Raw genomic sequence first — 57,671 nt, forward strand, 5'->3', positions numbered from 1 at the left:
CACCGACGCGATCGTCTCGGCCTGGGGCCGCGCCTGGTAGTGGTTGCCGGTGGTGCAGAACCCGCAGCCGCGGCCGAGGCCGTCGGGCAGCTCGACGCCGGCGTAGCGCGGGTTGGCGCGGGCGTCGGCCTGGTACGGGCAGCCGGCGTTGCCGTCGATCGAAAGCACGCGCTCGGCCGGCAGGTCCTCGGGGTTGACCACCAGCGGCGTCAGGTCGGGCACGTACGCGTCGTCGGGGGCCGCCGCCAGCGCCGCCAGGCCTGGACGCCAGCCGTCGGCGGTGCGGACCCGGGCGCCGACCGGCACGGTCGCGCGCCGACCGGCCAGGAGGTCGAGCAAGTCCGGCAGCGCCCGGGTCTCGACCTCGTAGCGCCCCGGCGGATCGGCCAGCGCGTGCTCGCCGCGCCAGTGCGCCAGCGTGGCGCCGGGCAGCGCCGCCGCCAGCGCCGTCGGGATCGCGCGGGTCCACACCCGCTCGTAGACCACGACCTCGAACGCGCCCAGGGCCGCGACCAGGCGCGCGAACACCGGGCCCGCGGTCGGCGCGGCGCCGTCGAGGGCCACCACCACCAGCCGGGCGTCGTGCCCGGCGGCGCGGGCGCGGCCGGCCGCGAGCGCCAGGGCGCTGTCGTCGAGGAACGAGCGGTCGCCGTGGCTGTGGAGGCTGAGGAACGCGACCCGCGTCATCGGTAGCGCCCGGGCGAGAACACGATCGGCGCGAGCCAGGCCTCGGCGGCCGCGGCGTCGGCCTCGACGTAGGCCCGCGGCAGGCCGGCGCAGCCCTCGGTCCGGGCCGGACAGGCCGCACACGCCGCGCCGTAGACGGTGTCGCCCTCGAAGTTCATCTCGGTGACGGTGCCGCGGACCGCGTCGACCTGCTGCGTGACGACGTGGGTGCACGCGGCCCGGGTCGGATCGTCGGGGTACAGGCACGCGGGCGCGTGGTGCAGCGTCGGCTCGAACCCGAGCGACGAGGCGAGCGCCATGGCCTCGGCCACCGCGCCGCGGATGCGCGCCAGCGGCGGGTACAGCGCGCGGTTGTCGAACAGCCGGCCGCGCATCGACGGCAGGCCGATCGTCAGATCGACGGGGCGGCCGGTGCGGTTGTGCGCCGCCAGCCAGCGCACGTAGTCGGGCAAGGCGTCGAGGTTGTCGGCCAGCACGATCCGGAACACGTGGGTGTCGAGGTCGGGCCGCGCCAGCAGCACGGCCGCGACCTCGGGGTAGGTGGCGGCGAGCCCGGGCACGTCGGCCAGCGCGGCCGCGACCTCGGCCCGGTGATCGTGGAACGACAGCCGCACCCCGGTCAGGCCAGCGGCGATCAGCTCGTCGAGGTAGCCGGGCCGGGCCAGGCGCACGCCGTTGGTGCAGATCAGCACCCGGGCGAAGCCCCGCGCGCGCGCGGCCGCGATCAGCCGCGGCAGCTCGGGGTGCATCGTCGGCTCGCCGCCGATCAGATCGATCGTCGGCGCGCCGCGCTGATCGGCGCCGCCGAGGACGCGCGCGGCCGCGTCGTCGAGGAGCCGCTCGACGTAGGCGACGTCGAACAGGCGCTGATCGGTGCCGCCGCGCACGTTGCAGTAGACGCAGCGGATGTTGCAGAGCGGCCCGGTGTTGAGGTGGACCATCGGGAACACGCGGGTGTCCCAGTAGCGGTGCTCGAACGCGATGCCCGGGCGCAGCGTGACGACGTCGTAGCGGTACTCGTTGGCGTGCCCGACCACCTCGGGCTCGGGCAGCACCACCGGATCGCGCGCGGTCAGCGCCCGGGCCAGCGCGGCCTCGGCGGCGCGATCGCGGGCCGCGCCGTCGGGCGGCGCGAACGCCACGACCACCTCGAGGCCGTCGACCGCGCGGGCCGCGGCGACGCCGGCCAGCGCCTGGGCGTGGGCGCCGTCGACGCGGGCGTGGCGATCGTGGGCCGCGGCGTCGGTCGCGAACAGCTTGACGATCGCGCGGTCGAGGCCGGCCCGGACCAGGGCGCCGACCAGCGGCGCGTACACCAGCATGCGGCCGTTGGTGACCAGCGCGACCGAGGCCGCGCCCGCGTCCTTGAGCGCGCGCACCCGCGCCGGCAGGTCACGCCGCAGCGTGGCCTCGCGGTGCCGGATGACCACGTGCTGGCCGCGGACGTCGACGTCGGCCCCGGCGTCCCCGTCCGGGCGGGTCACGCACGGCTGGCAGCCGTTGTTGCACCCGCCGGCCTCGGCGTCGAGCCGCACCAGCAGCGGGTGGCGACGGCTCCCGTCGGCGACGATCGGCAGCCCGACGCGCCCGCGCGCGGGGGCAGTCACCGAGCCTTCGCGTCGAGCCATCGTCGGTCAGGGTACCGCGTTTGCCGTCGGCGGTCCGGCCGGCAGATCCGGCGGCAGCTCGCCCGACCACACCGGCACGCCGCGGGCCGCGAGCGCCGCCGCCAGCGCCGCGTGCCGCGCGCGTTGCCAGCCGTCGGCGCGGGCCGCGGCGTAGCGGTCGTCGTCGAACAGCGGCCCGGCGGCCTCCTCGCCGCGCAGCACGTCGAGGCTGACCGAGTCGACGTGAGTGGCCAGGGCGTCGACCAGCGCGTCGAGCGGGCCTGGCAACATCGGCTGCACCACCGCGATCGTGCGCACGCCCGCGGCCCGCAGCGTGGCCAGCGTCGCCAGCCGCGACGGGATCGACGCGGCCCGCGGCTCGAAGTGCCGGCGGACGTCGTCGTCGACGGTCGGCAGCGACACCCCGACCCCGGCCCAGGGCAGCGCCGCGAGCACGTCGACGTCGCGGGCCACCAGCGCCGACCGGGTCAGCAGCAGCACCGGCGGCGGCGCGGCGACGGCGGCGATGGCCTCGAGGCACGCCCGGGTCAGCCCGCGCTGGGCCTCGATGGCGTGGTACGGGTCGCTGACGATCGGACAGAACTTGATCGGCCGCGGCGGCAGGCGCCGGAGCTCCTCGGCCAGCACCGCGGCGGCGTTCACGCGCACGTCGACCCACGCGCCCCACGGCACCGGCGGCAGGCCGGTCGCCGCCCGCAGCGGTGCCAGGCGCGACTGCGCGTAGCAGAACCGACAGCCGATCAAGCAGCCGACGTAGGGGCTGGCGGTGTAGAAGCGCGCGTCGGGGGCGCCGGCCGGCTCGAGCAGGCGATCGATGACCAGCTCGCGCACGCGCGGGGCCAGCGGGTCGGCGGCGGTCGCGAGCATCGCGACGAAGTCGGCGTCGCGGCCGTCGGCCTTGCGCGCGACCTCGGCGCACACCGCCTGCCCGACCGCGCTGGCGGCGCGCGACCGGTACGCGAACGTCAGGTGGGCCGTGCGCGCGGCGTGGCGCGCGCCGGCGGTGGCCGGGGTCACCTCGACGTGGACCTCGTCGCCGGCGACCGCGAACGTCAGGCGCAGGCCGAGCTCGGTCGCGGCGTCGACGAGGCGCACGCCCGGCGCCAGCTCGTCGCCGATCGCGGTCGGCGCGACCAGCGCCAGCAGGTGCGCGCGCACGTCCATCGCCGACCAGCATGCCCGATGCGCGGCCGGCGCGGTACCGTGACGCCGTGCCCGCGCGCATCGAGCTTGGCCTGGACGACGCGACCGTGGTGCTCGCGCTCGACGAGGACGCCGCGGCGACCCGGCGCGCATGGCTGCACGCCGCCGGGCACGCGGTCGTCCACGTCGGGCCACTGCCGCCGGCGCTCGAGCCGCTGGCCCGGGCGATCGCCCGAGGCCTGACCGCGCTGCCGCCGACGTCGACGACGGCCCTGGCCGCGCAGGTCGCGACGATCGCTCGCGGCCACGCACCGGCGGTGCGCGTGGCGATCGTGCTGGCGGCCGCGCTGCCGAGGTGGTCGTCGCGCCTGCGCACCGGCATGCCGCCGCGGCCCAGCGGTCGGCCCGGCGCGCGGCTGTGGCCGTTCGACCCCGAGCTGATCGGGCTGCTCGGCGGCCACCGCACGCTGGTCAAGCGCGAGTGCTTCTCCGACGCCGCCGAGGCCGACGATCGCGCGTGGCTGGCCGCCGCGAAGGTGCCGCTGGTGCGGGTCGGGCCGGTCGAGCCCGACGGTCGCCGGGTGCTCCTGGGCGCGCTCGATCCGGGCGCGATCACCGCCGACCTCACCGCCGCAGAGCTCGCGGTGCGACGCGGTCACGACCTCGGCGCGGCCCGCACGCTGGGGCGCGCGCTGGGCTATCCGTCCTGTTGCATCGAGGCCTTCCTCGACACCGGCGGTCACGACGACCACGCGCTGATCGCCCGGCTGGCCGCGGGACCGATGCCACCGCCAGCCTCGCCGCTGACGGTGTGGCTCAACCAGCCGCTGGCGCTGGTGTCGCACGTGCCGTGCACGCTGGCGTGCGCGCCGACCCGGGCCCTGGCCGCGGCCCTGCTCGCCGATCTGGACCGCGCCGTGCCGGGCTTCGCCGACGGGTGGCGCGCGCTGGCCGCCCGGGTCCACGTGCTCGATCATCGCGGCCGCGGCCTGGCGCTGACCGGCACCGGCGATCTCGCGCGCGGCCTGACGATCACCGACGCCGTCGCGTTCGTCCCAGCGCCCGACGACGCGCTCGGCGAGGTCGTCGTCGCCGCGCCCGAGGCGGTGGGCCGGACGATCACCCGCGCCGACGTCGCCGCGGCCGCTGACCACCGCGGCTGACGCCACGTCACAGCGCCCGCTCAGCGGTGCCGGCCGTGACCGTCGCCGCCGCGGCCGTCGTCGCCCCGATCCTTCTGGTCGCGGTCCTTCTGGTCGCGATCCTTCTGCTCGCGATCCTTCTGGTCGCGCTCCTTCTGGTCGCGCTCCTTCTGCTCGCGATCCTTCTGGTCGCGCTCCTTCTGGTCGCGATCCTTCTGGTCGCGATCCTTCTGCTCGCGCTCGATCCGCTCTGCACGGGCTCTCTCCTCCTGCGCGCGGCGCTCCTGCTCCTCGCGCGCCTGACGATCGCGCTCCGCCTGCTCGGCCCGCGCCTTGTCCGCGCGCACCTGCTGCTCCTTCTCCTCGCGGGCACGCTGTTCCTGCGCCCGGCGCTCATTCTCCGCCTGCTCGGCCCGCGCCTTGTCCGCGCGCACCTGCTGCTCCTTCTCCTCGCGGGCACGCTGTTCCTGCGCCCGGCGCTCATTCTCCGCCTGCTCGGCCCGCGCCTTGTCCGCGCGCAGCCGCTGCTCTCGCTCCTCGCGCGCTGTGCTCCGCCGCTCGGCCCGCGCCTTGTCCGCGCGCACCTGCTGCTCCTTCTCCTCGACGGCACGCTGCTCCTGCGCCCGGCGCTCATTCTCCGCCTGCTCGGCCCGCGCCTTGTCCGCGCGCACCTGCTGCTCCTTCTCCTCGCGCGTACGCCGCTCCTGCTCCTCGCGCGCCTGACGATCGCGCTCCGCCTGCTCGGCCCGCGCCTTGTCCGCGCGCACCTGCTGCTCCTTCTCCTCGCGCGCACGCCGCTCCTGCTCCTCGCGCGCCTGACGATCGCGCTCCGCCTGCTCGGCCCGCGCCTTGTCCGCGCGCACCTGCTGCTCCTTCTCCTCGCGCGCACGCTGTTCCTGCGCCCGGCGCTCATTCTCCGCTTGCTCGGCCCGCTCCTTGTCCGCGCGCACCTGCTGCCCTTCTCCTCGCGCGCACGCTGTTCCTGCGCCCGGCGCTCATTCTCCGCCTGCTCGGCCCGCGCCTTGTCCGGCTGCGGGCGGGCTTCTCCGCCTGCTCGGCCCGCGCCTTGTCCGCGCGCAGCCGCTGGTCTCGCTCCTCGCGCGCCCGCCGATCGTTCTCGGCCTGCTCGGCCCGCGCCTTGTCCGCGCGCAGCCGCTGGTCTCGCTCCTCGCGCGCCCGGCGCTCATTCTCGGCCTGCTCGGCCCGCGCCTTGTCCGCGCGCAGCCGCTGGTCTCGCTCCGCGCGCGCCCGCCGATCGTTCTCGGCCTGCTCGGCCCGCGCCTTGTCCGCGCGCAGCTGCTGGTCTCGCTCCGCGCGCGCCCGCCGATCATTCTCGGCCTGCTCGGCCCGCGCCCGGTCCCCACGCTGCCGCTGGTCCTGGTCCGCGCGCGCCCGCTGCTCTTGCGCCTCGCGCGCGCGCCGGTCGCTCTCGACCCGCTCGGACCGAGCCCGGTCCTCCCGCTGCTGCGCTTCGTCGCGCGCGCGGCGCTCGTCCCGATCGCGCTGACCGCGGCGGCGGCGCTCCAGCGAGGCCTCGAGGTCGCGGCGCTGGTCCTGGTCGAAGCGCCCGATCCCGCGGGCCGGCAACCGCCGCCGCTGGACGCCGTGCGCGCTCAGCCACTCCGGCGACGGCCCGACCTGCCAGCGCGACCCGGTCGCGGTCCGCGCGTAGTGCTCGAGTCGTCGCGCCCCGCGGACCCGATGGGCCAGCACGCCCCAGTCGACCCAGCGGTGTCGCGGCCCCGGGGTGGCCAGCTCGGGACCACGCCCACCGTGCCAGCCGAACGCCGGGCCGTCGTCGACGCCCGCCGGCGGCAGCGGCGCCCACGCCATCACGTCCTCGACCTCGCGCCAGTCGACCCACGCCGGCGCCCAGACCGTGTCCGGGATCCAGCGCCACCGTCCGCGCCAGGTCCAGCGGCCGTAGTGATAGCAAGCCCACGCGAACGGCTCGTCGGAGATCCACGCGAGCCCTTGCTCGGTCGACATCCAGTACCCGTCGACGTAGGGCGAGAAGTCGTCGACCGCCGGCTCGAACGCCGCGCCGTACTGCGGGTCCTCGACCCAGGCGCCGTAGGGTGCCAGCGCGTCCTGGAACACCTCGATCGACCAGACCGCGTCGCCCGGCGGGGCCTCCACGACGACCTCGACCGGCACGACGACGGCGACCGTCGTCACCGACGGCCCGCCGCCAGGGGCTGGCAGGCACGCCAGCTCGGTGATGATGCTGGCGCCGATCAGCGCCCGTCCGAACCACTCGCCGATCGTTCGCCGGGTCATGCGCCGTCGACGTCGGGGGCGCGCTCGGGATTCAGTCGGGTAGCGAACTATTTTACCCGGCGCGGCGATCGAGCCCGGCGCCGGGGACCGAGCCCGGCCGCGGCCGCGCGCACGTATTATAGTGACGCGGTGTCGCCGGTCCGGATCGCGCTGGTGTTGCCCTACGGCACCCGCTCCGACGGCTTCTTCCCCGACACCCTGGCCGGCCAGCTCGCCGCCGACGCCCGCGCCGCCGGCCACCACGCCGAGGTGGTGCGGGTCTACTACGACGGCGACCGCGGCGCCGGCGACCGCGCCGTCGGCGCTCAGCTCGCCGCCTGGCTCGAGCAGGAGCGGGCCGACCTGGTCGCGCTCGAGCGCGTGTTCGATCCCGCGCCGATCGCCGCGTGGAAGCGCGGCGGCGCCCACCGACGCGTGGTCCTGATCGCGCGCGGCGACTCGCTCGAGCCGACCCCCGAGGTCGACGCGATCGTCGGCTGGCAGCGCGGCGCCACCCGCACCGGCCGCACCCGCCGGGCGATCACCGTGTGGCAGCTCGCCGACGCGTTCGCGCGGCTGGTGACGGCGCACGCGCGCGGCGAGGAGCTCGCGCTCGTGCCGGGCGTGGCCGGGGTCGTCGACGGCGCGATCACCACCGGCTCGCCGCTGCCACCCGAGGCCGGGCCGCGCCGGCCGCTGACGCCGGTGCTGGCGCACCACGCGATCGCCAGCGGCCCGGCCCCGGCGATCGTCCGGCGCACGGTGTTTGGCAACGCCGGCTGTCCGTACGCGGCCGATCCGCGCGCGCTGCCGCTGTACCGCGACCTGACCTGGCCCGACGAGCTCGAGGTCGCGCAGCTCGGGTGCGCGTTCTGCTGCATGGGCGGCGACTACGAGCGCAAGGCCGACGCCGAGGTGATCGACGCGCTCGTGGCCCAGGCCCGGCACATCACGACCGTGGCGCCGACGACGATCGAGCTGGTGCTCGACGATCAGCACGCGCTGCGCTACCTGGCCGAGCTGATCACCGCCGCCGCCGCCGCCGGCGTGCCGCCCATGCGCTGGCTGTTCGCGGCCCGCAGCGACACGTTCGTGCGCGAGCGCGCGCGGGTCGAGGCCGCGATCGCCGCGGCCGAGGCCACCGGGGCGTCGGTCGAGGTGTACCTGACCGGGTTCGAGGCGTTCAGCGACGCCGAGCTGACCCGCTACAACAAGGGCACCACCGTCGCCGATCAGCTCGCGGCGATCGCGGCGATGCGCGCGCTCACCGCCGCGCACCCGCGCGGGTTCCACCACGCCCGCGCCAAGGGCCACAGCCTGCTCTTGTGGAACCCGTGGACCGCGCCCGCCGACCTCGCGCGATCGATCGCGGTCATCCGCGCCCACGGCCTCGGCGAGCTGTTCCACGGGCTCGGCGAGAACCGCCTGCGCTTGTATCCAGATCTGCCGATCTTCCACGCCGCCGAGCGCGCTGGCGCGCTGACCGAGCGCTGGGACGACGGCGACGGCGGCGCCGGCCGCGGCAAGGGCTACCACGCCGAGCGCCCGTGGCGGTTCATCGATCCCCGGACCGCGCTGGCGTGGCGCCTGGCCGGCGTGCTGCGCGCGCGCCTGGGCGTCACCACCGAGGCCGCGCAGCTCGCGGCGATCGCCGCCTACGCCGACACCTGGCGCGGCGACCACGCCGACGTCGAGGCCGCGGCCGGCGCGATCGCGACCCAGCTCGACGGGCTCGTCGCCCAGCTCGCCGCGCTGGCGCGGCGGCAGGGCGGCCCGCGCCGCGGCCACCAGGTGCGCGCCGAGGTGGTGCGGCTCGACGGCGGCTGCGCCAACGCCTGCGCCGCGTGCCCCAACCGCGACCGGCCCGACCCGCGCAGCGCCGCCGACGCGATCGCCGCGGCCCGGGCCACCGGTCGGCCGATCGTCCTGGCGGGGCGCGAGCCGTCGCACCACCCCGACCTGATCGCGCTGATCACCGCCGCCGCCGGCGACGATCGCCGCCCGGTGGGCGTGGTCACCAGCGGCCGCGGCTTCGCCGACCCGGCGGTCGCGGCCGCCGCGGTCGCGGCCGGCCTCACCGCCGCCAGCGTCAAGCGGTTCGCCCCCGACGCCGACACCGCCGACGCCCTCGCCGGCGCGCCCGGCGCCGACGCCGAGGCCCGGGCCGGGCTCGCCAACCTGGCGACCGCCGGCGTGGCCGCGATCGAGCTGCGCGCGCCGCTGGCCGCGGCCAACTTGATCGACTACGCGGCCTTCGCCGCGATCGCCGGTGCGCTGCCGGTCACGCAGGTCCGGATCGAGGGCGCGATCGACGCGATCGGCCTCGCGCACCTGGCCGCGGCCGGCGCCGCGATCACCGCGCTGGTCGCCGCCGCGCACGCGGCCGGGCTCGCGGTCGAGGCGTCGACCCTCGACGCCGGCACCACGCTCGCCGCGTGGATGCCCGTGCTACCGTCGTCGACGCGGTGACCACCTCGCCCCGGACCGGCTTGCCGATGGCGCGCGGCGCCGCGCCGGCGCGCATCGACGCGCTCGACGACCTGCTCGCGCGCGCCGCGGCGCCGACCCCGACGCCGCCGCCCGCGCGCGCGCGCGCCGCCGAGGAGCCGGCCGACCCCGAGGAGGTGCTGCGCGACTACGTGCTGGCGCCGTACCCGCCCCTGGCCGACCCGCGCGGCGGCCTGACCGCGCGCAACCTGTTGACCGAGTCGCTGGCCCTGGCCGGGGTCGAGGCCGAGGGCCACGCGGTCATCGAGCGCCTGCGCGCGCTGCTCGGGCGCGGCCGGGTGGTCTGGGGCGTCAAGCACGCCGCCGGCGCGCTGTCGTGGGAGCTGTACATCTACGATCCGGGGGGCGCGCGGGCCGAGGCCACGCCGGCCCACGTCCTCGGCGTGCTGGCCGATCTGCTGACCCCGCCGCCGCTCCCGCCGGGGCCGATCGCGCACCACATGTGGAGCCTCGAGCTCGATCGCGCGGCGCTGGCGACCGGCCGCGGCGCGCGGGTCACGTACTACGTCAACGGCGCCGACACGCCGGGCGCCAGCCGCAGCTACGCCGTCGACGAGCGCGGCCAGCTCGCCCTCGCCAACCTGTACACGTTCCACGATCCCCGCCGGGCGCCGCGCGCGATCCTCGCGCGGCTGCGCGCCAGCGTCCACCTCGGCGCCGCGCCCCACGGCGTGGCCGCGGTGATCGCGCCGGGCCTGCACCGGTGCCGCCGGCTGTGCGTCGCCAACAAGCGCCACGCCGACGGCCTGTACTTCGCCGGCGTCGACACCGATCTGACCGTGCAGTTCCTGGCCCGCCACGGCTGGCCGGCGCCGCTGGTGGCGTACGTCGACGCGCGCCGGGCCCGGCTCGCGCACCTGGCGTGGGATCTCGGGCTCGACGTCCACGCCGGCGCCGACGGCGCGCCGGTGATCGCCCGGACCGCGGTGCATGCGACCTGCTGACGGGCTCCGCGTGCTGCACCCGCGCGCCGGGGCCAACCCGCGCCGCCCGGGGCGCGAGCTCCTGCTCACGTTCGCGTTCCGCTGCAACTTCGCGTGCCGGTTCTGCTACGTCGAGGACGGCCTCGGCGGGCGCTTCCGCGGGGTCACGCTCGACGAGGCCCGCCGGCTCCTGGCCGACCCCGCGCTCACCGCCGGCGTCACCCGGATCGTGCTGTCGGGCGGCGAGGTCACGCTCGACAAGGACCTGCCGCGCTTCGCCGAGCTGGCCCGGGCGGTGCCCTCGGTCGAGCACGTCCGGATCCAGACCAACGCCAGCCGGCTCGACGATCGCGCGCTGGTCGCGCGCCTGACCGCGGCCGGCGTCGACGAGTTCTTCGTGTCGCTGCACGGCGCCGACGCCGCCACCTGCGACGCGATCACCGCGGTGCCGGGCAGCCTCGCGGCGATCGAGGCCGGGCTCGCCAGCCTGGCCGAGGTCGGCGCCACGGTCGTGACCAACACGGTCGTGTGCGCCGCCAACGTCGCGCAGCTCGACGCCATCGTCGCGCTCGCCCACGCGCACGGCGCTGGCGCCGCGGAGCTGTGGGGCTACGTGCCGCGGGTCGACGCCGCCGACGCGCGCGCGCAGCTGGTCCGGGTCACCGACGCCGCGCCCCACGTCCAGCGCGCGGTCGCGGCCGGCCTGGCCCGCGGCCTGGCGATGACCGTGAAGTACTTCCCGCGCTGCCTCCTGGGCGAGCTGGCTCACGTCCACTCCGACGCGCAGCCGCGGCTGATCATCGACGACGCGTTCTGGCAGGACTACCCGACCTACGGCTGCCTGTTCGAGGGCGTGTGCGCCGACGCCGCGGCCGACGACGGCTGCAGCGGCCTCGCCGACGCGTACGTGCGGCGGTTCGGCTGGGAGGAGGACGCCCTGCGCCCGCGCGGCGCGCCCGACGACATCGACGCGGCGCCGATCGCCCGCTACCACGCGTGGGACGATCGTCCGCACGCCGAGCCGGCGGCGCGCGCGCTCGACCTGACGCGCTGGGCCCTGGCCCCGGGCGCCGACGTCGGCGGCTTTCGCCTGGACGCCGCGACCCGCGCCGACGCGGCGATCCGGCTGGTGTTCGTCGACGATCGCGGCCCGGTCGCGATCGACCTGCACCCGCACGATCCCGCGCGCGCGTGCTTCGCGCGGACCCCGACGATCGATCTCACCCACCCGCCCCTGCCCGACGCCACGACCGCCCGGGCCCGCCCGCTGTTCGCGGCGCTGGCCGCGCACCTGCGCGCGCGCGACGACGGCGCGCTGGCGCGGGAGCTGTTCGCCGCGTCGCGCCTCGACACCGCGACCACGCCGGCCGCGCTCGTCGCGCCGGTCGAGCTGCTGCCGACGGCGTGGCCCGGCGTCGACGATCCGCGGGCCGCGGCGCTGCTCGCGGCGGCCGCGGCGCTGGTGACGCTCGATCAGCTGGCCGCGCGCGAGGTCGAGCCCAGCGTCGTGCTCGGCGCGCCCGAGCGCCTACGCCTGCTGGTCAACCCGTCGGTGGCCGGCCCCGGCCGCGATCGCCCCGCCATCGCCGCGCGCCTGCTCACCGCCGCCGGCGCCCCGGCCTGGCTGGCCGACGTCGCCGAGGCGTGGCTGCGCGATCCCGCCCGCACCGCGTTCGTCGGCGTCGAGCTGGCGCCGGCCGCGCCGCCCCGGCACAAGCTCTACCTCGACACCCGCGCCGCGCCCGACCGCGCCGCGGCAGCGCGCGCGCTGGGCGGGCCGCCGCCGGCCGCCGCGACCGCGCTGATCGCGATCGACGTGGTCGACGATCGCCCGCTCGGGTTCAAGCACTACGCGCCGATCACCGCCGCCGCCGCGCGCGTCGCCTGCGCCGGCCCGCTGATCGACCTGCTCGAGGCCCGCGGCCTGCTGCTCGGCGAGCTGCCGCTGCTGATCGCGACCCGGTTCGCCGCCGACGGCGCGGTCCGCGATCGCGCGCTCCACGTCGACGTCGCGCGGTTCGCGCACCTGGCGCTAGGCCCCGCCTGGGCGCGCGCGGCCGGCGACGCCGCCGCGGCCGACCGGATCGCCGCGAGCGGCCGCGCCGCGCGCGTGGTCAGCGCCACCAGCGGCGCCGACGGGGGCCGCCACGTCTACCTGGGCGGGCCGCCGTGACCGCGCCGCTGGTCGGCTTCCTGGCCCTGCCGGCGCCAGACGACGATCTGGCCGCGACGCTCGCGGCCCGCGTGCGGGCCCAGGCGGCCCGGCGCCTGCTGTCGTTCGATCCGCGGTCGCTGCCGCCGGCGATCGCCGCCGCGTTCGCCGGCCACCAGGCCGCGCTGCGCGCCGTCGCCCGCGATCCCGCGCGCCGGGCCCAGGTGCCGGCGCTGTTCACGGACCTCGACCTGCTCACCTGCACGCTGACGCTGGCCGCGCCCGGGTTCGCGCCGCGCGCGGCCGCCACGCTGGTCGAGCGGCTCGGGCGGGCGCGCCCGTTCGACGACGGCGTCGCGATCACCGCGGCGCTGCCGGCGCTCCGCCTGGTGACCATCGATCGCAACCCGCTGGCGGAGCTCGAGGCGCACCCCGACAAGGCCGGCAACGCGGTCGATCTCGGCGACCACCCGATCGCGGCGTGGACCGACGCGCTGGCCGGCGCGCTGGCCGCGATCGCGACGGTGCTGCCGGCGCTCCACGCCGAGCTGGCGGTCACGCTCGCGCGGATCGTGCCGGTCGGCTTCGATCGCGAGCGCCACCTGTCGTGCTCCTACCGCGAGGCGCCGGGCCTGGTGTACCTGTCGCTCCACCCGGATCCGCTGACCCTGGCCGAGGCGATCGTCCACGAGACCCAGCACGGCAAGCTGAACCTGCTGTCCTGGCTCGACCCGATCCTCACCAACCCGCCCGAGCAGCGGGTCGCGTCGCCCGCGCGTCCAGATCTGCGGCCGCTGATGGGCGTCCTGCTCGCGGCCCACGCGTTCGTCGCCGTCGCCGGGCTGCACCACGCGCTGGCCGCCGCCGCTCACCCCCTGGCGGTGACGCCGCAGTTCGCCGCGCGCCGCCGCCACGTCCACGACGGCAACGCCGCCGCGCTCGCGACCCTGGCCGAGCACGCGCGCCCGACCGCCACCGGCGCCCGCGTCATCGCCGCGCTCCACGATCTCCACGCGCAGTTGTCCTGGTAACGCCCCACGCGCCCGGCGATACTCGCGCCGTGCCAGCCCCTCGCGACAGCGGCATGACGCCGACCGATCCGGCCGCGGCGGCGCTGCCGGGGCGCCGGGCCGAGGTCGCCAGCGACGCCAAGATCACCGCGCGGATCGCGCGCCCCGACGACGATCGCACGCCGCCGCCGCTGCCGCCGCCGCCGGCCCTGCCCGACGCCGCGCGGTGGCTGGCCCGCGCCGAGGCCAACCAGCCGCCGCCGCCGGTCGAGGTCGCGCCGCCGAGCGAGCGCCCGTTGTCACCGCAGCCCGCGCCGCCGTGGGTCCTGCCGGTGCTGCTCGCGGTCACGATGCTCGTGGTCGGGATCGTCATCGGCGCGCTGCTGTTCGGCCACCGCGGCAAGGCGTGTCCGCCCGGCAAGGTCGGCGCCCGCGCTCACGGCGACCAGGGATCGACCTCGCCGGCCAAGGTCAGCCGCGCCGCCGAGTCGACCGCGCTGTAGACCGCCACCGTGCGGTGCTCGCCGTAGCGGAGCGCGATCACCAGCTCGCGCCAGCCGTCGCCGTCGACGTCGACCACGCCCAGCACGTCGAGGTCGACCTTGGCGCCGTCGCCGGGCACCGCGAGCCCCACGATCGCGAACGTCGGCGTGCACGTCGGCGGGTCGGTCGCCACCACGCCCGAGACCTCGTCGGCCGGGGCCCGGACCGCGTCGAGGAAGCTGGCGATCGGGAACCGCTCGAGCGCGCCGTCGCCGTCGACGTCGACCGCGAGATCGGCGCCGGCCTGGCACGCGGCGCCGACCGTCGGCGTCACCGGGTCGTCCTCGTCGTCGAGGAACCCGCCGGCCGCGCCCAGGGTCGCCACCGCGAGGCCGCAGCCGCGCCGGGTCGCGACGCAGGTCGGATCGAGCGCGCCGTCGAGCCCGCCGCCGCGGGTGCACGGCGGCGCGCCGGTGTACGAGCCGATCGCGGCCAGGATCGCGCCGTCGGCGGCCCCGACGACCGCGAACCGACCGGCCCGGGCGCCGTCGACCGCGAGCACCGTGAACTGCGACGCCTGGCCCCGGGCCAGCGCCTCCTCGAGCTCGTCGGCGGCGGTCGTCCACGACACCGCGCGCAGCGCCAGCGGCGCCAGCGCCGGGCGCCCGCCGATCCCGTCGGGGCACATCTCCGCCACCATCGCGCCGCGCCCGCCCGTCGACGCCGGCCGGTGGGTCATGGTCTGGGCCGGCGTCGGCTCCAGCCCCGGCGGCTGCGGGACCTGGGCCGGTCGGCAGCCAACGAACGTGAGGTAGGCAACGCTCGCGAGGGTGGCAGGGTCCAATCGCATTGCATGGAACCTACCGTCGCCGGCCGCTGGCGCCAAAAGAACGGTCGCAGCGGTAGATCGGAGGGCGCCGCTTGTCGCCCCACCCGTTTGACGATGGGGGCCGCCGCCGCTATCGTGCGCCCGCCTTACCTGCCTGATTCCTTCATGATTTCTCCGTTTGATCGCGCCTTGATGCACCGGCTGCCGCCGGCGCCCGGAGCCCTCTCGATGTTCGCACGCACCGCTCGCCTCGCTTCGTTCCTCGCCGGCCCGGCGCTCGCACTCGCGCTCGCGGCGCCCGCCGCCGCCCAGCCGAGCCCGATGCCGACGGGCGGTCCGCCGTCTGGCGAGGAGGAGCCCAAGCCGCAGGGCGTCGCGGAGGCCGCGCCCAAGGCCGCGAGCCTGCTCGCCACCACGCCCGCGGTGCCGGCCCGGCGCGACAGCCGCAAGAAGTTCGACGTGATCCGGGTCGACGGGTACCTGCGCGGCCGCGGCGACTGGTTCAAGAACTTCAACCTCGGGTTCGCGGACAGCGCGGCGTTCGGCGGGGCGCCGTTCCCGCAGCCCTCGACCTGTACGAGCACCACCAACGTGGCCGGGTGCGCCGACTCGGTCACGTCGTCGAACCTGCGCCTGCGCCTCGAGCCGCGGCTCGAGCTGACCAACACCACCGCGGTCCACACCCAGATCGATCTCCTCGACAACGTCGTGCTCGGCTCGACGCCCGAGGGCCAGGCGCCGCTGGGCGCGTTCGGCGGCGGCACCGTGCCGCCCCTGGCCGGCGTCAACAGCGACCGCAACTCGATCGTCGTCCGCCGGGCGTGGGGCGAGGTGTCGACCGCGCTGGCGCTGCTCAAGTTCGGCCGCATGCCCGATCACTTCGGCCTCGGCATCGTCGCCAACAGCGGCCGCCGCGCCGACACCGACTACGCCACGTGGGAGACCCTGTGGATGCCCGGCGCCGAGGCCAACGTCGGCGGCGCCAACGACGTGTCGATGGACCTCGACAGCGACTACGGCGACACCGTCGATCGCGCGATGGTCTCGATCGAGATCCCGGGCACGCCGCTGCGCGCGGCCGCGGCCTACGACTGGCCGACCACCGGCCTGGCCTCGAACCAGACCGAGCTCGGCGGCGCCAGCGGCGGCCAGCCCTGGGACCTCGACGACGCCGACGACGTCAGCCAGTGGATGCTGGCGGTGGCCCGGATGGACGCGCCGGCCGACTTCAAGGAGCAGATGGACCGCGGCGAGCTGGCGCTCAACTTCGCCGGCCGGCTCACCTACCGGGCGCAGGACGTCGACTACGACCTGACCAACTTCGTGACCGGCGGCCCCGCCGACTCCGACGCGTTCGTCAAGCGCGGCATGTCGGCGTACATCGGCGACGGCTGGATCAAGGCGGGCTGGAAGGGCGTGCTGTTCGAGGCCGAGGCCGCCGCCATGATCGGCTCGATCGACAGCCTCGCCGAGTTCGGTCGCACCAAGCCGGTCGACCTGCGCTCGTTCGGCGGCGTCGCCCGCGCGACGACCACCGCGTTCGACCGCAAGCTCGGGCTCGGCCTCGAGCTCGGCCTGGCCACCGGCGACGACGTCGACAACGTCGTCCAGGGCCGCACCCACCTGCGCAACGCCACGTTGGTGCCGCCCGACAACGACGCCACGATCGGCCGGTTCGTGTTCGACCCCGACTACAAGGTCGACCTGATCCTGTTCCGCGAGCTGATCGGCGCGGTCTCGAACGCGTTCTACGTCCGCCCGCGCATGTCGTACCAGCTCACCAAGTCGATCACCTTCCGCGCGCAGAACGTCACCAGCGCCGCGGTCAAGCCGGTGTCGACGCCGGGCAACGGCTCGTTCTGGGGCACCGAGTTCGACACGGATCTCGGCTACGACGCCGGCGGGTTCCACATGGGCCTCGCCTACGGCGTGCTGTTCCCGCTGTCGGCGATGGACCACCCCGTGGACACCGACACCGACGAGACCACGGGCGCGCCGTTCGGCTCGAACAACCAGAACGCCGGCGTGTCCTCGAACGCGCACACGTTCCAGTTCCGCCTCGGCATCGAGTTCTGATCGGCGCGGCGCGGGTGGTGGGCAAGAAGAGCAAGGGGCCGCGCACCGTCTACCGGTGCAGCGGCTGCGGCCACGTCGAGAGCCGCTGGCTCGGCCGGTGCCCGGGCTGTCAGGAGTTCAGCACGCTGATCGAGGAGGTCGTGGCCGGGGCGCCGCCGCGCGCCGGCTCGGCCCTGGTCGCCGACGGCGCCGCGCCGGTCTCGATCACCGACGTCGCCGAGCTCGACGCGCGCCACCGCATCCCGACCGGCCTGGCCGAGCTCGATCGCGTGCTCGGCGGCGGCCTGGTGCCGGGCGCGGTGGTGCTGCTCGGCGGCGATCCTGGGATCGGCAAGTCGACGCTGCTGCTGCAGGTGCTGGGCGCGATCGCGCGTTCGCGCGCGGTGCTGTACGCGACCGGCGAGGAGTCGGTGGCGCAGACCGCGCTGCGGGCCCGGCGCATCGACGCCGCGCAGCCGGCGCTCCGGCTGGTGGCCGAGACCGACATCGACGTGATCCTCGGCCACGCGCGGGCGCAGCCGCCGGCGGTGCTCGCGGTCGACTCGATCCAGACCGCCTACACCAGCGAGCTCGACTCGATCCCCGGCGCGGTGGCGCAGGTGCGCGAGTGCGCGGCGCGCATGGTCCGCTACGCCAAGACCACCGGCATCCCGGCGATCGCGGTCGGCCACGTCACCAAGGACGGCACGATCGCCGGCCCCAAGACCCTCGAGCACCTCGTCGACGTCGTGCTGCACGTCGAGGGCGACGGCGCCGGCGCCTACCGGATCGTGCGCGCGCACAAGAACCGCTTCGGCTCGACGCAGGAGCTGGGCGTGTTCGAGATGCGCGCCGGCGGCCTGGTCGAGGTGCCCAACCCGGCGGCCTTGCTCCTGGCCGAGCGCCCGCGCGGCGCGCCCGGCTCGGTGGTCGTGGCCTCGGCCGACGGCCACCGGCCGCTGCTGGTCGAGGTCCAGGCCCTGGTCGCGCCGGCCTCCGCCGGCATCGGCCGCCGCACCGTCGCCGGCGTCGACGCCAACCGCGTCGCGCTCTTGCTCGCGGTGCTGCAGCAGCGGGTCGGCTACGACATCCTCGGCCAGGACGTCTTCGTCAACGTCGCCGGCGGCCTGCGCCTGGCCGAGCCCGCGATCGATCTCGGCATCGCGTGCGCGCTGGCGTCGTCGCAGCGCGGCCGCGCGATCGATCCCCAGACCGTCGTGTTCGGCGAGGTCGGCCTGGCCGGCGAGGTCCGCGCGGTGCCGATGGCCGAGCTGCGCCTCGCCGAGGCCGCCAAGCTCGGCTTCACCCGGTGCATCCTGCCGTCCCAGAACCGGGCCCGCCTCGAGGACGACCTCGGCCTCGAGCTGGTCGCCGTCGATCGCCTGGCCGCCGCGCTGAGCGCGCTGTAGCCGCGGCGTGGTCAGGCGCCGGCGGCGGCGCACCAGCCCGCGGCGGCGCGCTGCACGGTCGGCCACAGCGCCACGCCGCAGCAGCGGTGGCCGAGGCGATCGCTGATGGCGACGGCGCGGACCTGGCGGAAGCCGGCGATCACGTCGTGGCGCACCAGCTCGCCCTCGAAGCCGTCGAGGTCGCGCCGCAGCGTCGGGTCGTCCTCGGTGAACACCACCAGCACCAGCGCGGCGTCGTGGATCTTCGGCTCGCCGGCCATCTTGCGCAGGTCGGCGACCAGGTTGCGCCGCCACTGCGCGCCGTAGCGGCCGTCGCGCGCGCCGCCCGGGCGCCGCTGGCGCGCGACCTTGAGCTCGAGCCACAGCGCCTGATCCGGCGGGCACAGCCCGGGCAGCGGCTCACCGCGCGACAGCGGCGCGCCGGCCGGCGACAGCACCAGATCGCAGCGCGCGCGGTGGCTGAGCTTCTTGCCCGCCGTCGACGGGTAGTGGACCTCGCGGGCCACCTCGTGATCGCGGGCCAGCGCGGCGGCCAGCGCCTGCTGCAGCGCGCGCTCGTCCCACGCGTCGAGGCCATGGGGCGCCTGCTCGAGCGCGAGGCCGGCCTCGAGCTCGGCCAGGGCGCGGCCGAGATGATCCGCCAGCTCGCCCAGGTACCAGGCCCAGCTCACGACGGCGCCCCCGTCGGGCCCGTCACGACCGCGGTCAGCGGGCACATCCCGAGCGGGAACGTCCGCGCGCCCAGCTTGCCGAACTCGCACGCGACCGTCCCGTCGACGACGGCGACCACGACGCCGACGCCGTAGCGCGGGTGGCGGACCCCCTGACCGGCGCGCCACGGCGGCTCGGCGGCGACGGCCGCGCGCGACGGCGGCGACGCGACGACCGCAGGCGCGACCTCGCCGGAGGGCGCCACGACCGACGCGGGCACCGGCACCTCGCGCGCGGCGACGGGGTCGGCCCCGGCGACCGCGACCGTGGCGGCCACCGCCGGCGCGGTCGCGTCGTGCCACGCCACCACCGCCGCCGGCAGCGCGTGCACGAACGGGCTCGGCGCCCCCAGCGCACCGAACTGATGGGGACACGCGACGTACGAGATCTCGACCTCGTCCTTGGCCCGGGTGATGCCGACGAACAAGAGCCGGCGCTCCTCGGCCTCGTCCTCGACCAGATCGCGCACCACCAGCGGCACGATGCCCAGGTTGGCGCCAGCGATGAACACGTGGCGGAACTCGAGGCCCTTGGCGGCGTGCAGCGTCAGCACCCGCACCGCGTCGCGCCCGTCGGTGATCGCGCCGTCGTGCTCGCCGGTGCACGGCACGCCGGCCGCCGACAACGCCGTGGCCACCGCGTCGACCTGGGCCCGCAGCCGGCACAGCACCGCCAGCTCGGCGCGCGGCACGCCGCCGGCGTGGAGCGCGGTCATGCGCGCGGCCAGGTAGCTCGCCTCGGCCACCGGATCGTGGTGCCGACGCACGATGATCGGCGGGCCCGCCGGCCGCACCGCGCGCAGCTCGCCGCCGGCCACCGGCTGCGCGCCCAGCACCGCGCGGGCGCCGTCGAGGATCGTGCGCGTGCTGCGGTAGCTGGCCGGCAGCTCGTGGACCACGCAGCCCAGCGCCGCCGCCGCCCGGGCGAAGCCGTCGGCCGCGCCGCCGCGCCAGCCGTAGATCGCCTGCCGCGGATCGCCGACGCCGAAAAACCCCGCGTCGCGCCCGCGCAGCCGGCGCACCAGCTCCAGCTCGCGCGGCTCGCAGTCCTGGAGCTCGTCGATCAAGATCCACCGCGGCCGGCGCACCTCGGGCGCGGCCAGGAGCGCGGTCGCGTGATCGATCAGATCGTCGAAGTCCATGGCGTTGCGCGCGCGCTTGGCCTCGACCAGCAGCGCCGCCAGCCGCGCCAGGTCGCCCGCATCGGGTCCGGCCTTGAGCCGCGCGCGCAGCGAGCGCCGCTGCCCGACCCGCAGCTTGTGGGCCGCGACCAGCTCCTCGATCAGCGCGACGACCGCGTCCTCGTCGAGCACCGTGAGGTCCGGGCGGTAGCCGAGCTGCGCCACCGGCAGCGCGCGGTGGAGCAGCGCCAGCGCGACCGCGTGGAACGTGCCGACCAGCCACCGCTCGCCCGCCGTGGTCGCGCGCCCGAGCAGCTCGTCGAGCCGCGCCCGCAGCTCGTCGGCGGCCTTGGTGGTGAACGTCAGGATCGCGAGCTGGTCGAGCGGCACGCCGCCGACGACGTGCAGGTACGCCGCCTTGTGGATCAGCACGGTGGTCTTGCCGCTGCCGACCGCGGCCCGCACCAGCGCCGCGCGATCCTCGGCCAGGACCGCCGCGCGCTGATCGGGATCGAGCGCTGCGAGGCGCGCGTGCAGCCGTGGGCTGACCGCGGCGACCGCCGCCAGCCGCGCGGCGATCGCGTCGGGATCGACCGTCGCCGACGGGATCGCCGCCACGACGGCGGGGACGCTCGGCGCGGTCACGATCATCGGCGCCGCGATCGGCGCGTCGTTCGACGTCGCGTTCGACGTCGCGATCGACGTCGCGATCGGCGCGTCGTTCGACGTCGCGTTCGACGTCGCGTTCGACGTCGCGTTCGACGTCGCGTTCGACGTCGCGATCGACGTCGCCCCGTCGCCCCGCCGGCGCTCGGCCCGGGCCTCGCGCTGCAGCCGCTGCCAGGTCGGCGCGGTCACGGCTGGGGCTCCGGCCGCGGCCCGGCCTCCTCGAGCACGTAGCCGCTGGCCAGCTTGGCGCTGGCCGCGCGCTCGGTGGCGGCGCGGTCGCCGACCAGATCGTCGTGCCGGCGCTGCAGCTTGCCCGCGGTGACGTGGGCGCGATCGCGCGCCGCCGGGTCGACGTCGATCGCCAGCGCGCCGTCGGCCGGCACCTCGACCTCCCGGGCGATCGCCTGCCACAACCGGCGCTGCGCGGCGTCGGCGCCGAGCCAGCCGGCCAGCCCCGGGCTCGCGACCCGCAGGATCAGCCGCGCGCCGCGGCGCTCCGCCGGCCCCAGCCGCGCCAGCAGCTCGGCGCCCTCGACCCGCGCCGAGCGCAGGCGGGCGCACAGCTCGTCCCAGCGCGCGTCGACCTCGCGCCACGGGATCCGCGGGACCACCAGCCGCAGCACCGGCGCCAGCGGCGACGCATCGGTCGCGCCGCCGATCGCCTCGACCGGCGGCGGCACCGCCTCGCGCAGCCGGCGCAGCGCCCAGCCGACCAGCGTCGGATCGCGGGCCCAGCTGCCGACGCACGCCGGGCACCCGCGCTGGCAGCGGCAGCGCTCGACCAGGCCCAGCGCCGCGGTCAGCACGTCGTCGAGCCGCTCGTAGGCCTTGGCCGCGTAGCCCAGCCCGCCTGGGTGGCTGTCGTAGCAGACCAGCGCGGTCGAGGTGCGCCCGGTGCGCTCGTCGGCGACGTGGAAGCTGGTCGCGCACAGGTCCGAGCGCTCGGCCATCGTGTGCAAGCGCGCGCACGCGCCGACCGCGTGGACCATGCCCGCCAGCGCGTCCTCGCGCTCGCCGCCCAGGACCGCCAGCACCGCCTCGGGCACCGTGATCCACACCGCCTCGGTCTCGAGCACCAGCCGCAGGTGCTCGTGCAGCTCCTCGTAGCCGAGGTTCTGGTGGTTGTGGAACTCGAGCATCTTGTAGCCGACCACGACGTCGTCGACGCGGACGTCGCCGAACGCGGCCTCGGTCAACCCGAGCGCGCGCTGCTCCTGGGTCAGCAGCACGTCGATCGCGGTGCGCACGTCGGGCTGGGTGTAGAAGTTCTGCTCGACCTCGGCGACGGTGGCGACGTGCTGCACCAGATCGAGCGCGAGCACCTGGTACTGCACGCCGTCGTGCAGGTAGACCGCGCGGGTGTGGGCCTCCCGGTACACCTGCGGGCGGCTCATCTCGGTGAGCGTGGAGCCGGTGGCGCGGTTGACGATCTTGAACCGATCGTTGTGCAGGTTGCGCAGGCTGACCTCGCCGGCCGGGAACAGGCCGCCGGTCCAGTGCCAGCTCCCCAGCGCCTCCCGCACCTCGCCGGCGCGCGCCAGCACGACGACGATCTCGCCGAGGTCGGGGAACACCGCGGCGTCGTCGAGCGACAGCGGCAGCTCGGCCGCCGCCGCGCGCACGTGGGCCAGCTGGATCGCCAGGTTGTCGCGATCGACGACCGCGTGCTCCGCCGGCTGGCCGACCAGCCAGTCGGGGTGCTCGCCGATGAACTGATCGGTCGGCGACACCGCCAGCACGACGATCGCGTGGGCGACCTCGTCGCGGCGGCCGGCGCGGCCGAGCTGCTGCCAGAAGCTGGCCCGCGTCCCCGGGAACCCGCCCTGCACCACGACCTGCAGCGCGCCGATGTCGATGCCCAGCTCGAGCGCGTTGGTCGACACCACGCCGACCAGGCTGCCGTCGACCAGCGCCCGCTCGACGCCACGGCGCTCCTCGGGGGTGTAGCCGCCGCGGTACCCGGCCAGCAGGTAGCCCTCGTCGTGGCCGGCGACGTCGCGCAGCCGATCGCGCGACTCCTTGAGCACGATCTCGGTCTCCTTGCGGCTGCGACAGAACGCGATCGTGCGGTGGCGCGCGGCGATCAGGTGCGGCAGCAGCGTCGCCAGCTCGGCGGTGACCGGCCGCCGGGTGTCGCGCTCGGTCATCGGCGGCTGCCAGAAGTGGACGACCTTGCCCGCCGACGGCGAGCCGTCGCGATCGATGTGCCGGAACGGCTGGTGGCACAGCGCCTCGGCGTGCTCGCGGGCGTTGGCGATCGTGGCCGAGCTGCACAGGAACCGCGGCGCGCTGCCGTGGTGCGCGCACACCCGCACCAGCCGCCGCATCAGGTTGGCGAAGTGCGCGCCGAACGCGCCGCGGTACGAGTGCAGCTCGTCGATGACGATGTAGCGGACGTTGCGGAACAGGTGGGCGAAGCCGCGCCGCCCGTGGCTGGGCAAGAGCGCGCTGTGCAGCATGTCCGGGTTGGTCAGGACCAGGTTGGCGCGGTCGCGGACCTTGGTGCGCTCGGCCGGCGGCGTGTCGCCGTCGTACACGCCGGCGGCGATCTTCGGCGCGGCCACGTCGGTGCGCGTCGCCAGGTGATCGACCAGCCCCAGCACGCCGCGCAGCTGATCCTGGGTCAGCGCCTTGGTCGGGAACAGCAGCAGCGTGCGCGCCGACGGATCCTCGAGCGTGGCCTGGATGACCGGCAGCAGGTACGACAGCGACTTGCCGCTCGCCGTGCCGGTGGTGACGACCACGTTCTCTCCCGCCTGCGCCGCCTCGAACGCCTCGACCTGGTGGCTGTACAGCCGCTCGATCCCGCGCGCCGCCAGCGCCTCGCGCAGCGCCGGGTGCAGCCCCTCGGGCAGCGGCGCGAACACCGCCTCGCGCGACGGGATCGTCCGCGTCGCGATCACGCGGCCAGGAAAACGGGACAGATCGAGCGTTTGGGCGTCCATCGAAACAGCTCCAGGCCAAGGGATTCGCGGGGGGCTGCTCATCGTATCAGTAGCTGAACGGCGGTCCAGTATCCGATGCCCGTTGTGAGCGGCCGGCATCCAGAGCCCGGAGCCGGAGCCGGAGCCGGAGCCAGAACCGGACCCGGAACCGGAGCCGGAGCCGGAGCCGGAGCCGGAGCCCGACCGGAGCCGGAACCGGAGCCGGAACCCGGAGCCGGAACCGGAACCCGAACCGGAGCCGGAGCCCGAACCGGAGCCGGAGCCGGAGCCCCGAGCCGGAACCGGAACCGGAACCGGAACCGGAGCCCGATCCCGATCCCGATCCCGATCCCGATCCCGATCCCGATCCCGATCCCGATCGATCCCGATCCCGATCCCGATCCCGATCCCCTTCCCGCCCTTCCCGCCCTTCCCGCCGCGTCCCGTCCCCGCTGCTACTTCGACTTCTTCTTCTTCACCGGCTTCTTCGGCGGGTCCTTCGGCGCGGTCACCGGCGTGCCGCCGAGGGCCTGGACCTCGCCCTCGACGTTCTTCTGTGCGTCGGCGTCCTTGCCCTTGTTGAGCTCGAGGTACGTGTTGAACGCCTCGATGGCCTTCTCGTCCTCGTGGTTCAGCTTGTACATGTAGCCGAGGTCGTACCAGGCGTCGGCCTGATCGGGATCGAGGCTCACGGCCTTCTCGTACATCGGGATGGCCTGCTCGATCTCCTCCTGGCGCCGGAACACCACGGCGGCGTTGAAGTAGTACTCGGCCTGATCGGGCGCGAGCGCGATCGCCTTGGCGAACGCGGCCGACGCCTCGGGCAGCTGGTTGTCGGCGCGCAGCGCCACGCCCAGGTTGTTGGCGTAGCTGTGCTCGCTCGGCGCCAGCTTGACCGCCCACCGGAGCGCCACCAGCGCGCCGGCGGTGTCGCCCTTCTTCCGCTTGATCACGCCGATGTTCGAGAACACGTCGGCCTGCGTGGGATCGAGCCGACACGAGGTCTGCAGCGCGGCGAGCGCGTCGTCGAGCTTGTCGACCCGGTAGTACGCCATGCCCAGGTTCGACCAGACCGTCGCGTCCTTGGTCAGGATCTTGGTCGCGTGCTCGTAGGCGTCGACCGCCTGCGCCAGCAGCTTCTTCTTCTTGTACAGGTGGCCGAGCGAGGCCCAGGCCATGCCGTGGCCCGGATCGGCGGCGACCGCCTTCTCGAACGCAGCGATCGCCTCGTCGTCCTTGCCCTGGTTCTTCCAGGAGATGCCCTGCTTGTAGTGCGCGCTGGCGTCGTCGGCGTGGGCCGGGGCCGCCGCCAGCGCGAGCGCGGTCAGCGTGGCGCCGACGGTGAGCCGGATCGTCCGACCAGAAGCAAAAAAACGCATGACGAGGCCTCCTCGCGGTGAGCGTACCACCACAGTGGCGGGCCTCTCCGGCGCGGTTTCAGGCGTTCGCGGCGGGCGCGTCGATCGACACGTCGGCGGGCGTCGGCGCCGCCGCGCTGGCCTCGGTGAGGCCGTCGGCAAGATCGGCCAGCACGGCCACGGCCGACCGGGCGTCGGCGGCCTCGCGCGCGGCCGCGGTCACGTCGGCGTGGGCGTAGGCCAGCCGGAACTTCTCGAGCGTGGCGACGCAGTGGTGCATGCGGGCGACGATCCGCTCGCGCGCCGCGGCGACCGAGCCGGCGTAGCGGCGCTGGTCGAGCAGCGCCGCCCGGGCCTCGCGGTACTGGCCCGCGGCCACCTCGTCGGCGCACGCCGCGATCCGACCGTCGAGCTCGGTGACCCGCGCGTCGATCGCCGCGGTGTCGATCGCCGGCGCGGCGCCGGCCCGAGCCGCGACCGCGAACAGCGTGGTCACGCCGCCGGCCACGAGCGCGCGATCGTCGGGGCGCATCGCGGCCGAGTCGTGCCAGATGGTCAGGCCGCGCTCGGCCAGGTCGCGGGGCTCGCCGGTCAGCGGCGGCAGCGCGCGCCACGCCGCCACGATCGGATCGAGCTGCACGACCACGTGGCGCGCCGCCAGCGCGCCCGCGGCGATCACGCCCAGGAACGCGCCCGCGGTCGCGTCGATCGCCGGCGCCCCCAGGTCGCCAGCGCGCCGGCGCCCTCGACCCGCTGGGCCGCCCACACCGCGGCCAGGGCGGCGAGCGCGCTCATCGGGGCGACCCACAAGAGGCGCGCCCGCGGCGCCCCGACGATCAGCACCGCGGCCAGCGCCAGCGGCGCCAGCATCCAGGTCCCGGCTAGCGCGGCCGCAGCCACGCCGCCGGCGATCGCGATCAGGCGCGCGCCGGTGCGGGCCAGCGACCGGGTCGGCTCGGCCCAGGACAGGCCCGCTGCGATGCCGACCAGGGCGCCGACGATCGAGGCCGGGACCCCGGCGATCAGCTGCGGGCCGACCGCCGAGGCCGCGGCGCCCGCGGTGGCGCCGAGCGCGGTGGCCAGAGCGGCCTTGTGGAACCCCGGGTGGTCGTCGAAGCGCAGGCCGGTCGCGGAGGGCATGGGGTACCGACGCGCGAGCCGGCCGGTCGATCTGCGATCCCGCGGCCGGCGGGTTAACGCGCCGCGGCGACGGCCGTCACGTCGGCCAGGTGCAGCTCGGCCAGGGCGTCGGAGAACTGGACCCGCAGGAGCATGATCTTGTCCTGGGCCTCGACGATGGCCAGGGTCGTGCCCTGGAGCCGCGACGCCATCTGGGCGGCCTTGGTCGCCAGCTGGCTCGACAGCGCCGCGGCGGTCTTGACCTTGCGCAGGGCCATGAGCTGCCCGGTCAGCTCGGCCTGGCGGTCGCGGTACTCGGCCGCGCGCTCGCGCAGGCTGGCGATCTTGTCGACCGTGTCGAACAGGTCGTTGTGGATCGTCAGGATGGCCTGGAGCTGGGCCCGCAGCTCGGGCGACGGCCGGGCGCTGGCCACGTAGATCTTGAGCTGATCGAGCGTGTCGGTGTCGCCCAGCACCATGCGCCGGGTCAGCGGCGTCGCCTCGCGCAGCTCGATCGCCCGGGTCTCGCCGGCCCCGAGCTCGACCGCGACCAGGAGCGCGTCGCCGATGCGCTCGAGCGGCAGCTCCGGGTCGAGCAAGGTCCAGCCCGGCTCGATCGGCTGGCGCACGTACACCGTCGACGGCGTGCGCAGCCGGCTGGTGATCGTCAGCGCGGTCGTGCGGATGTGCTGGACCTCGGCGGTGAGGATGCCGCGCTGGAGCGTCAGCAGCCGCGACAGCTCGTCGTGGGCGTCGCCGTCGCGGTCGACCACGATCTGGCGATCGAGCGCGTACGGGATGACCACCGAGGCGTGGGGCGCGACCGCGTCGGTCAGGCCCTCGCCGACGTACCGGCCCTGGCCGTAGACCGTGATCGGCCCGGCCTCGAGGGTCGAGTCGGTCGGGTTCTCGAGCCGCACCGACTTGAACGCGTAGCGCGCGTTGCCGCGCTCGCCGCCGGCGTCGTAGAGGTAGGCCTCGCGCCCCGTGGTCTTGGCCCGCAGCACCGACACCATCGCGCTGGTGCCGTTGGCGACGGTCATCGGCGTGCCCGACGAGAACAGGCTCTCGCCGACCGGCGCGGCGTCGCTGGTGTCGGCGCTGGCGCGGGCGGCGCTGGCGGCCTCGCCCGGCGGCGCGGCGTCGGTCAGGATCTGCACGGTGGCCCTGGGCGCGACCCCGCCGCTCTCGACCCGGATGCGCCCGGGCGCGACGCCGGCGTCGATGAGCTGGTTGCGCACCAGGTTGGCGCGCTCGAGCGCGACCTCGTCGGCCTTGCGCTCGCCCTGGGCGGCGTAGCCCTGGACCACGACGTACTGGCGCTGCTTGATCAGCGCGCTCGACACCTCGGCCAGCTTCTGATCGCCGAGCTTCACCTGGGTGTAGGGATCGATCCGCGGCGGCGCGGTGGTGCTGGTGGGGTCGATGGCGGGCGCGCGATCGCTGATCGTCACGCCGGTGGTGTTGAGCCCGTCGACGACGTACTGGCCCTCGAGCGAGCTCGAGCCCGAGAACGACACGCCGGCGGCGTCGCCCTCGCTCCCGCCCGCCGCGCCCAGGGCCGCCTCGAACGTGCGCCCCGGGACCGGGATGTTCTTGGTGTAGTCGTCGGTGATCGTCGCGTTGCCGCGGATCTCCTCGGCGTCGAGCGTGAGCACGTTCTGGTTGGTCGCGACCGCCGCGCCGGTGCCGCCGTAGGGCGAGACCGCGGTCGGCGGCGCCAGCGCGAACGCCTCGTCGGCGGCGAGCTGCTCGCGCTCGACCGTGCGCACGCTCCACAGGTCGTAGCGGAACGACATCGCCGCGCTCGAGCCGACCCCGACCACGACGTCCTTCCAGTCCTCGCCCGACAGGTTGTCGACGACGGCCCAGCCCTCGAGCATCGCGGTGTCGGTGGCGTCGCCCAGCACCAGCCGGTAGCTCGGCTTCCACGCCAGCGCGTCGGTGACGTAGGTCATGACCACGTCGGCGCGGGCGCCGGGGACGCCGCCGACGTCGAGCTGCATCTCGATCACCGGCGCGTCGTCGGCCTGGCGCCGCGGGAACGACACCGGCAGCGGCCGCTGGGTGCGGGCGTCGACGACGGTCAGCGACTTGAGGAAGTCGTCGACGCGCTCGCGCGGCACCCGCACGGTCAGCTTGCCGCCGTCGATCTGGGCCCGGCGCTCGTAGAACGCGACGCCGTTGCGGTAGACCACGACCTTGCCGAGCGGGACCTTGTCGACGGCGACGTGGCGGATGCCGCGGGGGCCGCAGCCGGCGAGCGCGGCGGCGAGGATGAGCGAGACCGATAGGCAATGACGCATGGACAGTTCCTCCTGCGGTCGTTCACGCCCGCGACGGCCGATCGGTCCGCGGGCTTGGCTCACGGCGCGTGACACGGCGCGACGCCGCGCTCGCGGGGTGCGACACGTCACCCGGATCATCGCGGCCACCGCGGTCACCGCGCTCACGGCGCCGCCGCGCGCGCGTCGTCGAGGTGCAGCTCGGTCAGCGCGTCGGCGAACCGGACCCGGGCCAGGAGCTGCTGCTCCTGCCCCTCGACGATCGCGATCGTGGTGGCCTGGAGGCGGGTCGCGACCTCGGCCACCTTGTCCTGGAGGTGTCGGACCAGGCCGACCGCGGTCGGGACCTTGCGCAGCCCGGTCAGCTGCGCGATCAGCTCGGCGTCGCGCAGCCGCAGCTCCTCGGCCTGCTCGCGCAGGGTCGCGACGCGCGCGCCGCTGTCGATCAGCGCGGCGTGGGCCGCGAGGATCGCCTGGAGCTGCGCGCGCAGCGCCGGCGATGGGCGGGCGCTGGCCACGTAGACCGCGAGCTGGGCCAGGGTCGGCTCGGCGTCGAGGTCGAGCTGCCGGGTCATCGGCGTGGCCTCGCGCAGCTCGACGGTGCGGGTGGCGCCGGCCGCGAGCTCGACCGCGATCAAGCTCGCCTGGCCGAGGCGCTCGGTCGGCAGGCCCGGATCGAGCAGCGCCCAGCCCGGCTCGACCGCGTGGCGCACGTAGACCGTGGTCGGCGCGCGCAGCCGGCTGGTGATCGTCAGCGTGGTCGCGCGCAGGTGCTGGACCTCGGCGGTGACGACCCCGCGCTGCACCGTCAGCAAGCGGGCCAGCTCGTCGCGGCTGGCCTCGGTGCGCTCGACCACGATCTGCCGGTCGAGCGCGTACGGGATGACCACGGCGGCGTGGGGCGCGATCGCCTCGGTCAGGCCCTCGCCGACGTAGCGGTCGTCGCCGTAGACCGTGATCGGCCCGGCCTCGAGCGTCGCGTCGGTCGGGTTCTCGAGCCGCACCGCCCGGAACGCGTAGCGGGCGTTGCCGCGCGCGCCGGCGCGATCGAACAGGTAGACCTGGCGCCCGGTGGTCCGGGCCCGCAGCACCGACACCATCGCGCTGGTGCCGTCGCCGACGGTCATCGCCGACGACGACGCGAACAGGCTCTCGCCGACCGGCGGCGCGTCGGCGGTGGCGTCCCGGGCCCGGGCGCGACGCGCCACCTCCCCGACCGGCGGCGCCGCGCCGGTGATCAGCTGGACCGCGGCCGCGCCGCCGATCGCGCCGGCCACGGCGATCTGTCCCGGCGCGACCCCGGCGTCGATGAGCTGATCGCGCACCAGGTTGGCCCGGGCCAGCGCGGTCGCCTCGGCCCGGGGCTCCCCCGGCGCCGCGTAGCCTTGTACCAGCACGCGCTGGCGCGACGCGACCAGCTGGGCCGACACCTCGGCCAGCTTCTGATCGCCGAGCTTCACCGCGCGGTACGGATCCGGCGGCGGCGTCGGCGGCGATCGGCGCGCGGCGCCCTCGTCCCGCGCGCCCGACGCGGTGCCCAGCGTCGCGTCGAAGGTGCGGCCCGGGACCGGGATGTTCCGCGTGTAGTCCTGATCGATCGTGATGCCCTGGGTGGTCGAGGTCGGATCGATCACCGGCGGTCGGTCGTTGAGGATGATCGTCTCGGACACCGCGGCCGCGGTGTTGATCTTCTGGAACACCGGGGTGGTCTTGTTGACGCCGACCCGGATGTTCCGCCGCTCGATCGTCACGTCACCGAAGAAGAACGTCACCAGGTACTCGCCCGGCACGAGGTCGGCGACGCGGTAGCTGCCGTCCTGGTCGGTGATGGCGGTGTACGACGCCGCGCCGGTGATCGCCACGGTCACGCCCGCGAGCCCGCTGTCGTTCCACGAGTCGACGACCCTGCCCTGGATCGCACCGGTGCCGCGCGCGCCCGCGAGCGTCGCGGCAGGGTTGGGCGCGGCGGACGGTATCGGCGCCGCGGCCGGTCCGGCTGCGGGCGCCCGTGCCGGTGCGACGGACGGCGTCGGCGCGGCGGACGGTCCGGGTGCGGGTGCAGGCGGCGGCGTCGGCGCGCGGCCCGACGTCTCGCCGCTCGCCACGTCCGGACCGCGGATCTCCGAGGCGTCGAGCGTGAGCAGCGGCGCGGCGGCCGCGACCGGGTCCGGCGCGGCGCCGTACGGCGACACCGCGGTCGGCGGCGCCACCGCGAACGACGCCGCGGGCGCCAGCGCGGCCCGCTCGACCGTGCGCACGCTCCACAGATCGTAGCGGAACGACATCGCCGCGCTCGAGCCGACCCCGACCACGACGTCCTTCCAGTCCTCGCCCGACAGGTTGTCGACCACGGCCCAGCCCTCGAGCAGGGCGTCGTCGCGGCCCAGCACCAGGCGGTAGCTCGGCTTCCACGCCGCCGCGTCGGTGACGTAGGTCATGACGACGTCGGCGTGGCTGCCGACGGCGCCGACGTCGAGCTGCATCTCGATCACCGGCGCGTCGTCGGCCTGCCGCCGCGGGAACGCGACCGGCAGCGCGCGCCCGGTCCGGGCGTCGACCACCGTCAGCGACTTCAGGAAGTCGTCGACCCGTGCCCGCGGCACCCGCACCGTCAGCGTGCCGCCGTCGACGTGGGCCCGGCGCTCGTAGAACGCCACGCCGTTGCGATAGACGACGACCTTCCCGAGCGGCACCCGATCGACCGCGACATGACGGAGCGACGGCGCGCAGCCGACCAGCAGCAACAACCCCAGCGACCCTCGTGGACCTCGACGCATGAGCACCTCCTGCGTCGGTCCACGCCCGCGACCCCAGATCGGTCCGCGGGCTTGGCTCACGGCGCGTGACACGGCGCGGCGCCGCGCTCGCGGGGTGCGACACGTCCACCGGATCACGGCGCGAGGTCGGTGTCGATCACCTGATCGACGACCCGGATCCAGCCCCGGGCCGCGGGCTCGGGCCGGCGCTCGACCACCACGTCGCCGAAGTAGAACGTCAGGGTCCACGCCCCGGTGTCCGCCTCGAGCTGGTAGCGCCCGTCGACGTCGGTGAGCTCCGCGAGGTGGCGCCCGCCCGCCCGCGCGATCACCGTCACCCCTTCCACCGGCGCCCGCCGGCGGTCGCGGACCACGCCCCGGATCACCGCCGGGCGCGCCGGCCCGAGCGGTCGGCGGACCACGCCCGCGGTGCGGCGGTGCTCGATCACGGCGGACCGGGCTGGCGCGGCGCCGCCGCAGGCGCCGGCCAGGGTCACGGCCAGGTAGGACCATCGTGCGATCGTCATCGCGGTCCAGACGCACGCGCGGCCCGCACGAGGGCGGGCCGCTGCTGACGGGCGCTGACGACCGCGCGCGCGGCCGCCGCGGGTGCGACGCTCGCGCTACGGCGTGATCGCCAGGTGCGCGGCGGCGTCGGGCAGGGTCAGCTCGGCCAGCGCGTCCTGGAACCGGACCTTGGCCAGCATCAGCTTCTCCTGGTTGTCGACGATGTCGATCGTGGTCTTCTGCACGCGGTCGGAGATGTCCTTCATCTTGTCCTGGAGGTTGCGCGACAGGCTGGTCGCGGTCTTGACCTTCTTGAGCGACAGGATCTGATCGGACAGCTCGTCCATGCGCACCCGGTACTCGCCGGCGCGATCGCGCAGGCTGGCGATCTTCTCGTCGGTGTCGATCACCTCGCGGTGGATCGCCAGCAGGTCCTTGAGCTGCTTCTTCAGCTCGGGCGACGGGTGCGGGCTGTCGACGAACACCTTCATCATGTCGAGCGTGGTCGGCTGCGCCAGGTCGAGGGTCCGGGTCAGCGGCGTGGCCTCGGCGATCTCGACCACCTTGGTCTCGCCGGCGGCCAGCGCGATCTCGAACAGGTGGGCGTCGCCGAGGCGCTCGTAGGTCTTGGGCGCGTCGAGCACCAGCCAGCCCTTCTCGGTGGTGTGCCGGACGTAGACCTTGGTGTCGGTGTGCAGCCGGCTGGTGAAGGTCAGCTTGGTGCGCTTGATGTGCTGGACCTCGGCGGTGAGGATGCCGCGCTGGAGCGTGACCAGCCGGGCCACCTGGTTCTCGGTGACGTCGTCGCGATCGACCACGACCTGGCGATCGAGCGCGAACGGCACGACGACGTTGGCCCGGGGCGGGATCGGCTCGGTCAGGCCCTCGCCGATGTAGCGGTCGTCGCCGTAGACCGTGACCGGGCCGGTCTCGAGCGTCGAGTCGGTCGGGTTGTGCAGGCGCACCGCCTTGAACGCGTAGCGGGCGTTGCCGCGCTCGCTCTCGGCGTCGAACAGGTAGACCTGCTCGCCGTCGGTCTCGGCCCGGACCATCGACACCATGACGCTGGTGCCCTTGGCGACGGTCATCGGGATCTCGGACTGGAAGTGGCTCTCACCCACCGGCGCCTCGGCGCCCTCGGCGACCTTGCCGTCAGGCCCGGTCGACTTCTCCGACGGGGCCTCGGTGATCATGCGCACGCCGGCGCGCTGGCCGGTCACCGCGCCGCGGTTGACCACGCGGATCTGCGCCGGCGGCACGCCGGCGTCGATGAGCTGCATCTTGACGATGTTGGCCCGGTCGATCGCGCGCTGCTCGCTGCCGGGCTCGTTGGCGTCGGCGTAGCCCTCGATCACCAGGTTGTTCCGGTTCTTGATCAGCGCCGGCGCCAGGGCCATGACCTTGCGGTCGCCCTCGGACACGCGCGCGCGCTGGAACTCGAGCTGGGCCCGCTCCTGCTCGAGCTTGGCCACCCGCGCGGACTTGGCGGCGTCCTTGGGCTTGCTCGGCTTCTTGCTGGTCGGCCGCGGCGCGTCGCGCCGGGTGCCCGCCGACGACGGCGCCGAGGGCGCCATGCCGCCGCGCCCGCCGCCGATCGAGCCGGTCGCGACGTCGAGGTCGCCGAAGTCGCCGTCGTCGGCCGCGGGCGCGGCCTCGGCGTAGTCCTCGACGTTGCGGGCGAGGCGGGCGTCGAGGTTGTCGGGGTGGCCGGCCGGCCGGCGGATCTCCTCGTCGCCGAGCTCGGCGACCATCGTCTGGGCCTGGCTCCCGTCGACGCCGCCGTACGGCGACACCGCGGTCGGCGGCGCCACCGCGAACTGCGCGTCGACCCGGAGGGTCTCGCGCTCGACGGTGCGCACGCTCCACAGGTCGTAGCGGAACGACAGGGCCGAGCTCGACCCGACGCCGACCATCACGTCCTTCCAGTCCTCGCCCGAGGTGTTGTCGACGATCGCCCAGCCCTCGAGCATGACCTTGCCGTTGTCGGCGATCGCGATGCGGTAGCTCGGCTTCCACACCGGCGCCTCGGTGACGTAGGTCAAGACGACGTCGGCGACCTGGCCCGGCTCCTTGGCGGTCGGGATGTCGAGGGTCATCTCGAGGAACGGGCCGCTGTCCGACTGCTGGCGCGGGAAGCTGGCGGGCAGCGGCTTGCCGGTCTTGGCGTCGACGACGGTCAGCGACTTGAGGAAGTCGTCGACGCGGTCGCGCGGGACCCGGACGGTGAGCTTGCCGCCCTCGACCTGGGCCCGCCGCTCGTAGAAGGCGACGCCGTTGCGGTAGACCACGACCTTGCCCAGCGACACCTGGTCGACCTTCACGAAGGTGGTGGTCTTGGGCTTGGGCGAGCAGGCGGCGACGGCGGAGGCGAACAGGATCGTGGCGAGCAGCTTGCGCATGAGGTCCTCGGGCGATGGGGAGAGGGAGGGCAGACGTCACTGCACACCTCTCCCGCCGGGCCGTGTCCGTCCCCGCGATCGGTGCGCTCGTGGGCGGTGAGACGCACCACCGGGTCCGCGGGTCTACCGGCGGCGGGGTTTCTTACCGGACCCTGACGTCGGCGCGGGCTCGGCCCCGGCCACCACCGCGCGGGCCTGGCCCCGCCGTTCCTCGAGTTGATCCAGCGTCTTGGGCCAGTCGGCCTTGAGCAGCCGCGACAGGCCACGGTCGGCCAGGAGCTTGCCGCCGGTCTGGCACGGCGCGCAGTAGTTGGCCTCGTTGTCGGCGTACTTGATGCGCTGGACCGGCGCGCCGCAGCGCGGACACGGCTGCCCGTACTTGCCGTGCACGGCCATCTCGGGGCGGAACGCGGTGACCTCGTCGGGGAACCCGTCGCCGACCTCGGCGCGCAGGCGCTCGATCCACGCGGTCAGGCAGCTCCGCGCCGCCGCGAGCAAGCCCGCGGCCTCGTCGAGCGCCAGCGTCCGGGTCTGCTTGAACGGCGACAGCGCCGCGGCGTGGAGGATCTCGTCGGAGTAGGCGTTGCCGACGCCGTCGATGATCGTCGGGTCGGTCAGCGCCCGCTTGATCGTGTGGTGCTCGGCGGTCAGCGCGGCCAGGAACGTCGCCGGCGTGGCGGCGAACAGATCGAGCCCGCCGCGATCGAACTCGGCCAGGGCCGCGCGCCCGCGCACGACGTGGACCGACGCGCGCTTCTGCTTGGACGCCTCCGTGAACACGAGCGTGCCGTGGTCGAAGTCGAGGGCCGCGAGCCCGAGCTTGCCGGGGACGGCGGCGCCGGGCCGCTTCCAGCGCAGGCGCCCGGCGATCATCAGGTGGATGACCGCGTGCAGATCGTGATCGAACGACAGCACCAGGCGCTTGCCCAGGCGCGCGACGCCGACGATCGCGTGGCCCACGAGCGCCGCCGCCAGCGGATCGAAGGTGCGCACCAGGAACGGGCTCGGCACCCGCAGCCCGATCAGCGCGTGGCCGACGGTGTGGGCGCGCAGGCGCTCGACGTAGATCGTGATGTCCGGCAGCTCAGGCATCGCCGCGCTCGCGGAACACCAGCACCTTCAGGTAGTCGGCCTCGGGGAAGCCGACCGGGTGATCGACCTCGGGCGGCAGATCGCGCTCGAGCGCGAAGCGTCGGCCGAGCGTGGCGTGGGCCACCTCGGCGAACTGCGCCCGGGTGATCCGCGAGGTGCAGCACGCGACGACGATCCGCCCGCCCGGCGCCACCCGCGCGGCGGCGGCGGCGTGGAGGCGGCGGTAGGTCGCCAGCGCGCCCGGCACCTGATCGATGCGCGAGGTCATCGACGGCGGATCGACGATCACCAGCTCGAACCGGGCGTCGCCCGGCGCCTCCTTGCACCACGCGAACACGTCCGCGGCGACGAACGCGTGGCGCGCGGGATCCCCGACGTGGTGGGCCGCGGCGAAGGCCAGCGCGTCGACGGCGCGATCGATCTGCGTCACGTGGGCCGCGCCGGCGTGCTCGCACGCGCGCCCGAGCGTGCCGGTGTACGCGAACAGGTTCAGCACCCGGGCCCCGGCCAGCGGCGCGGTCCGGCACCACCGCCGCAGCCCGCGCAGATCGAGGAAGGTGCCGCTCTTCTGGCCGGTCCGGGTGCGCGCGGCGAACGCCAGCGGCCCCTCGCGGAACCACGCCAGGTCGGCGGCGACGCCGGCCACGACCCGGGGCGCCGCGGCCACGCCGCCGACCCGCCGCTGGGCGCCGCGCACCACCACGCCGGCCGCGCCGAGCGCGCGCGCCACCCGCAGGCCGGCGAACCGCGCCAGCGCGTCGAGCCCGGCGCCGTAGGCCTGGGTCACGACCGCGGCGCCGAACACGTCGACGACGACGCCGGGCAGGCCGTCGCTCTCGCCGCTGATCGCGCGGAAGCCGTCGGTCTCGTCGCGCAGGCCTTGCGCCGGGCCAGCGCCGCGGCGATGCGCGCGTCGAACGTGGCCGCGCGCGGCGCGACCGGATCGCGGCCGAGCACGCGGATCGCGATCGCGCCCTCGGCGGCGTAGACGCCGTGGCCGACCACCTGGTTGCCGCCGTCGTAGAGCGCCAGCCACTGGCCGTCGGCCAGCGCCGCGGCCGCGCTCGACACCAGGCCGCGGAAGATCCACGGGTGGCCGGCGGCGACGACCGCGCGCGCGCGCTTGCTGAGCTGGTAGCGCTGCGGCCGCGGCCGTCGCACCGGCGGCGTCACGCGCCCGCGCCCGCCGCGGCCCGCGCCGCCAGATCCTGCGCCAGCTCGACGCCGCGGGCGGTGTCCTCGTGCTTGAAGAACACCCACGCGGTCGCGGCGCCGAGCGCCCGCAGCCGCGCGATCCAGCCGTCGAGCTCGTCGGCGCCGTAGTCGTCCTTGCGCAGGCGCACGTACAGCCACGGCGCGGTCCGGACCAGCCGGGCCGAGCCGTCGTCCTTGTCGGCGATGCAGCGGCCGCAGCCGCGATCGGCCAGCACCTGATCGATCTCGTCGTCGTCCCAGGTCGACGACGCCAGCTCGAACGCCACCGCGCGCCCGGGCGGCACCGTCGCGGCCAGGAACTCGCGCAGGAGGCCGGCGTCCTTCTTGAGGTACGGCGGCGTCTGGATCAGCACCGGCCCGAGCTGCTCGCCGAGCGGCTCGGCCATCCGCCACAGGTACGCCATCGAGTCGTGGGCCTCGGGCGGCTTGAGCCTGGCCTGGTGGCTGATCCGCCGCGACGCCTTCCACACGAACCGGAACTCCGGGCGCGCGGCCTGGGCCCGCCACCGCGCGACCACGTCCGGCTTGGGCATGCGGTAGAAGGTGTTGTTGATCTCGACCGTCGCGAGCCGCGCGGCGTAGTAGCCGAGGTAGTCGTCCTCGGGCAGGTCGTCGGGATAGAACCGCCCCTTCCACTGCGGGTAGGCGAAGCCGCTGGTGCCGACCAGGAACTGCACGCGCGCATCGTGCCACGCCGGCGCGGTCCGATGGGCCCGGCGCGGGACCGTCGTTGCCCGCCTGGCCGCGGTCGCCGACGACGATCGCGGCGGCGGTGCTGGCCCGTCGTCGCCCTCGTCGCCGCGCGCCACCGCCCGCGCGCACGTGCGGCGGCGCTGGCGCGGCCCGCCGGGCGGGTCAGGGCCCCGCTGGCCGCGCGATGACGATCGCGAGGTCGGTCGGCACGATCGGGGGCGTGCTCCCGTGAGCCAGCCAGGTCAGCGTCTCGTGGTGGCCGGGGATGACGAAGTCGCCGCCGAGCAGATCGATCATCGGGCGCAGCGTGAAGCTGCGCTGGTGGACCCGCGGGTGCGGGATGCGCAAGGTCGGCGTCCGGTGCTGCAGCTTGCCCCACACCAGCAGGTCGAGATCGAGCGTGCGCGGGCCCCAGTAGGGCTCGACCTCGCGCCGCCGGCCGTGGCGCTGCTCCAGCGCCTGGGTGAGGGCGAGCACCTCCTCGGGGGCGAGGCGCTCGTCGGGCGTCACCGCCAGCGCGGCGTTGAGGAACGGCGGATCGCCCGCGACCAGCGCGTCGCTGCGGTACACGCCCGAGGCGCGCACCCGACCGCGGCGCGCGAGGTCGGCGGCGACGTCGTCGAACCGGGCCAGCAGCTGATCGTCGGTGCCGAGGTTGCCGCCGAGGCCGATGATCAGCTCGTTCATCGCGGCGCGCTCACCGGGTCGCGCGGCGCCCCGAGGCCCTCGAGGTCGATGCCGGCGATCTTCGCCGGCGCGATGCCCGCGACGTCGCGGGCGCCGCCGTCGCGGAGGAGCGAGAGGTCCATGGATCGTGGGTACCACGAGCGCGGCGGCGCGGCCGCACGGGAGGCCGCGGCCGGCGCGAAAGATCGATCACGTCGGTGAGTTCGCAGTCGCCGGCACGGCGTCGTCGCTGCGGGCGTCGTCGGCGAAGGCCCCGGTGCCGACCCAACCGCGCGCATCGCGCGGCCCCGACGCGGTACGATGGGGCCATGCGCTGGACCCTCGTCGCACTGGTGGTCGTCGGCTGCGGTGGCGGCGACGGCGGCGGCAGCCCCGATCCCGACGAGCTGGTCACCTACGGCCAGGTCTACGAGGGCGGCCAGTTCCACCTGGGCCCGGTCGACTTCGCCGAGAGCGAGTGGCACAACGCGTGCGCGCCGGGCGGCGGCTACAGCGCGACGATCGCTGGCGCCGAGGGCGTCTACCTGGCCGGGCTGTGGGGCGGCCTGCCCGACGTCGCCGACGCGTGCGACGCGTGCGTCTACGTCACCACCGCCGCCGGCAAGTCGGCGCTCCTGCGCGTCGTCACCTACGGCGACACCACGCCCAACAGCATCGACGTCAGCCCCGAGGCGTACGCGGTGCTCGACAGCGGCGAGTTCCCGCGCGCGATGACCTGGCAGTTCGCCCGGTGCAACGACACCGGGCCGCTGTACCTGGAGTTCCAGACCGAGGCCAACCCGTACTGGACCAGCCTGTGGCTGCGCAACGCCCGGGTGCCCCTGGCCAAGGTCGAGGTCCAGAGCGTCAACCACCCGACGCCGATCGAGCTGACCCGCGCCGGCGACGGCACGCTCACCGACGCCAGCGGTTTCGGCGAGGGGCCGTTCACGGTGATCGCGACCGGCGTCGACGGCCAGGTCGTGACCGCGACGTTCCCGTGGCCCGGCGCCGGCATCGGCGGCCAGCTGCTGACGGCGCCGAACTTTCACTGACCGCGCGCGCTGGTCGCTCGGTCAGCTGATCGATCGGAGACGCCGACGTCGTCGGCCCGCTGCGGGCGTCGCCGGGAGGACCTCGAGATCACCCCTCCGCGCCAGCGCCGCCCGTCGCCTCGTCTACCAAGTGGCACTAAATGCCAATTGACACCGCGTGCCATAATCTTCATCCTGCGGCCCATGCCCCTGCCCGCTACCGGCTGGAACCCCGATCGCATCTACGCCGAGCTCGAGGACCGACGCGCGCGCGACGTCCCCTGGCGCCGCGGCCGCACCTACGCCTACGTCTTCGACGGCGGGCCCGACGTCGAGGAGGTCGGCAAGCGGGCCTACATGGCCTACCTCAGCGAGAACGGCCTCGACCCGACCGCCTTCCCCAGCCTGCTCGGCTTCGAGAACGACCTGTGCGCGATCGCCCGCGACCACCTCCACGGCGGCCCCGGGGTGGTGGGCACGTTCACCAGCGGCGGCACCGAGAGCATCATGCTCGCGGTCAAGGCCGCCCGCGACCACGCCCGCGCCGGCCGCGGCGTCACCGCCCCGCGCATGATCGTGCCCATCACCGCGCACGCCGCCTTCCACAAGGCCGGGCGGTACCTCGGCGTCGAGGTCGTGGCCACCGCGGTCGACCCGGTCAGCTTCCGGGCCGACGTCGACGCCATGCGCGCCGCGATCGACGAACGCACCATCCTGGTGGTGGGCTCGGCCTCGGGCTACGCCCACGGCGTGGTCGACCCCATCACCGACATCGCCGCGCTCGCCGCCGAGCGCGGCGTGCTGTGCCACGTCGACGGCTGCATCGGGGGCTTCGTCCTGCCGTACTTCGAGCGCCTCGGGGCGCGGGTGCCGCGCTTCGACTTCCGCGTGCCGGGCGTCACCAGCATCTCGATGGACCTGCACAAGTACGCGCTGTGTCCCAAGGGCGCGTCGGTGATCATGTACCGCGACGACGAGCTGCGGCGGGCCCAGTACTTCGCGTGCTCGGGGTGGACCGGCTACACCATGATCAACTCGACGATCCAGAGCTCCAAGTCGGGTGGTCCCCTGGCCGCGGCGTGGGCGGTCATGCACCGGATGGGCGACGCCGGCTACCTCGAGATGGCCCGCGGCCTCCTGGCCGCGCGCGACGCGCTGGTCGCCGGCATCGGCGCCATCGAGGGGCTCCGCGTGATGGGCGAGCCCGAGATGTGCCTGCTGGCCTTCACCTCCGACGCGTTGCCGGTGTTCCCGCTGGCGGACGCCATGAAGGCCCGGGGCTGGCCGGTCCAGCCCCAGCTCGCGTTCGGCCCGTCGCGCGAGAACCTGCACCTGTCGATCAACCCGTCGAACCTGCCGTGGACCGACGAGCTGTTGCGCGACCTGGGCCAGGCCCGCGACGAGGTCCGCGCCCACCAGGGCGCGCACGAGGGCGTCCAGGCCATGGCCCGCGCGGTCGCCGACGGCCTGACCGGCGCCGACGCGTTGGCGATGCTGCCGCGGATGGTCGAGGGCCTCGGCGGCGGCGGCGGCGGCGCGCTCCCGGCCGAGATGGCGCGCATCAACGCCATCCTCAACGCGCTGCCGCGACCGCTGCAGGAGCAGCTGCTGGTACGCTTCTTCGCGATGATGTTCACGCCGGGGCAGGGTTGATCGCCGCCGGCACCGAGCCCGCTGACGGCGGCCTGCGCGCGCGCAAGAAGGCCGAGGCCAGGGCCGCGATCGTCGACGGCGCCCTCGCGCTGTTCGCCCGCCACGGCTACGACGCGGTCACGGTCGACCAGATCGCCGAGCGCGCGGGCGTGGCCCGCCGCACGTACTTCCGCTACTTCGCGACCAAGGAGGCCGTGGCGCTCGATCGCCGCCACCGGCAGCTGGCGATGTTCCGCGACCAGCTGACGACGGCCCCGCGCGAGCTGACGCCGGTCGAGGTGCTCGACCGGGCCCTGCGGGCCCTGGCCGCCGACTACCGGGCCGATCGCCGTCGCATCCTGGCCGAGCGCGCGCTGTTCGCCGGCTCGGGCGAGCTGATCGCCGCCGACCTCCAGGTCGATCGCGCGCTCGAGCTGGCGATCGTCGACATGGCCACCCGCCGCGCCGGCGCCGGCGCCGCCCCGGTCCGCGCCGCGCGCATGTTCGCCGCCGCCGCGATGGGCGTGGCCCGGGTCATGGTCGAGGAGTGGGCCGACAGCGACGGCGCGCTCGACATGATCGCGCTGGGCGCGCCGGCCCTGGCCGTGATCGCGGTGCTGGCCCCGCCCGCGGCGCGCCGCGGAGGCCGACGACGGCCGGGCGCGAGCAGCTGAGCGAGCACCAGCCCGTCGCGTCGGCCGCTATCCCGATCGTAACCGCGGCCGGCGCGGCGATCGGCGATGGTGAGCCATGGCGCCTCGCGGACTGCGCGCGTACCTGCACCTGATCCCGGTCAGCCTGTGGATCGGCGCGATCGTGGTCGACTACCTCGGCGCGCTGTAGCGCCGCTGTAGCGCCGCCCGGCCCAGCCCCTGCCCCGCCGCACGGCGCCGCCTTCGAGATCGATCAACCCGGTCACGCCTCGCTGACCGTCGCGGCGTGCGCCGGGGCCGCGGCGCTCATCGCGACGACATCACGGCGAAGCCCGCGCGCGATCGGCGCCGACCGCCGGTAGAATGCGTCGATGAACGTCGGGGCGCTGCTGTGCGTGCGATGCGGGCGGGGCGTTGGCCCGCCCGGCCAGCCTGCCGGCGCTGGTCGACTGCCTGCGCCCCCGCTGCGCCGAAACGCGATCAGGGCGCCGGCGCGCCCCGCGCCGCCGAGGACCCTCGGCCGGCGTCCGGGCAGGCGCACCGTGCGACCGCGCCGTGGCAGCATCGGACCGTGAGCTCCAAGAAGAAGTACCGCTGCACCGTCTGCAGTCATGTCTACGATCCGGCCGAGGGCGATCCGGACACCGGCGTCCCGCCCGGGACCGCGTTCGAGCGCCTGCCCGACGACTGGACCTGCCCCGACTGCGGCGCGACCAAGGCCGACTTCGAGCCGCTGGAGGACTGACGCGCCCGCCCGCGTCAGCGATCGCCGACGCCGCTGGCCGCGACGATCGCCTGCAGCTTGCCCAGCGCCGCCAGCAGATCCGGTCGCTCGGTCAGGATCGCGCGCACCGGATCGTCGCCCATCGCGTCGAGGCGCGCGCGCGCGGTCCGGATCGTGAACGCGTGCGGATCGAGGTCGGGCGTCACCTCGTGCCAGCGCAACGGCATCGACACCGGCGCGTGCGGCACCGGCCGCACCGAGTACGGCGCCACCAGCAGCTGGCCGTGGGCGTTCTGGCCCCAGTCGAGGTAGACGCGCCCCTGGCGCCGCGCCGGGTTCTTGTGGGTCGTCGCCATCGTCGGGTGCCGGCCCTCGATGACCATGCCGATCAGGTACGCGAGGTTGCGCGCCTGCTCGTAGGTGAGCTGCCCGCCCAGCGGGATCAGGATGTGCAGCCCGGTCTGGCCGCTGGTCTTCACGTAGTGCGGCAGCCCGATCGCGAGGCACAGCTCGTGGATCGCCAGCGCCAGCGGCACGACGTACTCGCGCGGCGCGCCCTTGGGATCGAGATCGACGATCGACCAGTCCGGGCGGCCCAGGTCCGCGGCGCGGCTGGCCCAGACGTGGATCGGGATCGACGCCAGGTTCGCGAGGTACGCGAGGCCGTCGGCGTCGTCGACGAGCACGTAGTGGATCTCGCGCTGGCTGTGCTCGCTCCACAGCGTGACCGTGCGCAGCCACGCCGGCGCCCAGTCGGGCAGATCCTTCTGATAGAACCACTTGCCGTCGATGCCGTCGGGGTAGCGGGTGATCACGACCGGGCGGTCGACCAGGTACGGCAGGATCGCCGGCGCGACGTCGCGGTAGTACGCGATCAGGTCGCCCTTGGTGATGCCCTCGCCCGGCCAGAACACCTTCTTCAGGTTGGTCAGGTTGAGCGCGCGCCGGGGCGCGTCGTCGGTGATGTCGATCAGCGCCGCCGGCGCGTCGGCCGCGCGCGCGACCAGCTCGCCGGTGTGGCGCGCCGGCATCCCGCACTCGAGCGGCGGCTTGTCGTCGCGGAAGCGCACGAACACCGGGAACCGCAAGGTCGAGTCCTCGGGCCACTCGCGGTAGCGCACCTGCACCACCCGGGCCGGCTCGATCCAGATCGCGTCGGCGGTGTCCTCGGGCCGGGCGAACGGGATCGTCCAGCGCGCGGCGCCGTCGAGGTCGCGGCGCAGCGCGATCAGCTCGGCGTCGCTGAAGCCCGAGCCGACCTTGCCGGCGTAGCGCCAGGCGCCGTCGGCCAGGACGCACAGGTGCAGCGCGCCCAGGCCCGCGCGCGAGCCCTTGGGCGGCGTGAACCCGCACACCGCGAAGTCGGCCTCGGGGTCGACCTTGAGCTTGACCCAGTCCTTGCTGCGCGCGCCGACCCGGTAGCGCGAGCCCAGCTTCTTGCCGACCACGCCCTCGAGGCCGCGCCCGGCCGCGGCCGCGAGGAACGCCGCGCCGACCTCGGGCACGTGCTCGGCGAAGCGGATCGGCCCGGCCGGCGGCACGATCGCCGCGAGCAGCTGCTTGCGGGCCTCGACCGGCAGCCCGCGCAGGTCGACGCCGTCGGCGCCGAGCAGATCGAACACGAACCACACCACCGGCGCGGCCACCGCGGCCCGGGCGATGTCGTGCTTGCGCGTGACCTGGGCCCGCTCGGCCAGCGCCTTGAAGTTGGGCTTGCCCTCCCCGTCGAGCACGACCACCTCGCCGTCGATCACCAGGCCCGGCACCGGCAGGGCCTTGAGCGACGCCACCAGCTCGGGGTAGCGGGCCGTGGCGTCAGCGTTCGAGCGGTAGCGCAGCATGGCCGCGCCGGCGCCGCCCCACCCGAGCAGCCGGTAGCCGTCGTACTTCAGCTCGAAGATCCAGGCGGGGCTGGTGAACGGCGCCGGCGCGGTCTCGCACAGCATCGGCGCGAACCCGCCCGGGTCGATCACCTTCCGCGGCGCGCCCACCGCCGCCAGCGCCGCCCGCCACGCCGCGATCCGCGGCGCGCCCGCGGCCAGCTCCTCGGCGGTCAGCCCCGACAGCACGCTGGCCGACGACAGCGGCCCGGCCTTGGCCGCGGCCTCGGTCCAGGCGTCGCGCTTCTTGATCAGCAGCCAGTCGTCGCCGCCGCGCGCCGACGGCGAGCCCTTGGGCCCGCGGCCGCCGGTCTTGACCAGCGTGAACGCGCCGCGCAGCTTGTAGCCCTGCAGGCTGAACTTGATCTCGCCGTCGCGCACGCCCTCGCGCGGATCGAGCTCGGGCACGAACCGGCCGCGGTCCCACACGACCATCGGCCCGGCGCCGTAGTTGCCCTCGGGGATGACCGCCTCGAAGTCGCAGTACTCGAGCGGGTGGGCCTCGACCTTGACCGCGAGCCGCTTGACGTCGGGATCCATCGTCGGCCCGTGCGGCACCGCCCACGACACCAGCACGCCGTCGATCTCGAGCCGCAGGTCCCAGTGGGTGCGGGTGGCGTGGTGCTCGTGGACGACGAAGACCCCGGCCGAGGCCCGCGGGCCGCTGGGCCGGGCCCCGATCGGCTCGGGCGTGGCCCCGGCCGTGCGCTTGTCCCGGTAGCGGGCGAGCGGATCGTCGTCGGTGGGGCTGCTCATCTGCACAGGACCGCGCACGCGAGGTAGGACACGCGGGCCGGCCTCGGTATCATAGGAGCCATGCCCGCCCGCGCCATCGGCACCGCCACGATCTCGTTCGGCCTCGTCTCGATCCCGATCAAGCTCTACACCACGAGCGAGAGCGGCTCGGACGTGTCGTTCAACATGCTGCACGGCGCGTGCGGCTCGCGCCTGAAGCAGCAGTACATCTGCACCAAGGACGGCGAGGTGGTCGAGCGCGACCAGATGGTCAAGGGCTACGAGTTCACCAAGGGCCAGTACGTCGTGCTGACCGGCGACGAGATCAAGGCGCTCGACGCGGTCGCGACCAACGCCATCGACCTGACCGAGTTCGTCCCGGCCAGCACGGTCGATCCGCTGCTGTTCGAGAAGTCGTACTACCTCGGGCCCGACAAGGGCGGCGAGCGCGCCTACCGGCTGATCAACGAGGCCATGGTCGAGAGCGGCCTGATCGGCATCGCCACCTACTCGGCCCGCGGCAAGCAGTACGTCGTCGCGATGCGGCCGTTCGCCAACGGCCTGATCATGCACCAGCTGCGCTACGCCGACGAGGTCAAGGACTGGGCCGAGGTGCCGATGCCCGACCTGCCCGAGGTCAAGGCCAACGAGCTGGCCCTCGCGCGGCAGATCATCTCGCAGATCACCGTCGCCAAGTTCGACAACCGCAAGTACAAGGACGAGGTCAAGGGCCGGGTCCTGGAGCTGATCCAGGGCAAGATCGACGGCCAGGAGATCACCGCCGCGCCCGAGGCGCCGCAGGGCAAGATCATCGACCTGATGGAGGCGCTCAAGGCCTCGCTCGGCATGCAGGGCGCGGCGGCGCCGGCCGCGGCGGCGCCGGCGCCGGTGGCCGCGATCTCGGACACCAAGAAGAAGCCGCGCAAGAAGTCGGCGTGAGCCGCGGTAACGCGGCTGTAACGACGGCGCGGCACGCCGCTGGCAAGGACCTGCGCGCAGTGCCACGCCATCGCCTCTGGACCGCCGTGATCGCGCTCGCGCTGGGGTCCTCGCCCGCCAGCGCCGACCAGCCCGCCCCCACTCCGGCGCCCGCGCCCGCGCCCGCGCCGGTGCCAACGCCCGCCCCCACTCCAACGCCCGCCCCCACTCCGACGCCCGCCCCCACGCCGGCGCCCGCGCCGGCCACCGCGCCGGCCGCGCCCGCCCCCGCGCCCACTCCGGCGCCCGCGCCCACGGCGCCCGCGCCCACGGCGCCCGCACCCGCGCCCACCGCGCCGGCGAGCGGCGCGGTCGAGGTGACGCCGATCGATCTGGCCACCGCCCTGGCCCAGGCCGAGGTCATCGAGCTGTGGGACGAGCGCCCGGACAAGCCGTTCGATCGCGACACCACGCCGCGCCAGGACGCCGCCGAGCTGCGCCGCCGCGGCGTCACCGACGTCGCGGCCGCGATCGCGCTCCTGCCCGACGTGGTCGTGCGCGAGGCCGGGCGCGGCGGCCGCCAGATCGACATCCGCGGCGCGCGCCGCAGCGCGGTCAAGGTGCTGATCGACGGCGTCGCGATCGACGACCCGTACTTCGGCAACTTCGACCTGTCGAGCTTGCCCACCACCGACCTGGCGCAGGTGCGGGTGTCGACCGCCCCGGCCTCGCCGATCGACGGCGCCGGCGGCCCCGGCGGCGTGGTCGAGCTGCACACCACCGACGCCATCGGCGCGGCCGAGCTGCTGGCCCGCGCCACCGCGTCGAGCGAGCGCGCGTCGGTGGTCGCGGTGACCGGCCGCCACGCGATCGCCGCCCACACCGCGGTGCGGGTCTCGGCGACCGGCGAGCTCGGCGACCGCGCCTTCGACGTGCCGGGCCCGGTCGACGTCGACGAGGGCCGCCGCAGCGCCAGCGCCGCGGTCCGGGTCGAGCACCGGCGCGGCCGCCATCGGCTCGTGGTCGACGCGTTCGGGCTGGCGCGCGGCTACGTCGTGCCGCCGATCGAGGACGACACCGCCGAGATCACGCAGATCGATCGCGAGCTGCTGGGCCGGGTCAGCGCCCAGTACGACGGCCGGTTCGGGCGCTGGCAGGTGCTGGCCCACGCCTACGGCCACGGCACGACCCGCCTGACCCAGTTCTTCCTCGATCCCACGCTGACCACGCCCGAGGCGCGCGAGGACGTGCGCGCCAACCGCGCCGGCGTCGGCGCGCTGGCGACCCGGGGCCTGGGCCCGCGCACCCGCGCGGTGGCCGCGGTCCACCTCGACACCGAGGCGGCGCGGGTCGACGACGGCCTGACGCTGTCGCGCGGCCGCTCGACGGTGGCCGAGCTGGCCGCGGGCGGGCAGTTCGAGAACGCGTGGCTCCGGCTCGACGGCGCCGTCGGCGTGGCGGTGCCGCTGGGCCTGGGCGCGCCGGCCCGGCCCGAGGCCAAGCTGGTGGCGGCGCTGCGACCGACGCCGCTCGTGGCGATGATCGCGACCGTCGCGCGCAAGGGCCGGCTGCCGACCCTGCGCGAGCGCTTCCGCAGCGACACCGGCAACGCCGCCCTCGACGGCGAGACCAACGACTTCGGCGAGGTCCGGATCGAGCTGGGCGACGCGCGCCTGCTGGTCAGCTCGGCGGCGTGGGCGCGCCTGAGCGACGGGTTGATCAAGACCGACTTCGCGACCCGGCGCTTCAGCAACAGCGGCGCGCTCGATCTGCAGGGCCTCGACGTCGCCGCGACCGTCGGCCGCGACCGCCGGATCGAGGCCGGCGCCGCCTACAGCTTCGTCGAGGCCAGCGCCCCGGGGCTGGGCGAGCCGCTCGACTTCCTCGCCCGCCACCGCGGCCAGCTCCACGTCGCGGTGCGACCGACCGCGACGGTCTGGGCCGAGGTGCGACTGCGGTTGATGGGCCGGCGCCTCGACCGCCAGCAGTGGCTGCCCGAGTACCAGGCGGTCGACGCCTCGGTCAGCGGCAGCCGCGGCGCCTGGGTGGGATCGGCCCAGCTGAGCGATCTCCTCGACGAGCGCTACGAGGTGCGCGCCGGCGTCCCGTCGAGCGGACGGGCGGTCTCAGCCTCGGTCACCCGCCGCTGGTGAGCCGCGCCCGCGACGCCGGCTGCGGTCGGCGCGCCGCGCCGATCGGCGCGGAAGTGATCAGAGGGAATGGCCAGGGCTCCATCTGCGGTTGAGTTTGGCTAAGATGCGATCGATGGTGGACACGCTGGGCGCAACCCTGTCTCTGGCCGAAGACGCCGGTCCGCGCGCGGATGCGACCCGGCTGCGACCGGCCCTGGTGCTCGCGCTCGAGTGTCAGCGCCCGCGCGCGCTCTCGGCGCGCTACGATCTCGGCGAGGTCGCGGCGGTCGTCCTCGGCCGCGGCAGCGAGCGCAAGGCCGACCGCACCGGCGCCGAGCTGCTCGTGCGCGTGCCGGACCGGTGGATGTCGTCGAAGCACGCCCGGCTCGAGCCGTCGTTCGGCCGCTGGGTGCTGACCGACACCGACTCCAAGAACGGCACCTTCGTCAACGGCCAGCCCACCAAGCGGGCGGTGCTGGCCGACGGCGACCTGATCGAGTTCGGCCACACGCTGTTCGTGTTCTGCGAGCGGCTGCCGCTGGGCGAGCACGAGCCCGCGATCATCGATCTCGAGCACAGCCGCGAGCCGGTGCCGGGGCTGCACACGCTGATCCCCGAGTACGGCCGCGACCTCGCGCGCCTGCGCCAGGTCGCCGGCTCGGCGGTGTCGATCCTGGTCGAGGGCGACAGCGGCACCGGCAAGGAGGTGCTGGCCCGCGCGGCCCACGCGCTGTCGGCGCGCCCCGGCGAGTTCGTCGCGGTCAACTGCGGCGCGCTGCCCGCCCAACCTGATCGAGAGCGAGCTGTTCGGCCACAAGAAGGGCTCGTTCTCCGGCGCCCACGCCGATCACGCCGGCCTCGTGCGCGCGGCCGATCACGGCACGCTGTTCCTCGACGAGATCGGCGACCTGCCGGCCGCGGCGCAGGCGACGCTCCTGCGCGTGCTGCAGGAGCGCGAGGTCACGCCGGTCGGCGGCACCCGCCCGGTCGCCGTCGACGTGCGCATCATCGCCGCGACCCACCGCGACCTCGACGAGATGATCGCCGAGGGGCTGTTCCGTCACGATCTGTTCGCGCGCCTGGCCGGGTTCCGGATCTCGGTGCCGGCGCTGGCCGAGCGCCGCCCCGATCTCGGCATCCTGATCGGCTCGCTGTACGAGCGGCACTTCCCGGCCGACGCGGTGGGGCTCGACCTCGACGCCGCGCGGCTGTTGTTCCGCTACCCGTGGCCGCTCAACATCCGCGAGCTCGAGCAGGCGCTGACGACGGCCTCGGTCCTGGCCGGCGCGACGCCGGTGCTCGCCAGCCACCTGCCCGACGCCGTGCGCTCGGGCCGCCCGCCCGGCGCCACCCGCACGGCCCCGCTGACCCCCGCCGACGAGGCCCTGCGCGACAGCCTGTGCGCCGCGATGCGCGACCACCGCGGCAACATCAGCGCGATCGCCCGGGCGCTCAACAAGGACCGCAAGCAGATCCAGCGCTGGGTGAAGCGGTTCGCGATCGATCCCGAGAAGTTCAAGTAGCTCACGGACCTGCGCTGGCGGTGCGGCCGGTGCGACCCCTGCGACCGGTGCGACGGTCCCACGACCGGTCGCAGTCGGTGACGATCGGGTGCAACCGCGCAGCAGGTTCGCGGGTCTACCGATCACCGGAGGCCGGCACGCCGTGTGCTGGACCAAACCACCCATGCGCCCCGCCGCCCTCGCGCTCGCCCTCGCCCTCGTGGTCGGCCCTGCCCAGGCCCTGGCCGGGGGCGTGCGCCGACCGGCGCCCGCGCCCGAGCTGGCGCCGCGGGTCACCGCGCAGATCACCGGACGCGTCGTCGACCCGGCCGGCAAGGCCCTGGCCGGCGTCACCGTGGTCGCGACCCACGCCGATCGTCACGGCCCCGCGCCGCGCCGCGTCCGCAGCGACCGCGACGGCCAGTTCCAGTTCGCGCTGCCGCCGGGCGAGTACGTCTTCGTCGCCCTCGATCGCGAGCTGACCGGCGCGACCCCCGCGATGGCCGTCGCGCGCGCGCTCGAGGTCGTGCTGGTGGTGACGCGCGCGATGACCAGCGCCTGAGCCCCGCGGGGCGAGCGCGGGTGGCGAACCGACGCCGTCAGCGCGGCCGCTGCGCGGTGCGCCCGGCCAGCGCGAACAGCCGGGTCTCGACGAACCGCGCGTAGCGGCTCGGCGGCAGGCCGCGCACGCGGTGGACGGCGTCGCGGTAGGCCGGCAGGTCCCAGGCCGCGCGGGGCGTGACCGCGCGCGCGGCCCGGAGCCCGGCGATCGTGGCGGCGTACGCGACCCGCTCGCGGCGACCGAAGCGGAGCGCGTACTGCGCGCGCACCGGCGGCGGCAAGAGCGCCGCGGTCACCAGCCGGGCGCCGCCGCCGAGCCAGCCACCGAACAGGAAGCCCGCCATCTGCCGCGCCGGCGCGGTGACGGTCAGGGTCGGCGACGCGACGGTCGCGGCGACGTAGGCCGCGAAGGCGTCCCAGGTCGGCGGCAAGGACGCGGCCGGGATGCCGAACAGCCGCGCGAACCGCTGGGCGCCGCGGTAGTAGTCGGCGCGCACCGCCGGCGCCAGCGGCTCGCCGAGCGCGGCGTAGACCGCGACCACCGAGTCGACCAGGGTCGCCCACACCCACGTCAGCGCGGCGTCGTCGTTGGCGTGGTAGGGCGTGCCGCGCGGGAACGCGCCGGCGTCCTCGCCGATCACGCCGGTGATGCGGGTGTGGATCGCGTGGACCCGGCGGGCCGAAAACAGGGCGTCGTCGAGCGTGCCGAACGCCATCGCGAACACGTTGTCGAACGTGCGCCGGAACCGACCGACGACGTCGTCGCGGGTGCGCGAGTGCTCGTGGACGCCGTAGGCGACGAACGGGTGCGCGAGCTGCAGCAGCGCCGCGCGGCCGCCGCCCAGGAAGATCGCCACGTCGCGCTCGATGGCCCAGGCCGGGCTGCCGGGGCCGTGCAGCCCCGCGCGCGGATCGCGCACCTCGGCCGTGAGCGCCGCTAGCCCCGCCTCCAGCTCGGCGCGCGCCACGATCATGGACAACGATCGCGCCGCAGACGCCGCCGGTCAAGCGGTTGTCCTCGCCGGCCGATCGGGTACGATCGTCGTGATGCGCTGGGCCTCGGCCATCGCCACCACCCCCACGACCGACGACGCCTGCGCCGAGGTCACCACCGCCGTGACCCGGGAGCTGGGCGGGGCCCGCGCGGATCTGGTGCTGGTGTTCGTGACCGATCACCACGCGGCCGGGTTCCCGACCCTGTCGCGCGAGCTGGCCGACAGCTTCCCGGGCGCGGTGATCGCCGGGTGCACCGTCGGTGGCGCGATCGGCGGCGGCCTCGAGATCGAGCACCGCCCGGCGGTCGCGGTCACCGCGGCCCACCTGCCCGGCGTCACCGCCGCCGCCTACCACGTCGGCGGCGATCCCGACGGCTGGCTGGCGCCGGACCACGACGCCCGCGCGGTGATCGCGCTGCCGTGCCCGATGACCAGCCCGGTCGACCGCCTGATGGCCTGGACCGACAAGGTCTGGCCGAGCGCGGTCGTCGTCGGCGGGCTGGCGTCGGGCGGCATGACCGGCCGCGGCCGCGGCGACAACACGCTGTTCGTCGGCGACGCCCGCCCCAACGAGGGCGCCGTGCTGATCACGCTCGACGGCGACGTCGCGGTCGACACGATCGTGGCCCAGGGCTGCCGCCCGGTCGGCCCGCCGATGATCGTCAGCAAGGGCCTGGGCAACGTCATCCTCGAGCTCGACGGCCAGCCGGCGCTGGCGGCGCTGACCGCGGTCCACGCGGCGTTGCCCCCGGACCAGCGCGCGCTGTGCCGGCACTCGCTGTTCATCGGCCTGGCGCCCGACGGCGCCCGCCTGGGCCGGCGCGACGTGCTCGTGCGCAACCTGGTCGGCTGCGATCGCGCCAGCGGCGCGCTGACCGTCGCGGCCACGGTCGAACCCGGCCAGGTCGTGCAGTTCCACCTGCGCGACGCCGCCACGTCGGCCGAGGATCTCGCTGAGCTCCTGGCCGAGCCCGGCGCGCCGGCGGCGGGCGCGCTGCTGTTCTCGTGCGTCGGCCGCGGCGCGGCGCTGTACGGCGCGCCCAACCACGACAGCGCCGCGTTCGCCCGGGCCAAGGGCGCGGTGCCGCTGGGCGGGTTCTTCTGCAACGGCGAGGTCGGCCCGGTCGCCGGCAAGACCTTCGTCCACGGCTACACCAGCGCGTTCGCGCTGTTCCGCAAGCGCGGCGCGCTGGCCTGACCGCCGTCGTCGGGCGCGACCGTCGTCCACGGCTCCACCGGCGCGTTCGCGCTGTTCCGCGAGCGCCGCCGCTCCGCGACGCGATCTGCGGTAGCGTCCGACCCATGAAGCACGCGCTCGTGTTCGCGATGATCGTGGCCGTCGCCGCTGGCTGCGGCAAGAAGAAGGACGGCGACGCCGCCGCCAAGCCGACCGAGGCCACCAAGCCGACGGCGCCGCCGCCCCCGCCCCCGCCGTTCACCGGCGCGCTCACGATCGAGCGGGTCATGGGGCTCGACGCCGCGCTCGGCTCGCCGCCGCCGCTGGCGCTCGCCGACGCGCTGGCCCGCGCCAAGGGCCAGGCCGGCGAGCCGACCAAGATCGACGGCGATCGCATCGGCTGGGCGGTGGTCGAGGGCGATGACTGCGCCTACGCGTACATCACGAAGTCCGGCGCCGACCAGGTCGGGGGCGTGACCAAGGCCCAGAAGGTCGCCAAGGGCGAGCTGCCCGGCAACCGCAAGGAGTGCCTGATCATGGCCGGGGTCGACGTGGTCCCGCCCGAGGATCCGGCCGCCGCCGGCCCGCCGACCGACGGCACCGCGGTCACGGTCGACGTGTTCCGCTCGACCGCGGTCGCCGGCCGCTCGAAGTGGAAGGACCAGGTCGTCGCCGTGCGCGGGCTCGTCGCCGGCTCGTCGACCTCGACCAGCAACGGCGACAGCTGGACGACGGTGTCGCTCAAGGCCAGCGCCGACGACGCCGACAAGACCGTGAGCTGCATGGGCCCGAAGAACGGGCCGGCCTCGACCGCGACGCTGGGCGACGAGGTGATCGCCACCGGCGCGGTGAAGATCAACGAGTGGACCTCGATGGGCTCGGGCGACACCACGCTCGAGGCGGCGCTGACCGAGTGCGCGATCGCCGCCGCCCCCGCCGGCAAGAAGAGCAAGTAGCGCCGGGAGGGCCGGGGCGGCGCGGACCGAGCGCGCGATCGCCGCGGCCGCGCCGACGGCACGACGCGCACGATCAGGCCGGGTCGTCGCCCTGGCGGTACGGCCCGTAGGCGTTGAGCTCGGTCATCTGCTGCGCCACCGCGCCGCGCTCGCGCGCGACGAAGTCGTCGATCGCGGCGTGGAGGCCAGGGTGGCGCAGCCAGTGGGCCGAGTAGGTCGGGCTGGCCTCGAAGCCGCGCACCAGCTTGTGCTCGCCCTGGGCGCCGGCCTCGAACAGCGGGATGCCCCGCGCGATGCAGCGCTCGATGCCGCTGTAGTACGCGGTCTCGAAGTGCAGGCAGTCGAGCTCGACGTCGCTGCCCCAGTAGCGGCCGTACAGGCCACCGGGCGTCTCGAAGAACAGCGCGCCGGCGACGGCCTTGCCGCCGACCTCGACCTCGGCCACCCAGGTCTCGTCGGGCAGCGCCGCGGCGACCCGGTGGAAGAACCCCGGGCGCAGGTAGTCGTGGCCGCCGTGCTCCTCGGTCGTCGATCGGTACCAGCGATCGACGTTGTCGAGCTGCGCGGTGGTCAGCGCCGCGCCCGGCACCCAGCGCACGCCGTCGATCGCCGCGTGGACCCGGGCCCGCTCCTTGCGCAGCTGCTTGCGCTTGCGCGACGCCAGCGCGCCGAGGAACCCGTCCCACGACGGGTAGCCGCGGTTGTGCCAGTGGAACTGGAAGCTGGCGCGCGGCAAGAAGCCGAGCTCCGCCAGGGCGGCCTGCTCGTCGGCGTCGCAGAACAGCCAGTGGATGGACGAGCAGCCGGTCTCGTCGGCGACCGCCCGCACCGCGGCGGCCAGGAGCTCGGTGGTGCGCGCGCGATCGGCCTCGGGCGCGAGCAAGATCCGGCGGCCGGTGGCCGGGGTGATCGGCGCCGCCACGACCAGCTTCGGGTAATAGGCGATGCCGCCGCGCTCGGCCGCGCCGGCCCAGGCCCAGTCGAAGATGTACTCGCCGTACGAGTGCAGCTTCACGAACGCGGCCACCGCGCCCAGCAGCACCCCGTCGGCCTCGACCAGGATGTAGGCCGGCTGCCAGCCCGAGCGCTTGCCGATCGAGCCCGACGCCTCCAGGGCCGCCAGGAAGCCGTGGCGCAGGAACGGGGACGGGCCGTGGTCCAGCCGGTCCCAGGCGGCCGCGTCGACCGAGGTGATCTTGGGGACCACCCGTACTGCCAGGTCCATGCTAGCCATGTGACACCATCACGCAGTTCACGCAATCCTTGCGCCCGGGAGACGTTGTATGAGCCTCGCGCCTGAGCTCCGCCAGAAGATCGAATCCATCATCGCGTCCGACGCGGTGGTCCTGTTCATGAAGGGGAACCGGTCGTTCCCGCAGTGCGGATTCTCCGCGGCGGTGGTCCAGATCCTCGACAGCATGGTGCCCAACTACACCACCGTCAACGTGCTCGCCGACGCCGCCATCCGCGAGGGCATCAAGGCCTTCTCGTCGTGGCCGACGATCCCGCAGCTCTACGTGAAGGGCGAGTTCGTCGGCGGCGCAGACATCGTCCGGCAGCTCCACGCCTCCGGCGAGCTGCAGGCCAAGCTGGGCGAGCTGGTGGCGCCGGCGGCGCCGCCCGCCGTGACCGTGACCCCGCGCGCCGCCGAGGTGCTGCGCGGCGCCCTGGCCGACGCGAGCGCCGGCGACGTCATCCACCTGTCGATCGACGGCCGCTACGAGCACGGGCTCGACATCGGCCCGCGCGAGCCGGCCTCGGCCACGATCGACGCCGGCGGGATCACCGTGCAGGTCGACGCCGCCAGCGCCCGGCGCGCGGCCGGCGTGGTGATCGACTACGTCGACGGCCCCGGCGGCGCGGGCTTCAAGATCGACAACCCCAGCCGCCCGGCGGCGGTCAAGGTGATCGGTCCCAAGGAGCTCAAGGCGCTGCTCGACAGCGGCCAGGTCAAGGAGCTGTTCGACGTGCGCACGCCGGCCGAGCGCGCGACCGCCACGCTGGCCAACTCGATGCTGCTCGACGACGCCGCGCTGGCGCACATCGAGACGCTCGACAAGGCCACGCCGCTGGCGTTCTTCTGCCACAGCGGCGGCCGCAGCCAGAACGCCGCCGAGCACTTCCTGCAGCAGGGCTGGAAGACCGTCTACAACCTCGGCGGCGGCATCGACGCCTGGTCGGTGCAGGTCGACCCGTCGATCCCGCGTTATTGAACACCTCGGCCCGGATCGGTCCCGACGGGCGACCCGGGACCGGGCGGCCGGGGCTGGCCGCGCCGCTCCCGTCCGCGCCGCTCCCGTTCGCGCCGCGCTCGTGCGAACGTCGGGGCATGCGCGTCGCGCTCCTCGCCGCCATGGTGCTGGCCGTCCCCGCGGCCAGCGCGGCGCCGGGTGACGAGCCGACCTCGCCCCGGACCACCGGCGTCGCGACCTCGGTCATCGGCGGCGCCGACGTGCCGGCCGGTCAGTGGCGCGACGTCGCCGCGGTGCTGTTCGGCAACCAGCAGGGCTGCACCGGCGTGCTGATCGCGCCGTCCGTGGTGATGACCGCCGATCACTGCCGCGACCCCGACCTCAACGCGGTGCTGATCGGCACCAACTCGCTGGCCCGGCCCAGCGCCGGCGAGCTGATCGACGTGGTCGAGCAGATCCCCGGCCCCGGCGCCTACGACGTGGCCCTCTTGATCCTGGCGCGGCCGTCGAAGATGCCGGTGCGCCTGCTCGCGACCGGCTGGGTCCAGCGCGAGATCGTCGACGGCGCCCCGGTCGCGCTGGTCGGCTACGGCGCGATCGATCGCGACGCGATGCGGTTCGTCGACGAGCTGCGCGCGGCCGAGAGCACCGTGACCGACGCCGACTGCAGCCGCAGCGCCGGCTGCGACGCGGCCACGCGGCCCGCCGGCGAGCTCGGCGCCGGCGGCGGCGGCGTCGACACCTGCCCCGGCGACTCGGGCGGGCCGATGTACCTGCGCTCGCCCCACGGCGCGTTCCTGGCCGGCATCACCTCGCGCGGCTACGCCTCGAACCAGTTCGACTGCTCCGAGGGTGGCATCTACACCCGGCCCGACAAGGCCGAGCTGGTGGCCTGGGTCGAGCAGGCGATCGGGACCGAGCTCGAGGACGGCCTGCACCCGCTGGGTGAGCCGATGCGGCTCACGTACGGGGCCACGCGCGCGCAGCGCCTCGACCCCAACGATCCGTACGCGACCGCCCACGCCTGGACGATCGTCACGCCGCCGGCGCGCGGCACCGCGACGCTCGCCGACGACGGCACGCTGACCATCACCGCGCCGCCGGCCGAGGAGGACGCCGACGACAGCGTGCTCATCCGCGCGACCGACGTCGCCGATCCGACCCGGGCCGCGCGGGTCCGGATCGCCCTGGCCTACCGCGCCACCGAGACCGACGACGGCGGCTGCTGCTCGACCGGGTCGGGCGGTGGCGGCGGACCGACCGCGCTCGCGACGCTGCTCGTCGCGGTGATCACCCGTCGACGGAGGAGCTGTCCATGACCTGGCTGCGGTGCAGCGCGTGCAAGCGCGACATCAACCACGGCGCGCTGCACTGGGTGTGCAACGTGTCGACCTGCAATCGCCACAACACCAACTACAAGTTCTGCTCGGTCGCGTGCTGGGACAGCCACGTGGCGACCCTGCGCCACCGCGACTCGTGGGCGGTCGAGGCCCGGGCCCCGCAGCCGGGCGCCGCCGATCGCGCGCCGGCGCCGCCGCGGCCGACCCCGACGCCCCCGACGTCGAACCCGCCCGCGCCGAGCTCGACCGCGCCGACCGCGCCGACCGTGCGCCCGAGCGGCGCCGAGCCGGCCCGCCGGATGGTCGCGCCGCCGGCGCCCGTGGCCACCGCGCCGGCCGCGCCGACCCTGGCGACCGCCGAGGCCGAGATCCTGATCGTCGTGTCGAAGCTGAAGAAGTACATCCGCGATCGCTCGGGCATGAACACGTCCGACTCGGTCGTCGACGTGCTGTCCGAGCACGTCCGGGCGATCTGCGACGACGCGATCCGCACCGCCGCCACCGACGGGCGCAAGACCGTGCTCGATCGCGACGTGCCCAAGGTCCGGCGCTGACGGCAACCCGGCGATCGCCGTGGTAGCGTCCCGGCATGCGCGCGCCCTGGCTCGTCTGCGTCCTCACGCTCTCTGCCTGTGTCTCGAGCGGACGGGTGCACCAGCTCGAGACCCGCATGGCCGCGGCCGAGGCCGCGCAGGCCAAGGGCGAGTTCGAGCTGCGCGCCGCGCTGGCCCGGGTCGAGGCGATGCTCGAGGCCATGGCCGGCACGGTCCGCGACGCCACCGAGGTCGCCGAGCGCTCGGCCGCGCTCGAGGACCAGCTCGACGAGCTCAGCAAGCAGCTGGCGGCGCGGCCCGTGGCGCCGCCAGCGCCGCCGGCGCGCCGCGGACCCGACCCCGACCAGACCTACGGCGTGCCGGTGACCGGCTACCCGGTGCGCGGCAAGGCCACGGCGCTGGTGACGATCGTGCGGGCCGGCGAGTACGCGTGCCCGTTCTGCGAGAAGGTCCGCCCGACCCTCGACCAGATCGCGACCACCTACGGCGACAAGGTCCGGATCGTCTACCGCCAGTACGTGGTGCACCCCCAGGTCGCGACCTACCCGGCGCAGGCCGCGTGCGCCGCGCACCGCCAGGGCAAGTTCTGGGACATGGACAAGCTGCTGTGGGACGAGACCTTCGCCAAGCGCGAGTTCGAGCCGGCCCAGGTCGACGCGCTGGCGGTCCGGATCGGCCTCGACATGAGGCGGTACGCGGCCGACGTGGGTCCGTGCCTGACCGACGTGACCCGCGACCAGACCGAGCTGACGAAGTTCGGCGTCGGCGCGACCCCCGCGTTCTTCATCAACGGTCGGTTCCTGTCGGGCGCGCAGCCGTTCCCGGCGTTCGCGGCGCTGATCGACGAGGAGCTGGTCAAGGCCCAGGCGGCGGTCAAGCGCGGCGTCAAGCCCGCCAAGTTCTACGAGCAGGAGATCGTGAAGAAGGGCCTGCCCAAGCTGTGA

At 75.2% G+C, this 57,671-nt stretch carries 47 protein-coding genes and 1 pseudogene (2 of these 48 running past the window's edge); 25 read left to right on the forward strand and 23 right to left on the reverse strand.

Going from position 1 to position 57,671, the window contains the following annotated elements; all coding sequences use genetic code 11:
* On the forward strand, nucleotides 1-693 hold the 3' portion of the coding sequence (locus IPL61_03910) for a hypothetical protein (protein MBK9030476.1). It extends 393 nt beyond the left edge of the window; only the last 693 of its 1,086 coding nucleotides appear in the window; the start codon falls outside the window, past its left edge; the stop codon is at nucleotides 691-693.
* Here IPL61_03910 and IPL61_03915 read toward each other — a convergent pair.
* Both IPL61_03915 and IPL61_03920 read right to left on the reverse strand, forming a co-directional pair.
* Nucleotides 684-1,628, reverse strand: coding sequence for a radical SAM protein (locus tag IPL61_03915; GenBank protein ID MBK9030477.1), 945 nt, complete (start codon nucleotides 1,626-1,628; stop codon nucleotides 684-686). The genes IPL61_03910 and IPL61_03915 overlap by 10 nt on opposite strands.
* Before the next feature lie 693 nt (nucleotides 1,629-2,321).
* Nucleotides 2,322-3,479, reverse strand: coding sequence for a radical SAM protein (locus IPL61_03920; protein ID MBK9030478.1), 1,158 nt, complete (start codon nucleotides 3,477-3,479; stop codon nucleotides 2,322-2,324).
* 47 nt (nucleotides 3,480-3,526) lie between these two features.
* Here IPL61_03920 and IPL61_03925 point away from each other — a divergent pair, with 47 nt between their 5' ends.
* Complete coding sequence (locus IPL61_03925; GenBank protein MBK9030479.1) at nucleotides 3,527-4,621, forward strand: hypothetical protein; 1,095 nt, start codon at nucleotides 3,527-3,529, stop codon at nucleotides 4,619-4,621.
* A 20-nt stretch (nucleotides 4,622-4,641) separates the two neighbouring features.
* Here the strand turns inward: IPL61_03925 and IPL61_03930 are convergent, their stop codons facing one another.
* Nucleotides 4,642-5,550 carry a hypothetical protein gene (locus IPL61_03930; protein ID MBK9030480.1) on the reverse strand — a complete coding sequence of 303 codons (909 nt, stop codon included), beginning with the start codon at nucleotides 5,548-5,550 and terminating at the stop codon, nucleotides 4,642-4,644.
* Entirely contained in the window at nucleotides 5,510-7,123 is a 1,614-nt protein-coding gene (locus IPL61_03935; protein ID MBK9030481.1) for a hypothetical protein, read from the reverse strand. The genes IPL61_03930 and IPL61_03935 overlap by 41 nt, the downstream gene beginning before the upstream one ends.
* On the opposite strand from IPL61_03935, the gene IPL61_03940 reads away from it, so the two are divergent.
* From IPL61_03940 to IPL61_03960, 5 genes are read left to right on the forward strand one after another with little or no spacing between them, the layout of a single operon-like run.
* The gene (locus tag IPL61_03940) at nucleotides 7,010-9,328 is read left to right on the forward strand and encodes a hypothetical protein (GenBank protein ID MBK9030482.1); all 2,319 of its coding nucleotides are present in this window, start codon (nucleotides 7,010-7,012) and stop codon (nucleotides 9,326-9,328) included. The two genes, IPL61_03935 and IPL61_03940, sit on opposite strands and share 114 nt — an antisense overlap.
* A complete protein-coding gene (locus tag IPL61_03945; protein ID MBK9030483.1) occupies nucleotides 9,325-10,311 on the forward strand; it encodes a hypothetical protein in 987 nt (328 codons plus the stop codon). Before IPL61_03940 ends, IPL61_03945 begins: the two co-directional genes overlap by 4 nt.
* A gap of 10 nt (nucleotides 10,312-10,321) precedes the next feature.
* Complete coding sequence (locus tag IPL61_03950) at nucleotides 10,322-12,463, forward strand: radical SAM protein (protein ID MBK9030484.1); 2,142 nt, start codon at nucleotides 10,322-10,324, stop codon at nucleotides 12,461-12,463.
* On the forward strand, nucleotides 12,460-13,473 hold the full coding sequence (locus IPL61_03955) for a hypothetical protein (GenBank protein MBK9030485.1): 1,014 nt from the start codon (nucleotides 12,460-12,462) through the stop codon (nucleotides 13,471-13,473). The genes IPL61_03950 and IPL61_03955 overlap by 4 nt, the downstream gene beginning before the upstream one ends.
* A gap of 29 nt (nucleotides 13,474-13,502) precedes the next feature.
* Entirely contained in the window at nucleotides 13,503-13,955 is a 453-nt protein-coding gene (locus IPL61_03960; protein ID MBK9030486.1) for a hypothetical protein, read from the forward strand.
* On the opposite strand, the gene IPL61_03965 is transcribed toward IPL61_03960, so the two are convergent.
* A complete protein-coding gene (locus IPL61_03965) occupies nucleotides 13,889-14,785 on the reverse strand; it encodes a hypothetical protein (GenBank protein MBK9030487.1) in 897 nt (298 codons plus the stop codon). The genes IPL61_03960 and IPL61_03965 overlap by 67 nt on opposite strands.
* A 207-nt stretch (nucleotides 14,786-14,992) precedes the next feature.
* Here IPL61_03965 and IPL61_03970 point away from each other — a divergent pair, with 207 nt between their 5' ends.
* Entirely contained in the window at nucleotides 14,993-16,840 is a 1,848-nt protein-coding gene (locus IPL61_03970; GenBank protein ID MBK9030488.1) for a TIGR04551 family protein, read from the forward strand.
* Between the two features lie 17 nt (nucleotides 16,841-16,857).
* Nucleotides 16,858-18,228 carry a DNA repair protein RadA gene (gene radA, locus IPL61_03975; GenBank protein MBK9030489.1) on the forward strand — a complete coding sequence of 457 codons (1,371 nt, stop codon included), beginning with the start codon at nucleotides 16,858-16,860 and terminating at the stop codon, nucleotides 18,226-18,228.
* Between the two features lie 11 nt (nucleotides 18,229-18,239).
* Here radA and IPL61_03980 read toward each other — a convergent pair whose 3' ends face one another.
* The 15 genes from IPL61_03980 to folK all read right to left on the reverse strand — a co-directional run bounded on the left by IPL61_03980 (nucleotide 18,240) and on the right by folK (nucleotide 37,763).
* Nucleotides 18,240-18,899, reverse strand: coding sequence for a hypothetical protein (locus IPL61_03980; protein ID MBK9030490.1), 660 nt, complete (start codon nucleotides 18,897-18,899; stop codon nucleotides 18,240-18,242).
* Nucleotides 18,896-20,917 carry a UvrD-helicase domain-containing protein gene (locus tag IPL61_03985; protein ID MBK9030491.1) on the reverse strand — a complete coding sequence of 674 codons (2,022 nt, stop codon included), beginning with the start codon at nucleotides 20,915-20,917 and terminating at the stop codon, nucleotides 18,896-18,898. Before IPL61_03985 ends, IPL61_03980 begins: the two co-directional genes overlap by 4 nt.
* The gene (locus tag IPL61_03990) at nucleotides 20,914-23,631 is read right to left on the reverse strand and encodes a DEAD/DEAH box helicase (GenBank protein MBK9030492.1); all 2,718 of its coding nucleotides are present in this window, start codon (nucleotides 23,629-23,631) and stop codon (nucleotides 20,914-20,916) included. Before IPL61_03990 ends, IPL61_03985 begins: the two co-directional genes overlap by 4 nt.
* 476 nt (nucleotides 23,632-24,107) lie before the next feature.
* Nucleotides 24,108-25,031, reverse strand: a complete 924-nt coding sequence (locus tag IPL61_03995) for a tetratricopeptide repeat protein (GenBank protein MBK9030493.1) — start codon at nucleotides 25,029-25,031, stop codon at nucleotides 24,108-24,110.
* 58 nt (nucleotides 25,032-25,089) lie between these two features.
* Entirely contained in the window at nucleotides 25,090-25,689 is a 600-nt protein-coding gene (locus IPL61_04000) for a hypothetical protein (protein MBK9030494.1), read from the reverse strand.
* Nucleotides 25,686-26,150 (reverse strand): hypothetical protein, encoded by a 465-nt coding sequence (locus tag IPL61_04005; GenBank protein MBK9030495.1) that lies wholly within the window; start codon nucleotides 26,148-26,150, stop codon nucleotides 25,686-25,688. Before IPL61_04005 ends, IPL61_04000 begins: the two co-directional genes overlap by 4 nt.
* A 53-nt stretch (nucleotides 26,151-26,203) precedes the next feature.
* Nucleotides 26,204-28,435 (reverse strand): OmpA family protein, encoded by a 2,232-nt coding sequence (locus tag IPL61_04010; GenBank protein MBK9030496.1) that lies wholly within the window; start codon nucleotides 28,433-28,435, stop codon nucleotides 26,204-26,206.
* Nucleotides 28,436-28,578: 143 nt separating this feature from the next.
* Complete coding sequence (locus IPL61_04015; GenBank protein ID MBK9030497.1) at nucleotides 28,579-31,161, reverse strand: carboxypeptidase regulatory-like domain-containing protein; 2,583 nt, start codon at nucleotides 31,159-31,161, stop codon at nucleotides 28,579-28,581.
* 143 nt (nucleotides 31,162-31,304) lie between these two features.
* Nucleotides 31,305-31,697, reverse strand: coding sequence for a hypothetical protein (locus tag IPL61_04020; protein MBK9030498.1), 393 nt, complete (start codon nucleotides 31,695-31,697; stop codon nucleotides 31,305-31,307).
* 96 nt (nucleotides 31,698-31,793) lie between these two features.
* Nucleotides 31,794-34,076, reverse strand: a complete 2,283-nt coding sequence (locus IPL61_04025) for an OmpA family protein (protein MBK9030499.1) — start codon at nucleotides 34,074-34,076, stop codon at nucleotides 31,794-31,796.
* Nucleotides 34,077-34,199: 123 nt separating this feature from the next.
* Nucleotides 34,200-35,168: a formamidopyrimidine-DNA glycosylase gene (locus IPL61_04030; protein MBK9030500.1), complete on the reverse strand. Its 969-nt coding sequence runs from the start codon at nucleotides 35,166-35,168 to the stop codon at nucleotides 34,200-34,202.
* Nucleotides 35,161-35,973, reverse strand: a complete 813-nt coding sequence (locus IPL61_04035; GenBank protein ID MBK9030501.1) for a class I SAM-dependent methyltransferase — start codon at nucleotides 35,971-35,973, stop codon at nucleotides 35,161-35,163. Before IPL61_04035 ends, IPL61_04030 begins: the two co-directional genes overlap by 8 nt.
* Nucleotides 35,952-36,329, reverse strand: a complete 378-nt coding sequence (locus IPL61_04040) for a hypothetical protein (protein ID MBK9030502.1) — start codon at nucleotides 36,327-36,329, stop codon at nucleotides 35,952-35,954. The genes IPL61_04035 and IPL61_04040 overlap by 22 nt, the downstream gene beginning before the upstream one ends.
* 8 nt (nucleotides 36,330-36,337) lie before the next feature.
* Nucleotides 36,338-37,060: a DUF72 domain-containing protein gene (locus IPL61_04045; GenBank protein MBK9030503.1), complete on the reverse strand. Its 723-nt coding sequence runs from the start codon at nucleotides 37,058-37,060 to the stop codon at nucleotides 36,338-36,340.
* A gap of 178 nt (nucleotides 37,061-37,238) precedes the next feature.
* Nucleotides 37,239-37,763, reverse strand: a complete 525-nt coding sequence (gene folK, locus IPL61_04050) for a 2-amino-4-hydroxy-6-hydroxymethyldihydropteridine diphosphokinase (protein ID MBK9030504.1) — start codon at nucleotides 37,761-37,763, stop codon at nucleotides 37,239-37,241.
* Between the two features lie 308 nt (nucleotides 37,764-38,071).
* On the opposite strand from folK, the gene IPL61_04055 reads away from it, so the two are divergent.
* The 4 genes from IPL61_04055 to IPL61_04070 all read left to right on the forward strand — a co-directional run bounded on the left by IPL61_04055 (nucleotide 38,072) and on the right by IPL61_04070 (nucleotide 41,806).
* Entirely contained in the window at nucleotides 38,072-38,797 is a 726-nt protein-coding gene (locus tag IPL61_04055; protein MBK9030505.1) for a hypothetical protein, read from the forward strand.
* Between the two features lie 183 nt (nucleotides 38,798-38,980).
* Nucleotides 38,981-40,429: an aspartate aminotransferase family protein gene (locus tag IPL61_04060; protein ID MBK9030506.1), complete on the forward strand. Its 1,449-nt coding sequence runs from the start codon at nucleotides 38,981-38,983 to the stop codon at nucleotides 40,427-40,429.
* On the forward strand, nucleotides 40,426-41,082 hold the full coding sequence (locus tag IPL61_04065; protein ID MBK9030507.1) for a TetR family transcriptional regulator: 657 nt from the start codon (nucleotides 40,426-40,428) through the stop codon (nucleotides 41,080-41,082). Before IPL61_04060 ends, IPL61_04065 begins: the two co-directional genes overlap by 4 nt.
* Before the next feature lie 379 nt (nucleotides 41,083-41,461).
* A complete protein-coding gene (locus tag IPL61_04070) occupies nucleotides 41,462-41,806 on the forward strand; it encodes a rubredoxin (GenBank protein ID MBK9030508.1) in 345 nt (114 codons plus the stop codon).
* Nucleotides 41,807-41,820: 14 nt separating this feature from the next.
* Here the strand turns inward: IPL61_04070 and ligD are convergent, their stop codons facing one another.
* On the reverse strand, nucleotides 41,821-44,421 hold the full coding sequence (gene ligD / locus IPL61_04075) for a DNA ligase D (protein ID MBK9030509.1): 2,601 nt from the start codon (nucleotides 44,419-44,421) through the stop codon (nucleotides 41,821-41,823).
* A 60-nt stretch (nucleotides 44,422-44,481) separates the two neighbouring features.
* Here ligD and IPL61_04080 point away from each other — a divergent pair, with 60 nt between their 5' ends.
* From IPL61_04080 to IPL61_04100, 5 genes and pseudogenes are all read left to right on the forward strand, one after another.
* Nucleotides 44,482-45,339, forward strand: a complete 858-nt coding sequence (locus tag IPL61_04080; GenBank protein MBK9030510.1) for a Ku protein — start codon at nucleotides 44,482-44,484, stop codon at nucleotides 45,337-45,339.
* Nucleotides 45,340-45,695: 356 nt separating this feature from the next.
* Nucleotides 45,696-47,471: a TonB-dependent receptor gene (locus IPL61_04085; protein ID MBK9030511.1), complete on the forward strand. Its 1,776-nt coding sequence runs from the start codon at nucleotides 45,696-45,698 to the stop codon at nucleotides 47,469-47,471.
* 103 nt (nucleotides 47,472-47,574) lie between these two features.
* Nucleotides 47,575-47,979 (forward strand): annotated as a pseudogene (locus tag IPL61_04090) (FHA domain-containing protein).
* Nucleotides 47,980-48,238: 259 nt separating this feature from the next.
* The gene (locus IPL61_04095) at nucleotides 48,239-48,973 is read left to right on the forward strand and encodes a sigma 54-interacting transcriptional regulator (GenBank protein ID MBK9030512.1); all 735 of its coding nucleotides are present in this window, start codon (nucleotides 48,239-48,241) and stop codon (nucleotides 48,971-48,973) included.
* Nucleotides 48,974-49,136: 163 nt separating this feature from the next.
* The gene (locus IPL61_04100) at nucleotides 49,137-49,514 is read left to right on the forward strand and encodes a carboxypeptidase regulatory-like domain-containing protein (protein ID MBK9030513.1); all 378 of its coding nucleotides are present in this window, start codon (nucleotides 49,137-49,139) and stop codon (nucleotides 49,512-49,514) included.
* Between the two features lie 37 nt (nucleotides 49,515-49,551).
* Here the strand turns inward: IPL61_04100 and IPL61_04105 are convergent, their stop codons facing one another.
* Nucleotides 49,552-50,487 (reverse strand): DUF2236 domain-containing protein, encoded by a 936-nt coding sequence (locus IPL61_04105; protein MBK9030514.1) that lies wholly within the window; start codon nucleotides 50,485-50,487, stop codon nucleotides 49,552-49,554.
* Nucleotides 50,488-50,560: 73 nt separating this feature from the next.
* Here IPL61_04105 and IPL61_04110 point away from each other — a divergent pair, with 73 nt between their 5' ends.
* Nucleotides 50,561-51,706: an FIST C-terminal domain-containing protein gene (locus IPL61_04110; GenBank protein MBK9030515.1), complete on the forward strand. Its 1,146-nt coding sequence runs from the start codon at nucleotides 50,561-50,563 to the stop codon at nucleotides 51,704-51,706.
* A 104-nt stretch (nucleotides 51,707-51,810) separates the two neighbouring features.
* Nucleotides 51,811-52,641, forward strand: a complete 831-nt coding sequence (locus IPL61_04115) for a hypothetical protein (GenBank protein MBK9030516.1) — start codon at nucleotides 51,811-51,813, stop codon at nucleotides 52,639-52,641.
* Between the two features lie 73 nt (nucleotides 52,642-52,714).
* On the opposite strand, the gene IPL61_04120 is transcribed toward IPL61_04115, so the two are convergent.
* Nucleotides 52,715-53,875 carry a GNAT family N-acetyltransferase gene (locus IPL61_04120; GenBank protein MBK9030517.1) on the reverse strand — a complete coding sequence of 387 codons (1,161 nt, stop codon included), beginning with the start codon at nucleotides 53,873-53,875 and terminating at the stop codon, nucleotides 52,715-52,717.
* Between the two features lie 49 nt (nucleotides 53,876-53,924).
* Between IPL61_04120 and grxD the strand changes: the two genes are divergently transcribed.
* Nucleotides 53,925-54,854, forward strand: coding sequence for a Grx4 family monothiol glutaredoxin (grxD, locus tag IPL61_04125; protein ID MBK9030518.1), 930 nt, complete (start codon nucleotides 53,925-53,927; stop codon nucleotides 54,852-54,854).
* Between the two features lie 116 nt (nucleotides 54,855-54,970).
* Nucleotides 54,971-56,152: a trypsin-like serine protease gene (locus IPL61_04130; protein ID MBK9030519.1), complete on the forward strand. Its 1,182-nt coding sequence runs from the start codon at nucleotides 54,971-54,973 to the stop codon at nucleotides 56,150-56,152.
* Nucleotides 56,149-56,727: a hypothetical protein gene (locus IPL61_04135; protein ID MBK9030520.1), complete on the forward strand. Its 579-nt coding sequence runs from the start codon at nucleotides 56,149-56,151 to the stop codon at nucleotides 56,725-56,727. Before IPL61_04130 ends, IPL61_04135 begins: the two co-directional genes overlap by 4 nt.
* A gap of 35 nt (nucleotides 56,728-56,762) precedes the next feature.
* Complete coding sequence (locus IPL61_04140) at nucleotides 56,763-57,671, forward strand: DsbA family protein (protein ID MBK9030521.1); 909 nt, start codon at nucleotides 56,763-56,765, stop codon at nucleotides 57,669-57,671.
* Nucleotides 57,668-57,671 carry the beginning of a hypothetical protein gene (locus IPL61_04145; protein ID MBK9030522.1) on the forward strand. 878 nt of this gene lie beyond the right edge of the window, so the window shows 4 of its 882 coding nt (coding positions 1-4); it begins with the start codon at nucleotides 57,668-57,670; its stop codon lies beyond the right edge, outside the window. Before IPL61_04140 ends, IPL61_04145 begins: the two co-directional genes overlap by 4 nt.

The sequence above is a fragment of the Myxococcales bacterium genome (assembly GCA_016717005.1).
Classification (GTDB): domain Bacteria; phylum Myxococcota_A; class Polyangia; order Haliangiales; family Haliangiaceae; genus UBA2376.

Coding starts and splice junctions, on each gene's coding strand:
- IPL61_03915 (MBK9030477.1), bottom strand. CDS start 1,628: ATGGTCCACCTCAACACCGGGCCGCTCTGCAACATCCGCTGCGTCTAC.
- IPL61_03920 (MBK9030478.1), bottom strand. CDS start 3,479: ATGGACGTGCGCGCGCACCTGCTGGCGCTGGTCGCGCCGACCGCGATC.
- IPL61_03965 (MBK9030487.1), bottom strand. CDS start 14,785: ATGCGATTGGACCCTGCCACCCTCGCGAGCGTTGCCTACCTCACGTTC.
- IPL61_03970 (MBK9030488.1), top strand. CDS start 14,993: ATGTTCGCACGCACCGCTCGCCTCGCTTCGTTCCTCGCCGGCCCGGCG.
- IPL61_03995 (MBK9030493.1), bottom strand. CDS start 25,031: ATGCGTTTTTTTGCTTCTGGTCGGACGATCCGGCTCACCGTCGGCGCC.
- IPL61_04005 (MBK9030495.1), bottom strand. CDS start 26,150: ATGCCCTCCGCGACCGGCCTGCGCTTCGACGACCACCCGGGGTTCCAC.
- IPL61_04010 (MBK9030496.1), bottom strand. CDS start 28,435: ATGCGTCATTGCCTATCGGTCTCGCTCATCCTCGCCGCCGCGCTCGCC.
- IPL61_04020 (MBK9030498.1), bottom strand. CDS start 31,697: ATGACGATCGCACGATGGTCCTACCTGGCCGTGACCCTGGCCGGCGCC.
- IPL61_04025 (MBK9030499.1), bottom strand. CDS start 34,076: ATGCGCAAGCTGCTCGCCACGATCCTGTTCGCCTCCGCCGTCGCCGCC.
- IPL61_04030 (MBK9030500.1), bottom strand. CDS start 35,168: ATGCCTGAGCTGCCGGACATCACGATCTACGTCGAGCGCCTGCGCGCC.
- folK (MBK9030504.1), bottom strand. CDS start 37,763: ATGAACGAGCTGATCATCGGCCTCGGCGGCAACCTCGGCACCGACGAT.
- IPL61_04055 (MBK9030505.1), top strand. CDS start 38,072: ATGCGCTGGACCCTCGTCGCACTGGTGGTCGTCGGCTGCGGTGGCGGC.
- IPL61_04060 (MBK9030506.1), top strand. CDS start 38,981: ATGCCCCTGCCCGCTACCGGCTGGAACCCCGATCGCATCTACGCCGAG.
- IPL61_04070 (MBK9030508.1), top strand. CDS start 41,462: ATGCGGGCGGGGCGTTGGCCCGCCCGGCCAGCCTGCCGGCGCTGGTCG.
- ligD (MBK9030509.1), bottom strand. CDS start 44,421: ATGAGCAGCCCCACCGACGACGATCCGCTCGCCCGCTACCGGGACAAG.
- IPL61_04080 (MBK9030510.1), top strand. CDS start 44,482: ATGCCCGCCCGCGCCATCGGCACCGCCACGATCTCGTTCGGCCTCGTC.
- IPL61_04100 (MBK9030513.1), top strand. CDS start 49,137: ATGCGCCCCGCCGCCCTCGCGCTCGCCCTCGCCCTCGTGGTCGGCCCT.
- IPL61_04105 (MBK9030514.1), bottom strand. CDS start 50,487: ATGATCGTGGCGCGCGCCGAGCTGGAGGCGGGGCTAGCGGCGCTCACG.
- IPL61_04110 (MBK9030515.1), top strand. CDS start 50,561: ATGCGCTGGGCCTCGGCCATCGCCACCACCCCCACGACCGACGACGCC.
- IPL61_04115 (MBK9030516.1), top strand. CDS start 51,811: ATGAAGCACGCGCTCGTGTTCGCGATGATCGTGGCCGTCGCCGCTGGC.
- IPL61_04120 (MBK9030517.1), bottom strand. CDS start 53,875: ATGGCTAGCATGGACCTGGCAGTACGGGTGGTCCCCAAGATCACCTCG.
- grxD (MBK9030518.1), top strand. CDS start 53,925: ATGAGCCTCGCGCCTGAGCTCCGCCAGAAGATCGAATCCATCATCGCG.
- IPL61_04130 (MBK9030519.1), top strand. CDS start 54,971: ATGCGCGTCGCGCTCCTCGCCGCCATGGTGCTGGCCGTCCCCGCGGCC.
- IPL61_04135 (MBK9030520.1), top strand. CDS start 56,149: ATGACCTGGCTGCGGTGCAGCGCGTGCAAGCGCGACATCAACCACGGC.
- IPL61_04140 (MBK9030521.1), top strand. CDS start 56,763: ATGCGCGCGCCCTGGCTCGTCTGCGTCCTCACGCTCTCTGCCTGTGTC.